The sequence below is a fragment of the Streptomyces sp. PA03-5A genome, assembly GCF_033792725.1.
In the GTDB taxonomy this organism is placed as follows: domain Bacteria; phylum Actinomycetota; class Actinomycetes; order Streptomycetales; family Streptomycetaceae; genus Actinacidiphila.
Genome location: NZ_JARAVL010000032.1, coordinates 55,894 through 113,564 on the forward strand (window position 1 = coordinate 55,894; position 57,671 = coordinate 113,564).

36 protein-coding genes and 1 pseudogene (3 of these 37 cut by a window edge) are annotated in these 57,671 nt (G+C 72.4%); 17 read left to right on the forward strand and 20 right to left on the reverse strand.

Annotated elements, in window-relative coordinates; all coding sequences use genetic code 11:
- Window positions 1–3: the 3' portion of a sigma-70 family RNA polymerase sigma factor gene (locus PV410_RS32660; protein WP_499509416.1), read on the forward strand. Its footprint begins 591 nt before the window's first position; 3 of the gene's 594 nt are visible here — the last part of the coding sequence; its start codon lies beyond the left edge, outside the window; it ends in the stop codon at window positions 1–3.
- A protein-coding gene (locus PV410_RS32665; RefSeq protein WP_500329364.1) for a hypothetical protein crosses the window boundary here: on the forward strand, window positions 1–1,169 show its 3' portion. 1 nt of this gene lie to the left of the window's left edge; the window shows 1,169 of its 1,170 coding nt (coding positions 2–1,170); the start codon is cut by the window's left edge — 2 of its three bases fall inside, at window positions 1–2; its stop codon occupies window positions 1,167–1,169. Before PV410_RS32660 ends, PV410_RS32665 begins: the two co-directional genes overlap by 4 nt.
- Window positions 1,170–1,188: 19 nt before the next feature.
- Window positions 1,189–5,685 carry an FtsK/SpoIIIE domain-containing protein gene (locus tag PV410_RS32670; RefSeq protein WP_500329365.1) on the forward strand — a complete coding sequence of 1,499 codons (4,497 nt, stop codon included), beginning with the start codon at window positions 1,189–1,191 and terminating at the stop codon, window positions 5,683–5,685.
- 106 nt (window positions 5,686–5,791) lie between these two features.
- Here the strand turns inward: PV410_RS32670 and PV410_RS32675 are convergent, their stop codons facing one another.
- The gene (locus PV410_RS32675; protein WP_158689870.1) at window positions 5,792–6,091 is read right to left on the reverse strand and encodes a hypothetical protein; all 300 of its coding nucleotides are present in this window, start codon (window positions 6,089–6,091) and stop codon (window positions 5,792–5,794) included.
- 48 nt (window positions 6,092–6,139) lie between these two features.
- Entirely contained in the window at window positions 6,140–7,009 is an 870-nt protein-coding gene (locus PV410_RS32680; protein ID WP_500329366.1) for a hypothetical protein, read from the reverse strand.
- A 182-nt stretch (window positions 7,010–7,191) separates the two neighbouring features.
- Between PV410_RS32680 and PV410_RS32685 the strand changes: the two genes are divergently transcribed.
- Together PV410_RS32685 and PV410_RS32690 are read left to right on the forward strand one after the other, a co-directional pair.
- Window positions 7,192–27,321: an RHS repeat domain-containing protein gene (locus PV410_RS32685; protein ID WP_500329367.1), complete on the forward strand. Its 20,130-nt coding sequence runs from the start codon at window positions 7,192–7,194 to the stop codon at window positions 27,319–27,321.
- A 12-nt stretch (window positions 27,322–27,333) separates the two neighbouring features.
- A complete protein-coding gene (locus PV410_RS32690; RefSeq protein WP_500329368.1) occupies window positions 27,334–29,865 on the forward strand; it encodes a right-handed parallel beta-helix repeat-containing protein in 2,532 nt (843 codons plus the stop codon).
- 96 nt (window positions 29,866–29,961) lie between these two features.
- On the opposite strand, the gene PV410_RS32695 is transcribed toward PV410_RS32690, so the two are convergent.
- Both PV410_RS32695 and PV410_RS32700 read right to left on the reverse strand, forming a co-directional pair.
- Window positions 29,962–30,813, reverse strand: a complete 852-nt coding sequence (locus tag PV410_RS32695; protein ID WP_500329369.1) for a hypothetical protein — start codon at window positions 30,811–30,813, stop codon at window positions 29,962–29,964.
- A 102-nt stretch (window positions 30,814–30,915) separates the two neighbouring features.
- Window positions 30,916–32,688: an MOSC domain-containing protein gene (locus tag PV410_RS32700; RefSeq protein ID WP_500329370.1), complete on the reverse strand. Its 1,773-nt coding sequence runs from the start codon at window positions 32,686–32,688 to the stop codon at window positions 30,916–30,918.
- A 233-nt stretch (window positions 32,689–32,921) separates the two neighbouring features.
- Here PV410_RS32700 and PV410_RS32705 point away from each other — a divergent pair, with 233 nt between their 5' ends.
- Complete coding sequence (locus PV410_RS32705; protein WP_500329371.1) at window positions 32,922–33,668, forward strand: GNAT family N-acetyltransferase; 747 nt, start codon at window positions 32,922–32,924, stop codon at window positions 33,666–33,668.
- On the opposite strand, the gene PV410_RS32710 is transcribed toward PV410_RS32705, so the two are convergent.
- Window positions 33,665–34,552 (reverse strand): helix-turn-helix domain-containing protein, encoded by an 888-nt coding sequence (locus PV410_RS32710; RefSeq protein ID WP_500329372.1) that lies wholly within the window; start codon window positions 34,550–34,552, stop codon window positions 33,665–33,667. The two genes, PV410_RS32705 and PV410_RS32710, sit on opposite strands and share 4 nt — an antisense overlap.
- A 90-nt stretch (window positions 34,553–34,642) precedes the next feature.
- Between PV410_RS32710 and PV410_RS32715 the strand changes: the two genes are divergently transcribed.
- A complete protein-coding gene (locus PV410_RS32715) occupies window positions 34,643–35,767 on the forward strand; it encodes a hypothetical protein (protein WP_500329373.1) in 1,125 nt (374 codons plus the stop codon).
- An 18-nt stretch (window positions 35,768–35,785) separates the two neighbouring features.
- Here the strand turns inward: PV410_RS32715 and PV410_RS32720 are convergent, their stop codons facing one another.
- Window positions 35,786–36,838 carry a sulfite oxidase gene (locus PV410_RS32720; protein WP_500329412.1) on the reverse strand — a complete coding sequence of 351 codons (1,053 nt, stop codon included), beginning with the start codon at window positions 36,836–36,838 and terminating at the stop codon, window positions 35,786–35,788.
- A 91-nt stretch (window positions 36,839–36,929) separates the two neighbouring features.
- Window positions 36,930–38,228, reverse strand: coding sequence for a GAF domain-containing protein (locus PV410_RS32725; protein WP_500329374.1), 1,299 nt, complete (start codon window positions 38,226–38,228; stop codon window positions 36,930–36,932).
- A gap of 173 nt (window positions 38,229–38,401) precedes the next feature.
- Between PV410_RS32725 and exaC the strand changes: the two genes are divergently transcribed.
- Complete coding sequence (gene exaC, locus PV410_RS32730) at window positions 38,402–39,925, forward strand: acetaldehyde dehydrogenase ExaC (protein ID WP_499509404.1); 1,524 nt, start codon at window positions 38,402–38,404, stop codon at window positions 39,923–39,925.
- 47 nt (window positions 39,926–39,972) lie between these two features.
- Here exaC and PV410_RS32735 read toward each other — a convergent pair whose 3' ends face one another.
- The 6 genes from PV410_RS32735 to PV410_RS32760 form a co-directional block, all read right to left on the reverse strand.
- Window positions 39,973–41,064, reverse strand: a complete 1,092-nt coding sequence (locus PV410_RS32735; RefSeq protein WP_500329375.1) for a glutamate--cysteine ligase — start codon at window positions 41,062–41,064, stop codon at window positions 39,973–39,975.
- A gap of 41 nt (window positions 41,065–41,105) precedes the next feature.
- Entirely contained in the window at window positions 41,106–41,324 is a 219-nt protein-coding gene (locus tag PV410_RS32740; protein WP_500329376.1) for a DUF5133 domain-containing protein, read from the reverse strand.
- A 98-nt stretch (window positions 41,325–41,422) separates the two neighbouring features.
- Window positions 41,423–42,136, reverse strand: coding sequence for an STAS domain-containing protein (locus PV410_RS32745; protein ID WP_500329377.1), 714 nt, complete (start codon window positions 42,134–42,136; stop codon window positions 41,423–41,425).
- A 526-nt stretch (window positions 42,137–42,662) separates the two neighbouring features.
- Window positions 42,663–42,929, reverse strand: coding sequence for a DUF4235 domain-containing protein (locus tag PV410_RS32750; RefSeq protein ID WP_500329378.1), 267 nt, complete (start codon window positions 42,927–42,929; stop codon window positions 42,663–42,665).
- Complete coding sequence (locus PV410_RS32755) at window positions 42,926–43,342, reverse strand: DUF3618 domain-containing protein (RefSeq protein ID WP_500329379.1); 417 nt, start codon at window positions 43,340–43,342, stop codon at window positions 42,926–42,928. The genes PV410_RS32750 and PV410_RS32755 overlap by 4 nt, the downstream gene beginning before the upstream one ends.
- The gene (locus tag PV410_RS32760; protein ID WP_500329380.1) at window positions 43,339–43,749 is read right to left on the reverse strand and encodes a phage holin family protein; all 411 of its coding nucleotides are present in this window, start codon (window positions 43,747–43,749) and stop codon (window positions 43,339–43,341) included. The genes PV410_RS32755 and PV410_RS32760 overlap by 4 nt, the downstream gene beginning before the upstream one ends.
- A gap of 153 nt (window positions 43,750–43,902) precedes the next feature.
- Here PV410_RS32760 and PV410_RS32765 point away from each other — a divergent pair, with 153 nt between their 5' ends.
- The 5 genes and pseudogenes from PV410_RS32765 (at window position 43,903) to PV410_RS32785 (ending at window position 47,043) form a co-directional block, all read left to right on the forward strand.
- The gene (locus tag PV410_RS32765) at window positions 43,903–44,274 is read left to right on the forward strand and encodes a hypothetical protein (protein ID WP_500329381.1); all 372 of its coding nucleotides are present in this window, start codon (window positions 43,903–43,905) and stop codon (window positions 44,272–44,274) included.
- A 105-nt stretch (window positions 44,275–44,379) separates the two neighbouring features.
- Window positions 44,380–44,790: a hypothetical protein gene (locus PV410_RS32770; protein ID WP_500329382.1), complete on the forward strand. Its 411-nt coding sequence runs from the start codon at window positions 44,380–44,382 to the stop codon at window positions 44,788–44,790.
- An 82-nt stretch (window positions 44,791–44,872) separates the two neighbouring features.
- Window positions 44,873–45,061 (forward strand): hypothetical protein, encoded by a 189-nt coding sequence (locus tag PV410_RS32775; protein ID WP_500329383.1) that lies wholly within the window; start codon window positions 44,873–44,875, stop codon window positions 45,059–45,061.
- A 181-nt stretch (window positions 45,062–45,242) separates the two neighbouring features.
- A pseudogene (locus tag PV410_RS32780) lies at window positions 45,243–45,428 on the forward strand (hypothetical protein); the annotation flags it as partial.
- Between the two features lie 253 nt (window positions 45,429–45,681).
- Window positions 45,682–47,043: an MFS transporter gene (locus PV410_RS32785; RefSeq protein WP_500329413.1), complete on the forward strand. Its 1,362-nt coding sequence runs from the start codon at window positions 45,682–45,684 to the stop codon at window positions 47,041–47,043.
- A 70-nt stretch (window positions 47,044–47,113) separates the two neighbouring features.
- Here the strand turns inward: PV410_RS32785 and PV410_RS32790 are convergent, their stop codons facing one another.
- The 4 genes from PV410_RS32790 to PV410_RS32805 form a co-directional block, all read right to left on the reverse strand.
- Window positions 47,114–48,325, reverse strand: a complete 1,212-nt coding sequence (locus tag PV410_RS32790) for a serine hydrolase domain-containing protein (protein WP_500329384.1) — start codon at window positions 48,323–48,325, stop codon at window positions 47,114–47,116.
- 118 nt (window positions 48,326–48,443) lie between these two features.
- Entirely contained in the window at window positions 48,444–49,028 is a 585-nt protein-coding gene (locus PV410_RS32795; RefSeq protein ID WP_500329385.1) for a hypothetical protein, read from the reverse strand.
- A 603-nt stretch (window positions 49,029–49,631) separates the two neighbouring features.
- Complete coding sequence (locus PV410_RS32800; protein ID WP_500329386.1) at window positions 49,632–50,210, reverse strand: TetR/AcrR family transcriptional regulator; 579 nt, start codon at window positions 50,208–50,210, stop codon at window positions 49,632–49,634.
- A gap of 357 nt (window positions 50,211–50,567) precedes the next feature.
- Window positions 50,568–51,221, reverse strand: a complete 654-nt coding sequence (locus tag PV410_RS32805) for a class I SAM-dependent methyltransferase (protein WP_500329387.1) — start codon at window positions 51,219–51,221, stop codon at window positions 50,568–50,570.
- Window positions 51,222–51,513: 292 nt separating this feature from the next.
- Between PV410_RS32805 and PV410_RS32810 the strand changes: the two genes are divergently transcribed.
- Window positions 51,514–52,224 (forward strand): hypothetical protein, encoded by a 711-nt coding sequence (locus PV410_RS32810; RefSeq protein ID WP_500329388.1) that lies wholly within the window; start codon window positions 51,514–51,516, stop codon window positions 52,222–52,224.
- A gap of 300 nt (window positions 52,225–52,524) precedes the next feature.
- On the opposite strand, the gene PV410_RS32815 is transcribed toward PV410_RS32810, so the two are convergent.
- From PV410_RS32815 to PV410_RS32825, 3 genes are all read right to left on the reverse strand, one after another.
- Window positions 52,525–52,743, reverse strand: coding sequence for a hypothetical protein (locus PV410_RS32815; protein ID WP_500329389.1), 219 nt, complete (start codon window positions 52,741–52,743; stop codon window positions 52,525–52,527).
- Window positions 52,744–52,863: 120 nt separating this feature from the next.
- Window positions 52,864–53,769 (reverse strand): TIGR03619 family F420-dependent LLM class oxidoreductase, encoded by a 906-nt coding sequence (locus tag PV410_RS32820; protein WP_500329390.1) that lies wholly within the window; start codon window positions 53,767–53,769, stop codon window positions 52,864–52,866.
- Window positions 53,770–54,024: 255 nt separating this feature from the next.
- Window positions 54,025–56,481 (reverse strand): SpoIIE family protein phosphatase, encoded by a 2,457-nt coding sequence (locus PV410_RS32825; protein ID WP_500329391.1) that lies wholly within the window; start codon window positions 56,479–56,481, stop codon window positions 54,025–54,027.
- 268 nt (window positions 56,482–56,749) lie between these two features.
- Here PV410_RS32825 and PV410_RS32830 point away from each other — a divergent pair, with 268 nt between their 5' ends.
- From PV410_RS32830 to PV410_RS32840, 3 genes are all read left to right on the forward strand, one after another.
- Window positions 56,750–57,118, forward strand: a complete 369-nt coding sequence (locus tag PV410_RS32830; RefSeq protein ID WP_500329392.1) for a helix-turn-helix domain-containing protein — start codon at window positions 56,750–56,752, stop codon at window positions 57,116–57,118.
- 65 nt (window positions 57,119–57,183) lie between these two features.
- Complete coding sequence (locus PV410_RS32835; protein ID WP_500329393.1) at window positions 57,184–57,549, forward strand: MmyB family transcriptional regulator; 366 nt, start codon at window positions 57,184–57,186, stop codon at window positions 57,547–57,549.
- An 86-nt stretch (window positions 57,550–57,635) separates the two neighbouring features.
- On the forward strand, window positions 57,636–57,671 hold the start of the coding sequence (locus tag PV410_RS32840; protein ID WP_500329394.1) for a GNAT family N-acetyltransferase. It continues 768 nt past the right edge of the window; 36 of the gene's 804 nt are visible here — the first part of the coding sequence; its start codon is at window positions 57,636–57,638; its stop codon lies off the right edge, out of view.

The window sequence follows — 57,671 nt, forward strand, 5'->3', positions numbered from 1 at the left end:
TGAACGTCCCCGCCGGCTGGACCCGGCTCATCGCGCTCATCGGTCTGCTGATCCTCGTCGTCGTGGTGGCGCACTGGCTCGTCCGCCGCAAGGGGGGCTGGGGCGCACTGCGCCGCCGTGTCGTGCGCGAACTGACGACGGCCGCACGCGCCTTCGCCACGCCCGTCCGCACGCAGGTGCGGCACCGCAGCGGCCTGCGTGTGCTCGCGCGCCTGCTGCGCGACGACGCCGGGTGGACGGATGCGGCGACCGCGCTGCGCCGCGCCGCCGCCGAACGGCCCGGCGCCCGGCCGTACGCGACGCTGCTGGGCACCGACGTCGTCGGCGTGTACGTCGCCCACGGCCACGGCGAGGGCGCGCTGCCCGAACCCTGGGCCCGCGACGCGGCCGAGCCGCGCCTGTGGTGGATCGGCCGCGCCGACCTCGGCACCGCACCGGAGACCGGGCACGGCGGCGAGGCCCCCGTGCTCGTCTGCCTCGGCAGGGCCGGTACGGACGCGGTGCTCCTCGACCTGACGGCCGTTCCCCCGGCGGTCTCCGTCACCGGCGAGCGGCGCACCGCCCGCGCGGTCCTGCAGGCCCTCGCGGCCCAGCTCGACGCCCGCCTCCCCGCTGGTCGCGTCGTGGTCGGCGCCGGGGTGCACCCCCGGCACGACGGCCCCACCGACGTCTTCGAGCGGCTCGACGCCGGCTACGCCGTGAGCGCCGAGGCACCGGAGCGCAACCGTCCGGCCCGCGTGCGCCTGCTCACCCTGGGCGTGGCCCACCACAGCACCCTGATCCTGGAAGCGGACCGGGACGGCCACCTGCGCCTGCACGGAGGCCCGCCCGCCCTCACCGTCGACGCGCTGCCCCTGGCCCGCGCCGTCGCCCGGCTGGTACGCACCCTGCCGCCCGTCCCCGGGGACGACGGTGGCTCCGGTCCGAACCCGCCGAAGTTGCTCGGCACCCTGTCGGCCGACGACGACCTCGTCGAGACCGGACTCCCGCCCACCGCCATGGCCGTCTCCGCGACCGCCCCCCGCCCCGAGCCCGCCCCGGCCGCCCCCCGCCCCGAGCCCGCCCCCGCCGCCACCGAACACGGCGACGAGGACGGCGACCTCGCCGAGCCGACCGCATTCGGACCGGCGGGCGTCTCCGCCGCCACCGCACGCTCCTCGTCCTCGTGACGCCCGAACTGGGAAGACCGTGAACCTCACCATCACCACCGTCGACGGCGCGGACGGCGCGCGCCGCGACCACCTCGTAGGGCTGCCACCGCGCACCACCGTCGCGGACCTCTCGGAGGCCTTGGACGGGGCGCGAAGCCGCGACCTCTACCTCGACGGCCGCCGGCTCGACCCCGACGCGCCCGTCGATGCGGCGGGACTGCGCGAAGGCGGCGTCCTGGGCCTGGGTGCCCCCGGCAAAGACCCCGACCGGGTACGCGTCGGCGCCGGGACCGACGCCGGACCGGTGCTCGCCGAGGTCCACGTGGTCTCCGGACCGCAGGCCGGGCGCACCTGGCGGCTCGGGTTCGGCAGCCACGAGGCCGGCTCCGGACCGCTCTGCGCGATCCGTCTCGAGGGCGACGGCGTCCCCGAGGGCGGCCTGTGGGTGACGGTCGGCGCCGACGGCTCCGCCCACTGGCACCGCACCAGCACCGCGCCCGGTGACGACGTGCGCGGCCGGGTTGCCGCGCCCCCGCCGGACGACGCGGTCACCGCCCTGCGCCGCACCCGTCCGCACAAGGTCACCACCGAGCGCACCGCCGCCCAGGGGCAGCCGGTGCCGTGGCCGCCCGGCGAGGACCTGACCGTCGGCTCCGTCCTGCTGAGGATGAGCGCGCCGGTCGAGGCGGACGCCGCCGTCACCGAGTCCGCGGACGGCTTCGGCATCGACTACAACCGCCCGCCGCGCATCGCCCCGCACCTGGACGGCGAGCGGGTGCGGCTGCCCTCGCCGCCCTCGCCCCCCGCCAAGCGGCCCTTCCCCGCGGCCATGATGATCGCCCCGGTGATCATGGGCTTCTTCATGGTCGCCATCTTCAAGTCGTACTACTTCCTCGCCTTCATCCTGCTCGGCCCGATGATGATGGTCTCCAACTGGGTCACCGGCCGGCGCACCGCCCGCAAGGAGTACGAGGAGGCGGACCGGCAGTACAACCGGCGCCGGATCGTGGTCGAGGACGGCGTCCGCGAGGCCGTCGCCCGCGAGCGCCGGGTACGCCATGTCACCGGCCCCGACCCCGCCGCCGTCGCCCTGATGGCCACCGGGCCGGGCAGCCGGCTCTGGGAGCGGCGCCGCCACGACCCCGACCACCTCGTGCTGCGGCTGGGCACCGCCGACCAGCCCTCGCTGCGCGAACTCGAGGACCCCGCCCGGGACGAGAACCACCGCACCATCCGCTGGAACATCCCCGACGCCCCTATCGCCATGGACCTCAGTGGCCATGGCGTGGTGGGCGTGGCCGGCCCCGCCGCCGAGGTGCAGCCGCTCGCTCGCTGGATGGCCGTGCAGGCGGCGGTGCTGCACACTCCCCGCGACCTGCGGATCGTGCTGCTCACCGATTCCAGCCGCGCCGGCGACTGGGCCTGGGTGCGCTGGCTCCCGCACGTGCGGCCCGCCGCGCCAGGCGGCCCGCTCGTCCTGATCGGCAACGACCCAGAGTCGACCGCGGCCCGCGTGTCGGAACTGGTCGCGCAGATCCAGGTGCGCAAGCGGGCCACGCGCTCCGACCGCAACGCCGCCCCCGTAGGCCCCGACGTCCTGGTGATCGCCGACGGTGCCCGGCGGCTGCGCGACGTGCCCGGCATGGTCCAGGTCCTCACCGAGGGCCCGGCCGTACGCGTCTTCAGCCTGTGCCTCGACGACCAGGAGCGGCTGCTGCCCGAGGAGAGCACCGGTGTGGTGCTCGCCGAGGCCGGCCGGCTCACCGTCAAGCGCCCCGGCACGCCCGACGTCCCGGGGGTCCGCGCCGACCACGTCACGCCCGAGTGGTGCGAGCAGGTCGCCCGCGCCGTGGCGCCGGTCCGCGACGTCAGCCCCGAGCACGACGCGGGACTCCCGCAGCGGGTGAAGCTGCTGGACCTGCTGAACCAGGAACCGCCCAGCGCCGAGAAGATCCTGGCGGGCTGGCGCTCCCGGCCCTCCGCCACCTCCTTCGTGCTCGGCAGCGGCTTCGAGGGCCCGTTCTCCCTCGACCTCGTGCAGGACGGCCCGCACGGACTGGTCGCCGGCACCACCGGCTCCGGAAAGTCCGAGCTGCTGCAGACCTTCGTCGCCTCCCTCGCCGCCGCCAACCGGCCCGACGAGCTGACCTTCGTCCTCGTCGACTACAAGGGCGGCAGCGCCTTCAAGGAGTGCGCGAACCTGCCGCACACCCTCGGCATGGTCACCGACCTCGACGCCCACCTGGTCGAGCGCGCCCTGGAGTCGCTGGGCGCCGAGCTGATGCGCCGTGAGCACGTCCTGGCCGCGGCCAACGCCAAGGACCTCCCCGAGTACCAGGCCAAGCGTGCCGCCGACCCCACCCTCGCGCCGCTTCCGCGGCTCCTGCTGGTGATCGACGAGTTCGCCACCCTGGTGCGCGAGGTGCCCGACTTCGTGCCCGGACTCATCAGCATCGCCCAGCGCGGACGGTCGCTCGGCATCCACCTGGTCCTGGCCACCCAGCGTCCCGCCGGTGTGGTGACCGCGGACATCCGCGCCAACACCAACCTCCGGATCGCGCTGCGCGTCACCGACCAGTCCGAGAGCCAGGACGTCATCGACGTCAACGACGCCGTCGACATCTCCGCCACCACCCCCGGCCGTGCCCTGGTGCGGCGCGGGCCGAAGTCCGCCGAGCCGTTCCAGACGGCCTGGGTCGGCGCCGAACGGCCGCGGCCAAAGAGCGAGGCGGAGACCGAGGCCGACAGCGGCGCGCGCAAGCCCGTCGTGGCGTCGGAGCTGTCCTGGGACGCACTCGGGCGGGCCGCGGCCCCGCCGGCGTCCGAGGTCGTCCTCACCCGGAGCGCCCAGGCACCCGCCCCCACCGACCTCCAGGTCCTGGTGGAGGAGATCCGCACGGCCGTGGACCAGCTGGAGGACTACACCCCGCAGCCCAGCCCCTGGCTGCCCGCGCTGGAGCGCCGGGTCCTGCTCGACGACCTCGACGCGATGAATCCCGTCCGCGAGGGACGCCTGCTGATCCCCTACGCCCTGGAGGACGTGCCGCAGCTGCAGCGGCGCCACGTGGCCGCCGCCGACCTCAGCAGCTTCGGCCACCTGTACGTCATCGGTGCGCCCCGCTCCGGCCGCACCCAGGTGCTGCGCACCCTGGCCGGTTCCGCCGCCCGCCACCAGAGCACCGCCGACGTGCACTTCTACGGCATCGACGCGGCCGGCGGCGGCCTGGCCGCACTCACCACGCTCCCGCACTGCGGCGCCGTCGTCCCCCGCCACGACACCGAGCGGCTGGAACGGCTGCTGCGCCGGCTCAACCAGGAACTCGTCAGCCGCCAGGAGCTGGCGCAGCGGCACAGCGCCACGGGTATCGACGAGCTCCGCAAGGTGCTTCCGAAGGCCGAACGCCCGGCGCACATCCTGCTGCTGGTCGACGGCTGGGACGCCCTGTCGGCCATGCTCGACGAGCACGAGTACAGCCACATGTACCAGGACATGGTCCGCCTGGTCCGCGAGGGCGCCGGCGCGGGCATCCACTTCATCGGCACCTCCGAACGCTCCCTGCTCAGCGGCCGCATGGCGGCGCACAACGACCACCGGCTGCTCCTGCGGCCCGGCGACCGCTCCGACGTCCAGGCCGTCGGCATGAAGCCCGGCAAGCTGCCGGCGGAGATCCCGCCCGGCCGCGGCTGGCACGTCCTGACCGGCACCGAGACCCAGGTCGCGCTGCTCGCCCCCGGCGGCGGCACCGAGCAGGTCGAGGCGCTGCGCAAGATCGGGGCCGCGGCGCTCAAGCGCGACGCGCGGGTGCCGCAGGAGCGGCGCCCCTTCACGGTGGCCTCGCTGCCGCGGTCGGCGGAGTTCGCCGACGTCTACGACAAGGTGCCCGCGGGGCAGCGGCGGCCTCTGTGGGGCCTGCTTGGCATCGGCGGCGACGGGGGAGAGCCGGTCGGCGTCGACCTCGCGGGCGCGTCCGCGGTGTTCGGCGTCATCGGCCCCACGGGGTCCGGGCGCAGCAACACGCTGGCCTCGTTGGCGGTCTCGCTGCTCGCCGGCGGTACCTCACTGGTCGTCCTCACCCCGCGCGAGTCCCCGCTGCGCGGACTCAGCCGGCACACCACGGTGCGCGTCATCACCGACACCGAACCGACCGAGGAGGCGGTGCGCTCCGCGCTCGCCGCGCTGCCCGGCCCGCGGGTGGTGATGGTCGACGACGCCGACCTGCTGGCGATGTCCGGCGCGGACAAGCTCCTCAAGGAGATCACGGTGTCCGGCCGCGACCAGGGCCTCGGCCTCGTCTACGCCGCGACCGCCGACGGTGTCCAGGGCGGCATGAGCGGCTGGATGTCCAGCGCCCGCAAGGCCCGCCGGGGTCTGCTGCTCGGACCGAAGAGCACCACCGAGGGGGACCTGATCGGCGTACGGCTGCCGCACGCCATCACCCGGGTGGCACCCCATGCGGGCCGCGGCTGGACCGCGGGACCGGGCAACGAGGTGATGGCGCTCCAGGTGCCGCTGACCTCGCTCCGCACGGAGTGACGCCCGAGCCGTGGCCCGCACCGGAGCGCGGGCCACGGCACGGGCCCCGGACACCGCGAAGGGCCGGACGGGAGACGACTCCCGCCCGGCCCTTCGCGCGCGTCCCCTACTTCTTGTTGAAGTTGTTCGCGACCTGGGTGTCGAAGTCCTCGGCGCCCTTGGCGATCGAGGTGAACGCCTCACCGAAGTTCTCCAGGCCGTGGATGGCCTGGGTGAGACTGCCGGTGAACTGCTCGTAGGCGTCACGGATGGCGGGGCTGGCCTGGGGCAGCACCAGCTCGTCGTTGAGCATGCTCTCGACCTGGCCCTTCAGGCTCCCGAGCCGGGTCATCCACTCCTGGCAGGTGGCCGCGTGAGTCGCCGCCCGCTGCCGGACGTCCTCGGGAACGATGTGAATCGCGGGCATTGCATCGCCTTTCTCTTCTGATGACTGGCCTGGGGGTGGTGTCCCCGATCAGGCGATCTTCGGGTTGGTGCCGCCGTGGGTACCCGGGTTCTGCGGATGAGTGTCCGGGTTGTTGGGGTTCTTCGGGTCGTGCGGGTCCTCGCCCGGCTTGTTGCCGCCGGACCACGTCCACTCCGGCGTCTTGCCGTCGGAGCCCTTCGGGCCGCGGGTGTACTCGGTGTGGCTGCCGTCGCTGCCGGTGACGGTCATGGAGCCGCTGCCGTCGCCGTTGATGTTGGCCACCGTGTGCGCGGTGCTGCCGTCGGGATAGGTGGTCTCCGTCGTGTAGCTCGGGCCGTTGTAGGTGGTGGTGGATTTGTACGTGTTGCCGTCGTACTTGACGGTGGTCACTTCCTTGGTGACGTTGCCGTCCTTGTCGACCTCCACGTGCGAGTCGATCGAACCACCGTTGGGTGTGTCGACGTGGAAGTCGGGGGGCGTGTCACCGGGGTTCGTGGCGGAGCAGAAGTCCGGCAGTTCGCCGGGCCCCTCGCACTCCTTGAGGTGGTTCTGCTTGTAGTCCCACAGGTCCTTCTTCTGCCGCCAGTTCTGAACGTGCAGATTGGCGCTCATCACACCGATCTCGGCGCCCAGCTCGGAGTCGAACTCGCGGAACGCCTCGCCCACGCCGCCGAACGCGGAGGCCAGCTCCTTCAGGCCCTTGTCCGCGCGTTTCATCGTGCTGCTGGCGTTGGTGTGGAAGAGCGACATCGCACTGGCGACGCCCTCGTGCCCGAGGATCGCCTCCGCCTCACCGCTGCCCGAGCCGAGGCGGCCGAAGACGCCCTTGTTGATGAGCGGGTCGATCTCGCCCGCCAGGGCTTCCAGGTCGCGCTTCGCCGCGTTGAGGACGTCGTAGTCGATTTTGATCTCGGGCACAGGGGACCTCCGGACGGTCCTTGGAGAATCCGGTCACCACGACCACGCACCACGCCCCCCGCCGGTTCACCGCCGCGCACGGGTTTGACCCACGTCACATGAACCACGCGCGTGCCCCGCGCGTGGTCCACGTGGAGAGCTCCGCCGTGCTCCTCTGCGCCGAACCGGGAGGAATCCCTGACATGCCTCGCCCGAGCGACTGGAACGTTCTCGGCCTCCACGGGGACCCGACCCCCGGAGACCCGGTCCAGATCCGTCTGCTGGTCGACGACCTGGTCAAGATCGGTACGCAGGCGAGGTCCATCGCGCAGGCCATCGACCAGGTGATGAACACGGCGGACAGCAGTGTCTTCGCAGGGAAGACCGCCGACGCGCTGCGGGGCAAGGTCGACGACAGGCTGCGCAACCACATCAACGACGTGGCCGACTCCTTCTGGGAGGTCTCCCAGAACCTCGGCGCCTGGGCGAACCACATCGAGGACGCCCAGCGGAGGGCGGACGGCGCCCTGTCGGCCGCACGCGGCCTGCCGGAGGACGACCCGCAACTGGAGGCCCTTCGGCAGACCGCCCAGAGCGCGGGCACGGAGCTCGACGAGGTGGGCAACACCATCGCGAACGCGGTCAACAACGCCTCCGACATCCGGCTGCCGATCTCGGACTGCCAGGTCTTCTGGGAGATGTTCCAGATCCTGGCGATCATCCTCATCGTCCCGGCGCTGATCTTCGGCGGGCCGGTCGCCCTGCTCGCGCTCGGCGTCAACATGACGTTGTTCGTGAAGGCGGCCATCGACTTCGCCCGCGGCGACATCGGTTTCCTCGACCTGTTCCTCGCCGGGCTCGGCATCATCGCCCCCACCACGAAGGCGCTGCCGATCTTCGCCATCGGCGGTCTCCTCAAGTCCGGCTTCAAGGCCGCCCTCCAGTGGGGACGCAACGGCTTCATGTCCATAAAGGACATGGTCAGCGGGTTCCGGTTCGCCACCGTCTTCACCGGTCTGAGGGACGTCGCGCGGATCAGCCTGACCTGGGTGCGCCAGGGCGGACTGTGGGTCATGCAGAACTTCCACAACGTGCCCGCGCTCGGCGGCTCGGTGTTCGTCAAGGGCGGACTCGTCGTCGTGCAGGGCGTCCGCTCCATCCCCGTGGTGGTGCGCGGCTGGGGGTCGGCCATACGGGCCGGCGCCCCCGGGGCGTGGCAGAACTTCCGGCTCTTCGCACAGGAGACCTGGAGCAGCCAGATGGCCGGCGGCAAGTGGACGCGCCTGATCCTCCCCGTGACGCACACCGACATCGCGGAGTACGGGCTGAAGGGCGCCCTGCGCATGGGCTTCTGGGACCGCGGCGTCATGGGCCGCGGCGTGTGGGACCTGCCAGTGGGCGGCACGGTCGCGCACACCGTGAGTGCCGTGCCGATGGGTCCGCACGGCGCGACCCCGCACCTGGACCTGGGGCACGCCAACATCAACATGGCCCGCATGGACCTGGCGGACGTGCGCTTCGGCAACTTCGGCGACACCCACACCTCCGTCCGCCCGTCCTCCTTCTCCGTGGCGCCCGTCAGCACCGTCGACCTGACGGGGCTGCGGGTCGGCACGGTCAACCCCGTCTCGGTGCACGGGGCGAACGCCGTGTTCGACAACTCGACCGCGGGATTCCGGGCAGTGCGGCACATGGACGACGTGGTCGACATCGCCGGTACGCAGATGAGCCGGATGAGGATCGATGCCCTCGACGGGGCGCCCGGCCAGATGAGCGGGGGACTCGGGGTGAGCTCGATGGCCCCGGGTGGCCATGTGACGCACTCCTCCGGTCTGTATGTGCCCGGCTCCGCCGGCGCCCCGGTCGTGCACGAAGGCGTGGACGTTGCCGCCCTCGTCGCCAAGGGCAACGGAGGGAACCTGCTCGCGCAGGGTCCGGCCGGCGTCCTGACGGCACCGCCCGGCGGGACCGGCGCGGTGCACACCGCTCTCACCGGTGCGCCCGCGCCCGCTCCGGGCGGCACGGCCCTGCACGACCTGCTCGCCGCCCCCGGCGCCCCGGGTGCGGGAACCGGTGCCGCGCACACCGCGCTGACCGGCGTCCAGGCGCCGCCGAGCGGTGCCGGGGTCCACGACCTCCTGGGGGCTCCGGGTGGAACGCCCGGGGCCCACGGCCCGCTCACCGGGGTCCCTGGGCACCAGAGCGGCACCGGTGCCGCCGGAGGCTCGGCGTTCGACCTGCTGTCGGGCGGCGCCAAGGGGACGCCGAACAACCCGGTGCCCACCCACATCGGGTCCGACCTCGGGGACAACGTCGCCGGTGCCGCCCGCGCCAACCAGGCCCATCTGAGCCTGGACGAGATCGTGCGGCCCGCCGGCAGCGGACGCCCCGGCTCCGTGGTCACCGACACCGTGCCCGGTCCCACCACCCCCGGCGTCCCCGCCTCCGGCGTGCCCAAGGGCGGCGTGCACGGCACACCGCCCAAGGACGCGGCCCGCTCCGCGCTCGACCTCCTCGACGACGGCCGGGGCGTCCGTTCCGTCGACGGCCCGGCCCTCGCCGGCGCACCCGGGACCGGGGCCGGGAAGACGGTGAACGTCGACGCGGGCCACGCGTTCGCCGGCGCACCCGCGCGGCACACCGACGACGTCGTCACCCCGGCCCCGCACGACAAGGTGGCCGTCACCGGCGACGGGCACGTGGCGGTGCCGCTGCGTCAGGACCCCGCCCCGGTACCGCCCGCGACGTCGGGCGGCGGGCGCGTGCACTCGCACCAGGCGGAACTGTTCCACGAGGTCAACCTGAAGCTGGGCAAGATGGGCGCGGACGCGGTGACGGTGGAGACCGTGACCGCCGCCCGCCAGGTGCTGGAGGACCTGCGCGGCGCCGCCTTCACCAAGGTCGACGTCCGGGCGCAGGCCGACCAGTTGGCCGTGCACCTCGCGGGCCCGGAACGCGGGAAGCTCCCCGGCGGCGTCAGGGACACGGACTTCGCCGACGACGCGCCCGTCACCCCGGGGCCGGGCGGGCACCACGCACCGCCTGTCCCGCCGAGGCCGGAGAGCGGCCTGCTCGACGGGCTCGACGACCTGGTCCTGGACGACACCGGCGCACCGATGCGCTCGCACTTCGACATGGACGACGACTCGCTGCCCGGTTCCCCGGTCGGCGAGCACGGCACCGAGGACCTGGACGGCTTCTCGGAGTTCGTGGACCTGATCCGCCCGCTGCGGCAGCACGTGGAACGGGCCTTCGACAACCCCGCCGCGGACATCGAGGTGGCCCTCGTGGCGAGCCCCGGAGGCCGGACCTGGCGCGAGTTCTCCGACGACGTGGGCCACGCCATGGTGTCCGTGATGCTGCCGGGCGAGCGCAAGCCGCTCACGATCGGCTTCTACCCCGAGGACGGAAACCTCTTCGGCAACCCGGGTGCCATCGTCAACGACGCCGAATACCTCCTCTCCGGGCACGTCCGCGTACTGGGCACCTACCGGATCACCGCGGCGCAGCTGTTCGACGGGTACCGGTACGCGATGGCCAACTCCGGTGCCGTGTACGACCTGTTCCGCTACAACTGCGTGAGGTTCGCTGAGGGCTTCGTCTCCGCGGCGCTCGGGAAGTCCGTGGCGGACCTGTGGGTGGCGGCCCCGTACCGGCTCGTGGACACGATGCTGCGCCGCGACGGCGCCTGGCACTGGGCGGACGGCACGTCGCCCGTGGCCAAGCTGACCGCCGACGACACGATCCGGTACCAGGACGCCTTCGGCGAGGTGGAGGACTGGCGGCTCCACGACCAGGGCCGGTTCCAGGCCGCCACCGACCAGGCCAAGACCTTCGTGCTCTTCGACCACCAGCGTCCCCTGATCGACGGCAATCTCGCGACGGCTCCGCAGAAGGAACGTCTGCTGATCCTCGACCAGTTCGAGAAGATGATCACCCACACCATCCTCACCTCGGGTGACGACGCCGGACGCCAGCTGTCGCGTCAGCTCGGCGAGACCTACGGCACGCTCCGTCCGGGGCTGTCCGATCTGCCGGGACCGTCGGTGACGGCGCCCGCCGCCGGCGACTCGCTCTCGGGGATCGGGAGGGGCTCCGTGGACAGCGTCCCGGAACCGGCCCCGAGTCCCGGCACGTCGGCCGCGGGGGACTCCACCGGGCACCTGCCGCCATCCTCCGTGCAGTACCCGTCCGACGTGCAGCACATGTTCGACGAGATCGACGACATGCTCGACGACATGGGCGTGTTCCGCCACTCGGTGGACGACCTGCCGGCCGGTTCGCCGCCGGTCGTCCACGGGGCCGGCGGGGACGACGTCGCACGGTTCATGGACGACACGCGGCCGGTGCGGCAGCACCTGGAGCACGCGATCGCCGACCCCGCTGCCGACATCCGGCTGGTCCTGGGGACCGACGGCTCGACGGGCGCCCGTTCGCTGACGGTCTGGCTGCCGGGCCGGGACGCGCCCGTGCCCCTGGGCCCGGGTGCGCCGGGCGAGTTCGGTGCCGTCCGCGGCACCGTCGACGGGGCCCCGGGGGGCGGGACGCACGTCCTGGAGGAACACCGCCTCACCGCGGCGCAGCTGGAGAACGCCTACCTGTACGCGGCGCGGAACCTGCCGCTGTGGCACACCGACGCGGGCCGGTTCACCGACGGTTTCATGGACGCCGTGCTCGACGCGCGGCCCGCGGCGCCCGAGGGTTCGGTGGGCGCGGCGGTCCACGACGTCCCGGACACGCCCCCCGCGGTGGGGGACAAGGGGAAGGGCAAGTCGCCCACCGGCACCGGCACCCTGGACACCACCGGCACCGGATCGCACCACGACGGTCTGCGCGCGGACCTCGGGGACGACCTGTCGGACATCGACGCGTCGGCGGCCATCACCGACGCCCGCCGCGAGCTGATCAACGCCCGGACCATCCGCGACGACCTGCAGACGCGCTACGTGGAAGGCTTCGGCACCTCGGCCGAGGCCGACGGCTTCCGGTACCTCGAGTCGTGGCAGCACGTCAGGCAGGCCGACGCCGCGCTGGCCCAGGCGGAGGCCCACTGGTCCGACGTGACGGGCGGCGCGCCGTTCCCCGAGGTGCAGGCGTACCGCGGGTACGGGCTCGGCGGCGCGGCTCCGCACCTGCCCGAGGGGCTGCGGTCGCTGTTCCGCGGCAGGGGCCGGGCCGATGTCGTTCCGCCCGCCCCCGAAGGTGTCGTGCAGTCCGTGGACCACGTCCCTTCCGCGACGCACGTCGTCACCCCGCTGGAAGGCGGGAAGACCAGCCACGCACTGGTGCCCAGCGGCCAGGACCTGACGGTGGCCCGCTGGATCAGCGAGCCGGAGTCCGCCAAGGGATGGCCTGGGGGCAACGGCAGGGAGGCGTACGAGGGAGACCTCACGGCGCACCAGGACATCCTGGCCAAGGGGCTGGCGGGCGCGGAGCACGACGACGCGTTGAAGTCGGTGCTGGTGCAGCAGCAGAAGTCGTTCGAGGAGAACGTGCAGCTGTTCCACGCCCTCGAAGGCCGCCCGGAGCTGGCGAACCTGCGGATGCCGCAGCTCTCCGCGATCGTCATGGCCGAGCGGCGGGCCCTGCGCACGCTGACGGCGGACACGGACCTGCTGACGCAGAAGTTGAACAGCGGCGACTGGAAGTGGGCGGAGGGCTACCCGCTCGACGGGGCGCAGGCCCACGAGCTCATCGCCAAGGTCCACCGGCACCTCCAGGAGGACCTCTCGCTCACGGTGAACCTCAAGCTCGGCGACATCACGCCGGCCGGAGGGACGCTCCTGGACGCACTGACCTCGGACACCCAGCTGCTCCGCAACGCGTGGGAGGCCAACAACGCCAACGCGGGGTACTACGTCACCCGCGGCAAGACGGAGGAGGCTCTCGGCCTGCCGGCGTCCGTGAAGCGGACGACCGAGGCGTCCGGGATCTACCCGGGCGCGCAAGGACGGCCGTTCGCCCCGACCGCCGACGACCTCGTGGACCTGCCCAACTACGCGGCCCTCACGTCCAAGTACCGGCCGAGCGGCGTGAAGATGTACGGGCGGGCGGTCTTCCACCTGAATCCCGACGTGATGCAGCGCGCCACGTTCACGCCGGCGGACAGCTTCATCGAGGGCCTCGAGGGCGCTCGGAGCGTCACCGGCCGCGGCAACATGCTGCCGCTGCTCAACCACGGCCCCGAACCCCTGGTCCGGCTGGCCTTCGCCGAGGCGACCGACTTCCGGTACGACGGCGCGTTCCGCGGATTCCGTGACGCCGGAACGCTGGAGCGCAACCTCGGCAGGTATTTCGAGGCGCAGATCCACGGCGGCGTGAAGTGGGACGACCTCAACCGCGTCGTACTCGTGGACGACGGGTTCGACCCGGCGCTGCAGGCACAGAAGCTGCAACTCGAGCAGTTCGCCCAGGCCAACGGGCACTCCTTCACCGTCGAGATCCACAACGCGCGACCGGGCGCGGGCCGCGCCCCTGGCGTGCACCCGGCGCCGCCCGGGACCGGCGGAGCCCACTCGGGTGGCCCCGGCCCGTCGTCCTCCGGTGCCGGCGGGGGTCACCTCCCGGGTCCGGGCCCGTCGCCGTCACACGTACCGGCACCGGCTTCCGCACCCGGCGAGGGCGCGGCCGGAGGGGCCGTCGACGGCGTGCACGCGAGCTACGACGACCTCGTCTTCACCGCCTCGCTCCTCGACCGCGACGGTGTGCCCCGGGACGGCCTGTTCACGGGTACGGCCGCGCGCGTCGAGGGCTCCGGCGACGCCTCGTTCGTCTCCCCGGCGGCACCGTCCGCCTCGGGGGGCATCACGAAGCTGACCGAGGACGGGATTCTGGACGTCGTCATCGGCACGGGTGGGCGCAACGGCGGCGAGGAACGCCGCACGCTCGGCGGTTTCGAGTTCGGCGCGGGCACCCGCAACAACAACGGCAAGAATCTCGTTTCACGGCCGATCGTGGTCACGGTCAAGGACGGAGAAACGGAAGCGCAGGTGGCCGTCCACCTGAACGTGATGCTCAGCTCGGGCAACGAGGCCGACGTGACGTTGGCGGGGAAGAAGGTCGCGAACACGACGGAAGTCACGATCACGGGGAGCAAGTTCCACCTCACCGCGCGGCCGCACACCGACCAGGGCGTGATCGACCTGCACGGAGCCTCCAGCGACACCGCGTCGAAGTCCATCCACGTGGGGCCGAGCAACGCCCTCTCGTCCGGCTGGAACAGCAGGCCGGGCAACACCAGGAACCTCGCGCAGGCTCTCGGCGTCTCGGAACAGAAGCTCATCGACGCACTCGACAACCGGTTCCCGCCGAGCGGACTCGTCGAGACGGTCCACCGGTTCCAGGACGACGTGGAGCGCGCCGTCGTCCACGGCTCCGGCGCGGAGGAGGTGCGGGTTCACTTCCAGGGCGACAAGTCGTTCCCCGTCCGGGGTGACTCCGGGGGTGTGTCGGCGCCTGCCGTTACCGGCCTGTCGGGCGGGGCGGGTGACGTCCTGCACGGTGCGGGTTCTGGCGCCGGCCGGGTGGATCTGACGTTGGACGCGGGATGGGATGCGGCGCGGGGTGCGGCGGCGCCGAACACGGTGAAGCACTCGTGGGTCGATCCGGTGTCGACGCCGCGGGGTGGTGGTGCGCATGCTCCTCGGTATGAGGTGCGTGCGGGTTATGACGTGCGCAGGTTCGAGCTCGGCGGGCGTCCGGTCACGGATCTGACGGTGAAGGTGCGTCTGGCCGGTGACGGGCTTTCACCGAACCAGGTGGACGCGCTGTGGGACCGTGCGGTGTCGGGTGTGGAGCGGGTGTTCAACCGTCCCGGTGAGGTGTTGCGCGACCGCAGTGTTCTGCACGTCACGTTGGAGCGCGTGACGGGCAACGCCTCTGACGCCCACCTGAACGTGAACGTGGGTGGCGCGCGGGGTGCGATGAACCAGCATCAGTGGCGGATCGACGCCACGGAGCAGGATCTCGCGCACGAGCTGGGCCACCAGTTGGGTCTGCGGGACGAGTACCGGGACACCACGGCCGGGCATCGCCCGGAGGTCGACGGCAGCCTCATGGGCAACTACCACAACGCCGCCCCGGAGGGTCTGTCCCAGGGCGGGCTGCGCCCCCGCTACCTCGACCTCATCCACGCCCAGGTCGCCGGCCACGACCACGTGCACGTGCCGCACGTGGCTGTCGACGCGGTCGGCGGGATCGCCCCCCACGCACCGAAGAAGGCCAAGCCGAATCCCTCGCAGCCGGCGGCCGTCCCGCCCACCTTCACGCGGCAGACGGACGCCACGCGATTCACCGAGGGCTACCAGAAGATCGCCGGTCACTACCAGCTGAAGCCCCTCGCCCAGTACGACGGCATGGCCAAGGGCTCGCTTCAGGCCGGTGACGGCACCCGCTTCGTCGCCACGGTCATCGCGACCCCGGACACCGATCTGCTGAAGTTGGCGCAGACGTACGGGACGGCGTTCGGCAAGGAGTCCCTCGGCGAGCGGCTGGGCCTGGTCATCGGTGTCAACGGCCGCGCCGGCACGGAAACCGCGATCGCCGACACGGTGCGCAAGTTCGCCCAGGCATGGGAGAAGGAGGGCGACTTCGCGGTTTCCGTCACCGGCTACACCTGGCACCAGCCCAATCCCAGGCTCGTGGACGCCGGTACGCAGAAGGAGATCCCCTACGGTGCGCTGCGTGAGGCGGTGATCCGGGACGACCTGACCCGCGGCATGCTCGACAAGGTCCGGCTCAACGCTGGGGGAGAGGTGTACCTGCACGTCGGTGACGCCGACGTGAAGAGCTTGGTCGTCGGCGGGAAGCCGCTCTTCGAGCGTGCCGCCGCGAAGATCGAATCGCTGAGTACCGAGAACGGGCTCGCTCCCGAGATGGTGAGCGGCGGTTACACCCTCCCCGAGGGCGTCGCGAAGAACGCCGCGGACCTCGATCTGGCCGTGCGCGACGCGATGGCGAAGACCGACGCGCGGACGATCTACTTCCCCGAGCCGAACACGTTCATCCGTGTCGACACGGCCAACTCCCTCGGCCTCGAGAAGGACATCAGGTTCGGCGAGATCTCCGGAGACACCATCAGTTACGAGGCCAGGGAGGGGGAACGTCTCCTCGACAGCCTGGTCAAGAACCGCCGCCACCTGTGGCAGGGGCGGGAGAACCAGGCCGTGGTGTTCGACTCGGGTCTCGCCCTCGTCACGGACGGGGACCGGATCGCCAAGGAAGTGGGGAACGACCCGCGGTCGATCCTCAACGGGCTGACCCAGAGCCACGCGAACGCCAAGACCTGGACCGAGCAGATCGAGCACTACCTCAAGCTGCACCACCCGGACGTGCTGGTGAAGGACGCGAACGCCGGGAAGAGCCTGGCGGCCATCGCCTTCCACAAGATCGAGGCGGACGGCGCCACCACCCTCACGAAGCTGGAGGTGAAGGACCTCGGCACCAACCGGAAGGCGGAATGGAAGGCGCTGATCAAGGCCACCGGGGACGACAAGGCTACGTTCAAGCAGCTGATCGACGTGGCCGTCGACACCCGTAACGCGCTGGTCGACGGCATCAACAAGCACCTGCCGCAGTCCGTCTCGGCGGCGGCGCCGGCTGCTTCTGGCTCCGCGCGGCTGACTGGGGACGGGGTCCTGGACGCCATCGTCGGCAGAGGCGGCGGGAGGCCGGGGGACGAGCGTCGAGTGCTCGGTGGTTTCGAGTTCGGTGTGAAGACCCGTAACAACGGGGGCAACAATCTCATCTCGCGGCCGATCGTCATCACGGTCACGGACGGTGGGACGGAGGCGGAGGTGGCGGTCCACCTCAACGTGGTCCTCACTTCGAGTCATGAGACGCGGGTGGCCGGCGGTTCGTCGGTCACGATCAGTGGGAGCGACTTCCATCTGACCGCGCGTTCGAAGGCTGCCCAGGATCTGATCGACGAGCACGGGCCGTCCATCCTGACGGCGGACAACTCCATTCATGTGGGCCCGAACAATGCCACGCGGGGCTGGAAGAACAATTCCGGTCACACGCAGAACCTGGCGGACGAGCTTGGCGTCTCGAAGGACAGCTTGCTCGATGCGCTCGACAGGCGTTTCCCGCCGGATGGTCTGCTGGACACGCTGGAGCGGCTCCAGCGGGACGTGCGGCACACCGTCGTCCACGGCTCGGCCACGGAGAACGTGACGGTGCGCTGGGAGAGCGGGGACAGGTCCTTCCCGGTGCTGGACGACCCCGCTGGGGTGTCGGCGCGGGCGGTGTCCGCGCCGGCGGGTGCGGTGGATGACTTCTTCCACGGTGCGGGTTCTGGTGCGCGGCGGGTGGATCTGACGCTGGACGCGGGTTGGGATGCGGCGCGTGGTGCGGCGGCGCCGAACACGGTGAAGCATTCGTGGGTGGACCCGGTGTCGACGCCGCGGGGTGGTGGTGCGCATGCGCCGCGGTACGAGGTGCGTGCGGGTTACGACGTGCGCAGGTTCGAGCTGGGAGATCGCTCGGTCACGGATCTGACGGTGAAGGTTCGTCTGGCCGACGAGGGCCTGTCGCCGACAGAGGTGGATGCGCTCTGGGACCGTGCGGTGTCGGGTGTGGAGCGGGTCTTCAACCGGCCTGGTGAGGTGCTGCGTGACGGCAGCGTCCTGCACGTGACGCTTGAGCGGGTCACGGGGAATGCCTCTGACGCCCACCTGAACGTGAACGTGGGGCGTGCGCAGAGTGCGATGAACCAGCACCAGTGGCGGATCGACGCCACCGAGCAGGACCTCGCGCACGAGCTGGGCCACCAGCTGGGTCTGCGGGACGAGTACCGGGACACCACCGCCGGGCACCGCCCCGAGGTCGACGGCAGCCTGATGGGCAACTACCACAACGCCGCACCCGAGGGCCTGTCCCAGGGCGGACTGCGCCCCCGCTACCTCGACTTCATCCACGCGCAGGTCGCGAGCCACGACCACGTCCATGTGCCGCACGTCGACGTCGACGCGGTGGACGGCGTCGCTCCCCACGCACCCAGCAAGGCCAAGGTCAAGGCGAACACATCGCAGGCGGCGGTCGACCCCGCCACATTCACGCGGCGGACGGACGCTGTGCGTTTCACCAAGGGCTTCAGCGACATCGTCGAGAATTACCGGTTGACGCCCGTGGCCCAGTACGACGGCACGGCCAAGGGCTCGCTCCGGGGCGGTGAGGGTACGCGTTTCGTCGCCACGGTGATCGCGACTCCGGACACGGATCTGCTGAAGTTGGCGCAGACGTACGGGACGGCGTTCGGCAAGGAGTCCCTCGGCGAGCGGCTGGGCCTCGTGATCGGTGTGAACGGACAGGTGGGCAAGGACGCCGACATCGTCGACACCGTGCGGAAGTTCGCTCAGCAGTGGGAGAAGGAGGGCGACTTCGCGGTTTCCGTCAGCGGTTTCACCTGGGAGCAGCGGAACCCCCAGCTGTTGAAGGACGGCGGCCAGAAGATGGTGCCGTTCGGCGCGCTCCGCGAGGCGGTCATCCGTGACGATCTCACCCGTGGCATGTTCGACAAGCTGGAGGTGAACGCCAAGGGAGGGGTGTATCTGCACGTCGGTGACGCCGACGTCAAGAGCATGGTCGTTGGCGGGAAGCCGCTCTTCGAGCGTGCCGCCGCGAAGATCGAATCGCTGAGTGCCGAGAACGGGCTCGCTCCCGAGATGGTGAGCGGTGGCTACACCCTCCCCGGGGGTGTCGCGAAGAACGCCGCAGATCTCGACATGGCCGTGCGCGACGCGATGGCGAGGACCGACACGCGGGCGGTCTACTTCCCCGAGCCCAACACGTTCGTCCGTGTCGACCCGGAACTCGGCCTGGAGAAGGACATCCGGTTCGGCGAGGTCTTCGGAAAGGCCGTCAGCTACGAGGCCAGAGAGGGCGAGCGGCTCCTCGACAGCTCCCTCAAGAACCGCGGTTACCTCTGGCAGGGGCGGGAGAACCAGGGCTTCGTCTTCGATTCGGATCTCGCTCTGGTCACGGACGGGGAGCGGATCGCCAAGGAGGTGGGGGACGACCCGCGGTCGATTCTCAGCGGGCTGACCCAGAGCCACGCGAACTCGAAGACCTGGACCGAGCAGATCGAGCGCTACATCAAGCTGCACCACCCGGACGTGCTCGTGAAGGACGCGAACGTCGGGAAGAGTCTGGCGGCCATCGCCTTCCACGACATCCGGGCGGATGGCATCACGGCCCTCAAGTCGATGTCGCGCAAGGAGCTTGGAAAGGCACTCCCGGCAGAGGCGAGCGCGATCATGAAGGTAGCCGATGATTTCCCGGCGCCCGTCAAAAAACTGCTCGACATGGCCGTCGACACCCGTAACGCACTGGTCGACGGCCTCAACAAGCAGCTGCCGCAGTCCGTCTCCCCGTCCGCACCGAGTGCGAGTACGTCCACGGCCGCTCACGCGGGTGCCGGTACGGGCGGGGGCCGGCTGACCCCGGACGCCGTCCGGATCCTGGACAGCATCACGGGATCGAGCACGGTCGACGGTTCCCGCCGTACGCTCGGCGGCTTCGAGTTCGGAAGGGTCCGGGACACGGGGAGCACGAACCTCATCTCGCGGCCCGTGCTGATGACGGTCACCGAGGGGGACAAGTCGGTCCAGGTGGCCGTCCACCTCAATGTGATGGTCACCCCGAGCGGGAGGCTCGACGGAACGACGGTCACGCTCAACACGACGGACTTCCATCTGACCGCGCGGTCGAAGGCCGCTCAGGTCCTCATCGACAAGTCGGGGCCGTCCGCTCTGACGGCGGACAACTCCATTCATGTGGGGCCGAGCAACGCCAAGACCGGCTGGGACAACAGGGGCGGTCAGCTCAAGAACCTGGCGGACGAACTCGGCATCACGAAGGACAGCCTGGTCAAGGCGCTCGACAGCCGTTTCCCGCCGGGCGAACTGCTCGACACCGTCGCCCTGTTCCAGCGGGACGTGGAGCGTGCCATCGTCCATGCCTCCGCCTCCGAGGTCATCACGGTGGAGTTCCGGGGTGACAAGTCGTTCCCCGTCCGGAGCGACTCCAACGGCGTGTCGCCCAGGAGCGTTTCCGTGCCTGCCGGCGTGGTGGACGATGTCTTCCACGGTGCGGTTCCGGGTGCGGGGCGGGTGGATCTGACGCTGGATCCCGGTTGGGATGCGGCCCGTGGTGCTTCGGTGCCGAACACGGTGAAGCATTCGTGGGTGGATCCGGTGTCGACGCCGCGGGGTGGTGGTGCGCATGCGCCGCGGTACGAGGTGCGTGCTGGTTATGACGTGCGCAGGTTCGAGTTGGGGGACCGCTCGGTCACGGATCTGACGGTGAAGGTGCGTCTGGCCGATGACGGGCTTTCAGCGACTCAGGTCGACGCGTTGTGGGACCGTGCCCTGGTCGGTGTGGAGCGGGTCTTCAACCGCCCGGGTGAGACGCTGCGCGACGGCAGCGTCCTGCACGTCACGCTGGAGCGCGTCACGGGCAATGCGTCGGACGCTCACCTGAATGTGAGGGTGGGTGGTCCGGATGGAGCGATGAACCAGCATCAGTGGCGGATCGACGCCACCGAACAGGATCTCGCCCACGAGCTGGGGCATCAGCTGGGTCTGCGGGACGAGTACCGGGACACCACCGCCGGGCACCGCCCCGAGGTCGACGGCAGCCTGATGGGCAACTACCACAATGCCGCGCCCGAGGGCCTGTCCCAGGGCGGACTGCGGCCCCGCTACCTGGACCTCATCCACGCCCAGGTCGTCAGTCACGACCACGTCCATGTGCCGCACGTCGACGTCGACGCGGTCGACGGGATCGCCCCCCACGCACCGGACGGCAAGGCCAAGGGCAAGGCCAAGGCGAGCACCTCGGCGAGTACCTCGCAGTTGGGGCCTGTGCCGCCCACGTTCACGGAGCGGGCGGACGTCCTACGCTTCAGCGAGGGCTACGGCGACATCGCAAGCCACTACCGGTTGACACCAGTGGCACAGTTCGACGGTGCGGCCAAGGGCGCGCTCCAGGGCGGTGAAGGTACCCGTTTCGTCGCCACGGTCATCGCGACCCCGGACACCGATCTGCTGAAGCTGGCGAAGATGTACGGGACGGCGTTCGGCGACAAGTCGGTGCTGGGCGAGCGGCTCGGCCTGGTCATCGGTGTGAACGGGCGCGCCGGCAGTGAAACCGCGATCGCCGACGCGGTGCGGAAGTTCGCCCGGCAGTGGGCGCAGGAGGGCGACTTCGAGGTCTCCGTCACCGGCTTCACCTGGCGCCAGCCCAATCCCAGGCTCGTGGACGCCGGTACGCAGAAGGAGATCCCCTACGGTGCGCTGCGTGAGGCGGTGGTCCGTGACGATCTCACCCGTGGCATGCTCGACAAGGTCAAGCTGAACGCCAGGGGAGAGGTGTACCTGCACGTCGGTGACGCCGACGTCAAGAGCATGGTCGTCGGCGGCAAGCCGCTCTTCGACCGCGCAGCCGTGAGGATCGAGACGCTGACGGCTCGGAACGGTAACGCTCCCGAGATGGTCAGTGGCGGCTACACGCTCCCCGAGGGGGCCACGCCCAAGGCGAAGGCCGACAGAGCGGCCGCGGAAATCGATCTGGCCGTCCGCGACGTCATGGCGAAGTTCGATTCCCGTACGGTCTACTTCCCGGAGCCCAACAGCTTCGTCCGGGTGAATCCGGACGCTCCGCTCGGCCTCGAGGGCAATATCCGTTTCGGAAAGGCCGGAGACATCGTCTATGAGGCGGAGGAAGGAAGGCACCTCCTCGACAGTGTCTTCAAGAACCGTCAGTTCCTGGGTTGGCAGGGCCGAGAGGACAAGCTCGTCTCGTTCGACTCGAGTCTCGCCCTGGTCACTGATGGGGGGCGTATCGCCGACAAGGTCCGGCCTGACGTACCGAGCACGGTCCTCGACGGTCTGACGCAGAGCCATGCGGACCGGGGCACGTGGACCAAGCAGGTCGAGAGGTACTTGGCGCAGTACCACGGGGGTGTCCTGACGAAGGACCCCAATGTGGGGCGGGACCTCGCTGCTTTCGCCTTCCACGGAATTCAGACGGACGACACCACCCTCCTCAAGGCGATGACCCGGCAGGAACTGGGCAAGGCACTGCCTGCTGAGGCCGATGCGCTCATGGAGGTGGCCAAGGATTTCCCGAAGACCCTCAAGCGACTGCTCGACATGGCCGTCGACACCCGTAACGCTCTGATCGGCGGCATCAAAACGCACGTACCGCAGTCCGTCTCGGCGGCGGCGCCGGCTGCTTCTGGCTCCGCGCGGCTGACCGGGGACGGGGTCCTGGACGCCATCGTCGGCAGGGGCGGCGGGAGGCCCGAGGACGCGCGCCGTACGCTCGGTGGTTTCGAGTTCGGTGTGAAGACCCGTAACAACGGGGGCAACAACCTCATCTCGCGGCCGATCGTCATCACGGTCACGGACGGCGGGACGCAGGCGGAGGTGGCGGTCCACCTCAACGTGGTCCTCACTTCGAGTCATGAGACGCGGGTGGCCGGCGGTTCGTCGGTCACGATCAGTGGGAGCGACTTCCATCTGACCGCGCGTTCGAAGGCTGCCCAGGATCTGATCGACGAGCACGGGCCGTCCATCCTGACGGCGGACAACTCCATTCATGTGGGCCCGAACAATGCCACGCGGGGCTGGAAGAACAATTCCGGTCACACGCAGAACCTGGCGGACGAGCTTGGCGTCTCGAAGGACAGCTTGCTCGATGCGCTCGACAGGCGTTTCCCGCCGGATGGTCTGCTGGACACGCTGGAGCGGCTCCAGCGGGACGTGCGGCACACCGTCGTCCACGGCTCGGCCACGGAGAACGTGACGGTGCGCTGGGAGAGCGGGGACAGGTCCTTCCCGGTGCTGGACGACCCCGCTGGGGTGTCCGCGCGGGCGGTGTCCGCGCCGGCGGGTGCGGCGGACGACTTCCTCCACGGTGCTGGTGACGGCCATGTTGACCTGACGCTGGACCCGGGCTGGGGCGCGGCGCGTGGTGCGGCGGCGCCGAACACGGTGAAGCATTCGTGGGTGGACCCGGTGTCGACGCCGCGGGGTGGTGGCGCCCACGCGCCGCGGTACGAGGTGCGTGCCGGCTTCGACGTGCGTACGTTCCCGTTGGGCGAGCGTTCCGTCACGGATCTGACCGTGCGGGTCCAGCTGGCCGCCGACGGTCTGTCGCCGGCTCAGGTGAACGCACTGTGGGAGCGAGCGCTGGGCGGTGTGGAGAGGGTCTTCAACCGTCCCGGTGAGGTGCTCGGCGACGGCAGTGTCCTGCACGTCACGCTGGAGCGCGTCACGGGCAACGCCGCCGACGCCCACCTGAACGTGAGGGTGGGCGGCCCGGACGGTGCGATGAACCAGCACCAGTGGCGCATCGACGCCACCGAGCAGGACCTCGCGCACGAACTCGGTCACCAGCTGGGTCTGCGGGACGAGTACCGGGACTTGACGGCGGGCCACCGGCCCGAGGTCGACGGCAGCCTCATGGGCAACTACCACAACGCCGCCCCGGAGGGCCTGACCCAGGGCGGACTGCGTTCCCGCTACCTCGAACTCATCCACGCCCAGGTCCGCAACCACGGCCACGACCACGTTCACGTGCCGCACACCCGTGCCGTCACGGACGACGCGGTCGCACCCCCCGCGCCCGGCAAGGGCAAGGGGCGTGCCGACGAGGACGCCGGGTCACTGGACGAGGGGCCGGACCTGACCCCGCGCGCCGACGACCCGCTGACGACGGCGGACGCGGAGGCGGCCGTGCAGGACGCCCGTCGCGATCTCAACCGGGCGCACGCGGAGTTCCGGCGGCTCGAGGCGCTCGACCTGGTCGGGAGGGGGTCCTCGAACAGGACCGGGCTGGACGTGGCGCGCGAGCAGGTCGTGACCGCGGAGGTCCGGCTCGCCGAGGCGGAGGCCGCCGAGCTGAGGGTGGCGGCGGCCGAACACGCGTCGCCCGCGCCCGTGCCGTCCGTCCCGCCGGTGCCACCCGTGCCGCCCGTACCGCACGCGCATGACGGGACCCCCGGTTCGGGCCCGGCCTCGTCGCTGCGGGACACAGACTCGCTGTCCGGCACGGAGACGTTCCCCACCGCACACGGATACTTCTCGGAGCTCACCGAGCCCCATCCGCGCCAGATCGACGAGGTCGACGGGACCTTCACCCGGTACGACGAGCACGGCGCTCCCGTCGCCACCGGCCGGCCGCTCCCGGCGCTGCCGGGCGTGCCGGACGGCCTGAACCTGGTCACCCCGGCGCAGGGTGCCGCCTGGCTGGAGGACGCGACCGGCACGCGCATCGCCCACTTCCGCGGGCAGGAGGTCACCGCCACGGCCGACGGCCTGCGGGTGACCCACGTGCACACCGGCGGGCCGCGGGACGGGGAGTTCATCCAGATAGGCACCGACGGCACCCTGGTCAAGCAGGGCTTCAACGTCCTCGACAAGGGCAGGCCCACCGCCTACCAGTACGTCCTCGACCACCCGAACGGCGTGTGGGAGCGGACCGGGCCCGACGGCGCCGGCGCGGGGGTGTTCCACCACGGCAAGGCGGACCTGACGGGCGCCGCGAACGGCCGCGTGGTGCTGCTCAGCGACACCGGCGCACCGGTACCGGTCTTCGAGCGCCGGCCGCTGCCCGGCGGCGGCCTCCTCGACTCGTTCCGCCGCACCGACACCATCGACTTCGGCCGTATGAACCCCCGTACGAGCTGGGCACGCTGGGGCGACGATGCCACCCTGTCCGGCGCGGGCATCCGCGAGTACGACACCGCGGGCACCGGCTGGCGCGACCTCGACGCGCGCGGCAACGTCGTCCACGAGTACCAGGCCGGTCTGCAGAAGCACGGCAACGGCACCGGCCACACGCTGGCACTCGGGAACGAGGACGGCCGGCTGCGCTGGCACCGCTACGACGGGGCATCGAGGGAGCTGGCCGCGGGCCCGCGGACCCCGGACCGGTACGACTCCGGCTGGACCGACCTCGCCGACGACGGGCGGACCCTCGTCCAGCGCAAGTGGGGCATGGGCCACCTGCCCGAACACGCCGGGCAGTACGAGGAGCACACGCTCGTGCAGGACGCCGCCGCACCCGGCGGGTGGAAGACCGACGGGACCTGGCAGCGCCAGTCGCCGCACGGCAAGGCGGTCGGCAAGGCCGAGGTCGTCGACGGCCACCTGCTGGTCACCGAGCGGTGGCGTGAACAGCGCCCGCCCGTCTGGGTCCGCAAGGGCTTGCTGCCGGGTGCAGGGCACGCGGAGGGCGCCTACGCCCATGTGCTCGGCGACAACGCGTACCAGCTGTTCACCTGGGAGAAGCGGCGCGTCGGGGACGGCGCCGGTTCCGGAACCTCGGGCGTGCGGTACGTCGGTCTCGACGGCGGCACCCTGGATCTGGCGGCGAACGGCGACTTCGCGCGCCTGACGACCAAGCTGCACGACGGCACGACGCTGAAGGTCGGCGACCACGCCGGCGGCCCCGGCTACCCCCCGGCCGACGCCTCGTACGTGCCCTGGGAGGACTCCGGCGGCAGGCACGGCTACCGCGTCCCGCAACAAGGCGCTCCCGACGGCCCGCTGTGGCAGGACCGCTTCCAGGGGCCGGACGGGCGCCTGAGGGTCGCGCGCGAGGGCCTGCCGGACGGAGTCGTGCGCGAGTACGTCGATGCGCCGGTCGTCGGGCATCCCTCCGGCCGCGGCAGCTGGGTCACCCGTGACGCCCACGGCAACCTGACCGGGATGCGGCACCCGAACCCCAACGGCGCCGCGAACAGCTTCATCGAGGGCACGGGGCGGGCGGACTCCGCGAAGTGGACGTGGCGGGAGACGGACGCCCAGGGCAACCACCTCGGCCGCTCCGGCTCCAGGGAGTTCTTCCGCGGCTCCAACGACCCGAGGCGGTCCTGGGACGACTCCTTCCGCGACCTCGACGCGAACCGCAACCTGGTCCGCGAGCGCCGCATGCTCGACAAGGGCCGCTTCGTGGACGCCTGGCGCGACCCCGCCCGCAACGAGCGCTGGCTGACCGCCGAGTTCCAGCGCGACGGCTCACCGGCGACCGCACCCGGCCAGGGCGGCCAGGTCCGCACCTGGTGGAACCGGGCCACGGGCACCTGGGACGACCAGTGGAGGCCCGGCGCCCGCCACTTCCGCGACGAACTGCGGTCCGCCGACGGCACCAGGGTCGTCCTGCGCGACACGCCGCTGCATCTGGACGGCCCGGCACGCGTCCGCGAGTACGGCCGCACGGCCGGCGAGCCCGGCGCGGTCTGGAAGGAGTTCGACCACGGCTCCGTCGTCCGCGAGCGCACGGCCGAGACGGGCCCCGGCGGCACCGTCACCGGATACCTGGAGACCGACGCCTGGCGCGGCCAGTGGAACCGTTACGACGCGCGGGGCGAGCTCGTCGCCCAGCGCACGGACAGCGGCCTGGTCTGGGAGCGCCGCGGTCCGCTCGGCCAGATGAAGCTGGTCGGCAACGAGTACGACTACCGCGGGCCGCTGACCGAGATCCGCGGCTGGGGGCGCCGGATCCGCGAGTCCCAGCGCATGCCCTGGTCCGGGACGATGCTCCCCGACGGTGCGGGTACGGCGCTGCGCGAGGCGCGGTACGAACCGTACTGGCGGACGGTGGCGTACAAGGCCGCCGTGGAGTTCGGCCAGGAGTTCGTCCTGGAGTTCGGTGCCAACCTGGCCGTGAACGGCATTGTGGCCGCGGCCCAGGACAAGCCGTTCACCGGCAAGGACGTGCTGAAGGCGTTCGCCAACGCCGCCGTGTCCTCGGGCGTCAAGACCGGGTTCGGCATCGCCGTGCACGAGAACCGGGCCGCCGGGTTCCGCGAGCTCGGCAACCTCAAGGCGACCCTGGCCAACATCGACGGCGGCAAGCACCCGCAGCGCAGGCCGTTCAACCACGACAAGACCTGGTCCAACGAGTGGGCCGGGAACGAGACCCCCACCCGCTGGCGCGGAGGCATCTACGACTTCACCTTCAGCGCGGGCACCAGCGTGATCTCGGGATGGGTCAACGGCGCCATGAACGCCGCGGTGTGGGGCGTCAGCGACGCCAACGGGAACACGGTCAAGCTCAGCGGCGCGGACGCCTTCCTGGACGGCGGCATCAACGCCGCGGCGGCCCTCACCACGTCGGCCTCCACCGCCCTGGTCAAGAACGTGCTCGTGCTGGGCGGCGGCAGCCGGCTCTTCCACCGGCAGGGCTTCGCGGACTTCTGGATCCAGCTACCCTTCAAGATCTTCGAGAAGTCGATCCAGTCGGTTTACCTGACCGGTGCGTACCGTGCGAGCATCAACCCGTCCTGGTACCAGGTACCGCCGCCCGGCACGCAGCAGCAGTAGAGGATCCGGAACATGACCCGTCACACCGTGGCCCCCAAAGGACAAGGCGGCCGCGGCGCCTTCCACCGGATCGCCGACGCGGTGCGCGCCGCCGCCCCCGGCGACGTGGTGGTGATCGCCCCGGGCACCTGGACCGAGGCCGTGGTGCTGGACCGCGCCGTCGTGCTCACGGCCGAGCACGGCCGCGGCAGCGTCGTGCTGGCCGCGCCTCCCGGGGACCGGCCCGCGCTGACCGTCGACGGCCCGGACTGCGCCGTGCACGGCGTCACCGTGTGGGGCGCCGACGACGGCGCCCCCGCGATCGCCGTCTCGCCGGGCGCCGGGCTGGTCCTGGAGGACTGCGCCGTCGAGGGCGGCCGTATCCAGGCCCGCGGCCCGGAGGACGAGGAGAGCGGGACGACCGCCCTGATCCTGCGGCGCTGCCGCCTCGAACGCGCCCGGCTGGCCGGCCTGCACCTGGCCGGGGCGGTCCGCGCCCGGGTGGAGGACACCAGCGTCACGGGCGTGGACGGCACGGGCGTCGTGCTGTCGGGCACGGCCCGGCTGGACGCGGCCCGGCTGCGCCTGGACCGTACGACGGGATCGGGCGTCCGGCTGCGCGGCAGCGCACGCCTGCGGCTCGCCGACTCCACGCTGACCGGCACCGGCCGGGCCGGGCTGCTGCTGGAGGAGGCCGCCGAGGCCACGGCCGGCGAACTGCGGATCGAGTCGCCCGGCGCGGCCGGTGTGCACGTGACCGGAACGGCGCGCGCCGAGCTCACCGACTGCCGGATCCGCGGCGCCTCCGCCAGCGGGGTGGTCGTCCAGGACAACGGCGTGTTCAACGCGCAGGGCTGCGCCGTCGCCGACGCCGGCGCCAACGGGCTGCTGGTCACGGGCGCCGCGCAGGCCCGCCTCGCGGACTGCCGGATCGACCGCAGCGCCTTCAGCGCCGTCCACCTGTCCGGCACGGCCACCGGGCAGCTGACCGACTGCCTCGTCCGCGACTGCGCCGAGCACGGCGTCCACGCGGCGGGCGAGGCCCGCCTCGACCTCGCGGACTGCGGGATCAGGAACGTGGGCATGACCGGCGTCGCCGTGGACGAGCAGGCCGTGGCGACGGTCACCGGCTGCCGCATCGACGACGTCGCGACGGGCATCGGCGTCGGCTCGGCCTCCGAGAGCAGGGTCGAGCACACCACGGTCACCGGCACCAAGGACATCGGGGTGCGGGTCGCGACCGGTGGTACCGCGGTCCTCACCGGCATACGGGTCACCGGGGCGGGCGCGGCGGGCGTCGTCGTCGACAAGGGAGCCGAAGCCACCGTCAACGGCGGCTCGGTGGAGGACTGCGCGGGCTCCGGCGTCGTCGTGTGGACCGGGGCACGGCCCACGGTCGCGGACCTGCGCATCGACCGGCCCGCCAAGAACGGCGTCTTCCTCGCCGAGGGTGCGGGCGGCACCTTCACCTCCCTCGACGTGTCCGGCTCCGGGTTCCCGGCGCTCCACGTGGGCGCGGGGGCGGACCCCGTACTCCGGCACTGCCGGATCCGCGACTGCGCGGACGCGCTCGGCACGGACGAGGGCGCGGCCCCGCAGCTCGACGACTGCACCGCGGACGGCGTCCCGCTGACGTTCGGGGAACCCGCGGCCGCCCCGGCGGTGCGCGCCGCCCCGGGCGTACCCGGCGCCCCGCCGGCAGGGACGCGCCCGCTGGCCACCGCCGACGAGGAGGAAGCGCCCGAGGAGACCCTGGAGGACCTGCTGGGCGAGCTGAACGCCCTCGTCGGCCTCGACCGCGTCAAGCGCGACGTCGGCTCGCTGGTGAAGCTGATGCAGACGGTCCGGCGCCGTGAGGAGGCCGGGCTGCCCGCCCCGCCGCTCAGCCGGCACCTGATCTTCGCGGGCAACCCCGGCACCGGCAAGACCACCGTGGCGCGCCTGTACGGCCGGCTCCTGAAGGCGCTCGGACTGCTGCGCGAGGGCCACCTCGTGGAGGTCGACCGTACGGCCCTGGTCGGCGAGTACGTCGGCCACACCGGCCCCAAGACCACTGCCGCCTTCAACCGCGCGCTGGGCGGCGTGCTCTTCATCGACGAGGCCTACACCCTCGCCCCGGTCGGGGCCGGGAACGACTTCGGCACGGAGGCCGTCGGCACCCTGGTCAAGCTCATGGAGGACCACCGCGACGACGTCGTCGTCATCGCGGCCGGCTACCCCGGCGACATGGACCGCTTCATCAGCTCCAACCCGGGCCTGTCCTCCCGGTTCGGCCGCACGCTCCTCTTCGAGGACTACGCCGCGGACGAACTGGTCTCGATCGTCGAGTACCAGGCCGCGGAGCACCAGTACGAACTCACCCCCGCCGCCCGCGAGGAGCTCACCCGCCTCTTCGAGCTCCTCCCGCGCGGCGAGGGCTTCGGCAACGGCCGTTCCGCGCGCCAGATGTTCCAGGAGATGACCGAACGGCAGGCGCAGCGCGTCGCCGAGCTTGACGACCCGACCCCGGACCAGCTCATGGCCCTGCAGGACCAGGACCTCCCCCAGCCCGCGAACCGCGGCTGACCGCCCGGGGCCGCGTGGCGGTCCGGCGCGCGTGTCCGGGCCGCGGGCCGCTCGTGGTCCTGGCGGCCCAACGACCTCGCGCGGCCCGTGGCGGCGTCAGTCGCCGGGGGCGGGCGCGGCGGGGGCCAGGCGCGTCTCCATCCGGGCCACCACCTGCTCCTGGGCGCGGCGGCGCGCGGCGGAGAGCCTGCGGTCGAGGACGAAGACCGGCAGGAGCCACGCCCAGCCCCACACGACCAGCCCGTGGGCGAGGTCGACAGAGCGCAGCAGCGCGTTCGTGCCGTAGGCGAGGACGGCGGCGGCCGCCCAGGCAGGTGCCCGGTGCCGGGCGAGCAGTCGCAGGGGCGCCTTCGCCGGGCCGGACAGTTCGGCGAGCGTGGCCGCCAGCACGGCGGCCCGGTGGTCCTCCGGCCGGCCCCGCGACCATGCCTCGGCGCGGTGCCGGGCCTCCTCCGCCGTGCTGTCGCGCAGGGCGTGCGCGAGGTCGTCGCTCTGCGCCTGGGCGCTGCCCTGCTCCAGCCGGGCGGCCGCCGCCTGCATGCGGACGTCCTCCCACCACGAGCGCTGCGACCACCGCAGAGCCGCCTGGGCGCGCTCGGTCTCCGGGGCGTCGGGTGCGAGGCGCTCGAGCCGTTCCAGCAGGGTCCGCGCGCGGGCGGCCCGCCCGGGGTGCTCGAACGCGTCGGCGGCGAGGCAGAACCCGGCGTACCCGGCGAGCAGTCCGAGGTGGTCCGGGGCGAGTTCCAGTCCCGCCCGGAAGGCCTTCTCCGCCTCGTCGTCGTGGTCGTCCTCGTCCTCGCCGACGTGCCCGAGGGCCAGCCAGCAGTGGAGGTCGGCGGACGTGGGGTCCTGCCGCAGCCCTTCCCGGGCGGTCCTGCGCACCGCCGCGTGGCCGCCCGCGGCGTGGAGGTCGGCGCAAAGGCCCAGGTACTCGTCCGTCGTCGTCATGTGTCCCGCCCCTGAATTCGTGCGCCCCGTTCGGGGCCGCACCACTGTGTGGCATGCGAACGCGCACGTCAACGCGGATTCGGGGCTTCGGGGCGGGGCGTCCTACAGGTCGAGCACCACGTCCGTGCGCGGCTGCGAGCAGCAGATGAGGGCGTTGCCCTCGGCGGGTTCGTCGACGGGCTCCGGCGCGTATGCGACACCGCCCGTCAGGACCTGGGTCTCGCAGGTGTGGCAGACCCCGGTGCGGCACGACCAGCGGGTCGGCACGTCGCACGCCTCCGCGAGTTCGAGGAGCGTGCCGTACGCCGGGTGCCACGGCACGCTCAGGCCGCTGCGGGCGAAGGACACCGATGGACCCGTCGGCTCGCCGGGAGGGGCAGCGGGCGGGTGCGGGGTGCGGGCCGTCGCGTCGACCACGCCGGGGTTGATCGAGGACAGCGCGCCGAAGGTCTCCCGGTGGATGCGGTCCGCGGCCAGTCCCCCCGCTGCCAGCGCCTCCGCCATGTCGTCCATGAAGCCCTGCGGTCCGCAGATGTAGGCGTCCGCGTCCGGCGGCAGGTCCAGCGCGGCGATCCGCGCCGTGTCGAGCCGGCCCGCCCCGGTGTAGTCGGCGCCCGCACGGTCGCTCTCGCGCGGCCTGCTGTAGGCGATGTAGGCGTGCGCGCCCGCCATCTTTCCCACCAGGGCCCGGGACTCCGCGGCGAACGGATGGCTCTCGCCGTCGCGTGCCACGTGCAGCCACCACACCTCGCGCCGGCCGCACGCGTCGGCCAGCGCGTACAGCATCGCCATCACCGGTGTGGCGCCCACCCCCGCGGACAGCAGCACCACCGGCGTGTCGCCCTCCCCGAGGACGAATGTGCCGCGCGGCGCGGCGACGTCCAGCAGGTCGCCCTCCCGCACGTGCCGCCGCAGGAAGCCGCTGCCCGCGCCGTGCGGCTCCTGCTTGACGCTGATCCGGTACTCCGCCGCGCCGGGCCGCCCCGACAGGGAGTACGTGCGGATCAGCGGCGGCCCGTCGGGGTCCGGCCGCATACGGACGGTGAGGAACTGGCCCGGCATTCCGGCCGGCAGCGGACTGCCGTCCTGAGCGGCCAGCGTCAGCGAGAAGATGCTGCTGCTCTCGTCCCGGACCCGGGCCACCCGTAGCGGGCGGAAGCCCGGCCACGCCGGGGGAGGGGCCGCCGTGCCGGTCAGCCCGGGGTTGCCCGCCGCGCCGCCACCGTCCCCCGCCGGGGCGTCGAGCAGCGCCCGCATCGAGGCCTGCCACCCCGGGCTCAGCGCCGGGATGCGCAGGGCGCGCTCGACCTGGTCCCGGGGATGCCCGGGCAGGTACAGCAGCGCGTCGATGTCGGCAACGGTCATCGCCTCCGGCCCGGTCCCGAGCTTGACGATGTCGTCGCCCGCGGCGACCTCGCCCTCCTCCAGCACCCGCAAGTAGAAGCCCGGGCGCCGGTGGGCCACCAGCAGCGCGGCCATCCTGGGCTCCGCCATGCGCATCCCGACCCGGTAGCAGGTCACGCGCGGCTGCGTGACCTCGAAGACCGCGCCGCCGATGCGGTACCGGTCCCCGATGCACACCTCGTCGTCGGGCAGCCCGTCCACGGTGAAGTTCTCGCCGAAGTTGCCGAAGGTGAGGTCGTCCCGCCCGAGCTCCTTCTGCCAGTGGCGGTACGAGTCCAGCTGGTACACCAGCACCGCCCGCTGCTCGCCGCCGTGCCCGCCGAGGTCGCCCTGCCCGTCGCCGTCGATGTTGAGCCGCCGGACCATGCGCGGCCCGGAGACCGGCTCCTTCCAGACGCCCGTGTACGTCGTCCGGCCCTGCCACGGCACGTTCTTGGGCATACCGACGCTCACGGCGACCAGTGTGGCCATGCGCCATCTCCCTCGTAGCGCGAGCCCCCGCCTCCCGGCCACCGTATTACGCCCGTCGTGCCGCGCAACCCGGCCGAGGGGACGGTCCCCGGCGCCCCGGGGCGGGCGGTGCCCCGCGATCACCACCGCCTAGGGTGGGGATCCCGGCCCCGGCCGGGATTGCGGGCGGGCACGACGGTGTTCACCCACCCGACAGCCGCCGGCCCCTCGATGGACGGAGACCAGCACCACCCATGTCCACCACCGTTGATCACGCCCACCCCGCGGAGTCCGACGGCGAGCCCGCCCGGGCCGACGCGGCACCCGCCCTGGACAACCCGGTGTGGGCCGCCCTCACCGGGCCGCACGCCGGTTTCGCCGAGGTCCGCGGCCGAGCCGCCCGCTACCGGTCCGACGTGTCCGTCTTCGCGGGCCTCGCCGACCCGGCCGACCCCGCCGCCTGGGACGACCTGGCCCAGCTGCTCGGCCCAGGCGGTACCGCCCTGGTGACCGGCTCACCGGTGATCCCCGAGGGCTGGGAGGTCGTGGAGGGCGGCGAGGGCATGCAGATGGTCGACACCGCGCTCCACGCCGAGCACGCCCCGGAGGCCGTACGCCTCGGCCCCGCCGACGTCGACGACGTCATGGACCTGATCGCCCGCACGCGGCCCGGCCCCTTCCTGCCGAAGACCCTCGAACTCGGCACGTACCTCGGCATCCGGGAGGACGGCCGGCTGATCGCCATGGCCGGGGAGCGCATCCAGCCGCCCGGCTGGACGGAGATCAGCGCCGTCTGCACCCACCCGGACCACCGCGGCCGCGGCCTGGCGACCCGGCTGATGAGCGCCGTCGCGGCGGGCATCAAGGAGCGCGGGGACACCCCGCTGCTGCACGCCGCTGCGAGCAACACCAACGCGGTACGGCTCTACGAGTCGATCGGCTTCAGCCACCGCCGCCGCACCCTGTTCCTGCTGGTCCGCGCACCGGGAGCCCGGGCCTAACCCCGGTCGGTCCGCTTCTGGTGCTCGCCCGCCCGGGCGGGGGCCTCGGGGCGGACGGTCGCGTCGGCGGTGCCGGCGGCCAGTGAGCCGAGCAGGGCCAGCGAGCGTGCCGCCTCCGATCCGGGCTCGGCGTGGTAGATCACCAGGACCTGGCCCTCGGCGCCGTTGACGCTCAGCTTCTCCCGGTACAGGTCCATGTCGCCGACCTGCGGGTGCCGCATCCGGGCGATCGCGCCCTCGCGCCGGTGCACGTCGTGGCGCGCCCACAGCATCCGGAAACGGTCGCTCTTCAGCGAGAGCTCGCCCACGAGCGCGGCCAGCCGGGGGTCGTCGGGGTCGGGCCCGGCCACCGCGCGCAGACTCGCCACCGCGTTCACCGTCGCGGTCTGCCAGTCCCGGTGCAGCTCCCGCTCCTCCGGGTCCAGGAACGCCGCGCGGAGCCGGTTCACCCCCGGCACGTTGTTCGGCGACAGTGCCCGCGCCAGGGCGTTCGCGGCCAGGACGTCGAGGTACTTCCCCTGTACGAGCGCCGGCATCGGCAACTGCCCGAGCAACTGGAGGACGTGGCCCGGCACCTTCTCCTGCGCGGGGCGCCTGGCCCTGCGCGGCTTGGGTCCCACCAGCCCGATCAGGTACGCCGTCGCGTCGGCGTCCAGCCGCAGCACACCCGCGAGCGCCTCAAGGACCTGCACGGACGGATTGCGGTCCCGCCCCTGCTCCAGCCGGAGGTAGTAGTCCGAGCTGATGCCCGCGAGCATGGCGACCTCCTCGCGCCGCAGCCCCGGCACGCGCCGCAGCCCACCGCCGTTGAGGCCGACGTCCTCGGGCCGTACGAGTTCCCGCCGGGCCCGCAGGAAGTCACCGATCACATTCGAGGCGTCCATGCGCCCCACGCTAGTTCGCCCCCCGCCCCCGTGCCTGGCCCTGCCGCCCCCAGGAACGGCCCGCCGGTGACCGTCCGGGAGGATGGCCGCATGGCTGACGGGAACTCGGGCCTCGCCCGTGGGGACGTGCTCGACGAAGGACGTGCGCTGGCGCTGATCGGCGCCGCGTCCACTGTGGAGCGCCTCCCCGTGGGTGGTGCGACGATGATCATCGGCACCGCCGGGACGCTGATCATCGTGGCGGCGGGGGACGTACCGGGGCGCAGCGGTGTGTGGAACGCCCAGGAGCTTCGTCTGCTCGGCCCCGCACCGGCATCGGTGCTGGAGCGGCTCTGGGAGTGGGCCGGCTTCCATCTGCTCGTCCGCGTGGACGAGGGACTGCTCTACCTCGGCACGGGCCACGCGGAACAGATCGGTTCACACCTTCCTCCCGGCGGCACCGCGTACGAACTCGACGACTGCAAAATACGACCGGAGACGCCCCTCGGCCGGGCGCTGCTCCAGCGGGTCCGCCCGCCGCACCCCGTCGCGACCCGCCCCGGCCTGGAGTGGCTGGACCATGTGAACGGCGACCGTGCCCTCGCCCTGGAGCGGTTCGTCACGGGCTGGTACCCAGCCACCGCCGACGACGGGGAACCACCGGTCGTACCTGGCGGCTGCGCGGACCTGCCCGGAGGGCTCGGGCAGCTCTACCGACTGGCCGCGCGGCGTCCCGGCGTCCTGGGCGTCCAGAACCGCATGGTCGAAGACCCCGGCCGGGAGACCGACGTCTGCGGCGACATGCGTGTCCTCGGCGTCGAGAACCAGGGAGGGTTCCGCTGGTCCACGCTGTGGACGCCCGGCGAGCCCGAGGACGACCCCACCGTCTGGCACCGAGTGGACGACGAACCGCCGGTCGCCGAGAACGAACCCCTCAGCGGCTTCCTCCTCCAGTTCTCGCTCTACGAGGCCGCGATGGGCGCCGACTATGTGGCGCTGGCACACGGAATCAGCGGAGCCGAGGTCGAGCCGCTCACCCGGGAACTGCGCCCGGTTCCCCTCCGGCCCCTGGAGCCCAGGTCGGCCAGGCGTTTCCACGTGGCACCCGGGCTCGTCCTGAGCGTTTCGAAAGGGTGGAGGGAGAACGCGTACGACGTTCGGGCCAGAGCCACCGACCGCGGCGCTCTGGGGCCCCTGGCCCACGACGCCGTCGACTGGCTGCACTTCGACGCGTGACCCCGCGCCGTGCGGAGATCAGGCGCCGGCCTCCAGGCACAGCACCGGTACGCGCTGGACGAGGTTGTTGGCGAAGCCGCCGCGGTTCCAGGGCTGTTCCAGCGGCTGGGTGTGGCCCTCCGCGTCGGTGGCGCGGACGCTGAGCACGTGGTGGCCGGGCGTCACCTCCCAGGTGGTGTGCCAGTGCCGCCAGGCCCAGGGGTGGCCCTCGTCGGCGAGTGCGGCCGCCTGCCAGGTGTGGCCGCCGTCCGTGCTCGTCTCGACGCCGACGACCGGCGCGCGGCCGGACCAGGCCCGGCCCTCCAGGCGCTGCGGGCCCGGCCGGACGACACGGGTGCGCGTCATGAAGTCGGGGAAGCCGGGCGGCACCATGAGGGCGCGCGGCGCGATGCGGGTCACCGGCTCGCCCGGCTCGTCGGGCTCCTGCCGGAAGCGGTACGCGACGGACTGCTGGAAACCGGTGAACGGCGTGTCCGTGAGCGTGATGTCGCGCAGCCACTTCACGTGCGCCATGCCGTACCAGCCGGGGACGACCAGGCGGACGGGGTGCCCGTGCTGCGGCGGCAGGGGCGCGCCGTTCATGGCGTACGCCACCAGGACCTCGGGGTCCTCGGCGGTGGCGGCCGCGACCGTGAGCGAGCGCTGGTAGTCCTGTTCGACCCCGCGCTCCACGCCGTGGTCGGCGCCGGTGAAGACCGCCTCGACGGCGTCGGGCTCCACGCCCGCCTCCCGCAGCAGCGTGCGCAGCGGCACGCCCGTCCAGTCGGCCGTACCGACCGCCTCGGTCAGCCAGGGCTGGCTGACCGGGCGCGGGGTCAGTCCGGCGCGGCCGTTGCCCGCGCACTCCATGGTGACCCGGTGCGTGACGGCCGGATACCGGCGCAGGTCGTCCACGGACAGGTCCAGCGGGGTACGGACCCTGCCGCCGACGGTGAGCCGCCAGGTCCTGGCGTCGGCCGGCGGGATGTCGAAGTGGACCAGTACGTAGTGCAGGCCGGGCGGCGTGACGTCGTAGCGCAGGGCCTCCAGGGGGAGCGCGTGGTTGCGGGCCGCCAGGCCCAGTTCGTCCATGCCGATGCCCTCGGCCGGGTCGGCCAGCCGGGACGCGGCGCTCACGTGCGCGATGTTCGGATCATCCACCCCACCAGTGTGCCCCGGCAGGTCAGTGCCGGGCACGGTCGAGCAGCGCCCGCAGCACTGGACGCCGCGGCGACTCGCGGGGCAGGGCGCGCAGCGTCGCCTGCAGCAGGTCGACGTCGCCGTGGTTGCCGGGCCGGTCCAGCCAGTCGAGCAGCAGCCTGGCGTCGCCCCGGTCACGCAGGGCGCGACGCAGCCCACAGTGGAGTTCCTCGCGCGCGTCGACGATGGCCGGGGCGTCCGAAGCGGGCAGCAGCGCCCCGGGGTAGCGGGCCAGGGCCCGGCGGTGGGCGCCGCGCGCGAGGAGGGCCCGGACCTCGTCCGCGTCCGTGGTGGCCGGCAGCAGCAGCCGGTACGGGCGCGAGCCCAGCACCTGCGGGCCGAGCAGCCGGCGCAGCCGCGACATCTCGGCCCGCATGGTGACCCGGGCCGATTCGTGCTCGTGCAGCCGGACCGCCAGCGCGTCGGCGCCCAGCCCGCGTGGATGCCGGGCCAGCAGGAAGACGATCTCCGAATGGCGAGGGCTCAGTTCGACCGTGCCGTACGGGGAGGTCAGCTGTGCCCGGTCACGGGCCAGCACCTCCAGCCGGGCCGTCGCGGTCCCCGCGGCCGGTGCCGATCCCGGGGCGGCCGGCAGCACGCCGCGCAGCCGCAGCAACCGCAGTTCGGCCTCCGCCGCCGCCACGGTGGCGCGCACCAGGGCCAGGGCGTGCGGCGCCGCGATGTGGTCGCCGCCGGTCAGGTCGATGACGCCGATGACCGCGCCGGTGTCCGGGTCGCGGACCGGGGCCGCCGAGCAGCTCCACGGGTGCACCGGACGGATGAAGTGCTCGCCCGCGTAGATCTGCAGGGGCCGCCCGAGCGCGACCGCGGTGCCGGGTGCGTTGGTGCCGGCCGCGTCCTCGGCCCACTCCGCGCCCTCGACGAAGCCGATCCGTTCGGCCCGCGCGGCCAGCCCCGGGGTCCCCTCGACCCACAGCAACCGGGCGTGCTCGTCGCCGACCGCCACCAACTGGGCGCTGTCCTGCGCCGGTTCGACGAGCAGGCTGCGTACGACGGGCAGCACCGCCGCCATCGGGTGCTGCCGCCGGTAGTCCCGCAGCTCCGCGGCGCCGAGCCCGGGGGAGCGGGGGCCGTCGGCCTCCGGGTCCACGCCGCGGCTGAGCGAGCGCTGCCAGGAGTCGCGGACGACGTCGCGCACCGGGCGCGGGGGGCGACCCGTCGTCAGGAACTCCTCGTGGGCGCGCGCCACGTCCCGCCGCAGGAGGTCCGGATCGGTTCCCGGCGGCCAGGCCGCGTAGGACGCCGCGTACGAGACAGTCATGGCCGTCCCCGGAAGTAGGCACGGACCGGTGCCCGGCGGCACCGGGTGGGGTGCTGCCGAGTGTAGTTCCGCGGTGGCGCTCCGCCGCAACCCTGTTGCAACCTTGCGTGTCCTACGGTCGCGCCGAACGCCGTCCGCAACGGAGCGGGTGGCACGCAATGGGAGGCCGCCCCATGACCCGGTACGCCAACCCCGGCTCCGACGACGCGATCATGAAGTACCAGCCCCGCTACGACCACTGGATCGGCGGCGAGTACGTGCCGCCCGCCCGCGGCGAGTACTTCGAGAACCCGACCCCGGTCACCGGGGAGACCTTCACCGAGGTCGCCCGCGGCACCGCCGAGGACGTCGACCGGGCCCTCGACGCCGCCCACGCGGCCGCGCCGGCGTGGGGCCGTACGTCGGTGACCGAGCGGGCCAACATCCTGAACAAGATCGCGGACCGCATGGAGGCGCACCTGGAGGAACTGGCCGTCGCCGAGAGCTGGGAGAACGGCAAGCCGGTCAGGGAGACCCTCGCCGCGGACATCCCGCTGGCCATCGACCACTTCCGCTACTTCGCGGGTGCCATCCGCGCCCAGGAGGGCAGCCTCGCCGAGATCGACGACGACACCGTCGCCTACCACTTCCACGAGCCCCTGGGCGTCGTCGCGCAGATCATCCCCTGGAACTTCCCGATCCTGATGGCGACGTGGAAGCTCGCCCCGGCCCTCGCCGCGGGCAACGCCGTCGTCATCAAGCCGGCCGAACAGACCCCGGCCTCCATCCACTTCTGGATGAGCCTGATCGCCGACCTGCTGCCGCCCGGCGTGGTCAACATCGTCAACGGCTTCGGCGTCGAGGCCGGCAAGCCGCTCGCCTCCAGCCCGCGCGTGGCCAAGGTCGCCTTCACCGGTGAGACGACCACGGGCCGGCTCATCATGCAGTACGCCTCGCAGAACCTGAGGCCCGTCACCCTGGAGCTGGGCGGCAAGAGTCCCAACATCTTCTTCGACGACGTCTCCAGCGCGGACGACGACTTCTACGACAAGGCGCTCGAGGGCTTCACGATGTTCGCCCTCAACCAGGGAGAGGTCTGCACCTGCCCGTCCCGCGCGCTGATCCAGGGCGGCCACTACAACGCCTTCCTCGAGGCGGCCGTCACCCGCACCGAGAAGATCGTCCAGGGCCACCCGCTGGACATCTCCACCATGATCGGTGCCCAGGCCTCCAACGACCAGCTGGAGAAGATCCTCTCCTACTTCGACATCGGCCAGCAGGAAGGAGCCAAGGTCCTCACCGGCGGCGAACGCGCCGACCTGGGCGGCGAACTGGCCGGCGGCTACTACGTCCGGCCGACCATCCTCGAGGGCGACAACCGCATGCGCGTCTTCCAGGAGGAGATCTTCGGCCCCGTCGTCGCCGTCACCTCCTTCGGCGACTTCGACGACGCCATCGCCACCGCCAACGACACCCTCTACGGCCTCGGCGCCGGCGTGTGGACCCGCGACGGCAGCACCGCCTACCGCGCCGGCCGCGCGATCCAGGCGGGCCGCGTCTGGACCAACTGCTACCACGCCTACCCGGCGCACGCCGCCTTCGGCGGCTACAAGCAGTCGGGCATCGGCCGCGAGACGCACAAGATGATGCTCGACCACTACCAGCAGACCAAGAACCTGCTGGTCAGCTACTCCCCGAAGAAGCTCGGCTTCTTCTAGGACGCCGCGTGAGGGGTGCCTGGCCCGGCCGGGGCCGGGCACCCCTGTCAGGTGTGGGTGAGGCGGACGCAGGCCGCGGCGACTTCGCGGAGGTCGCCGGTGCGGCGCAGCAGGTCGCGTTGGACGCGGGCGCCGTTGCCGGTCTTGAGGAGCCCGGCGAGGGCGTCCTGCGCGGGGACCAGGTCGCCGTTGTCCTCCAGGGCGTCGCGTACGAGGTCGAACAGCGCGCGGACCACGGCCTCGGCCGGGGCGGGCTCCATGGTCACCGGGTGGACCAGGCGGCCGTCGATGCCCTCGCGGGCCGCCCTCCAGGTCGCCAGCCGCAGCAGGGCCACGCCGTGCGCTGACGGCGGCTCACCGGCCCGCCACGCGCGGGCCGCGGTCTCCACCAGCGCCCGCACCAACGTCGCCAGCAACGCGGTCGCGGACGCGTCCAGGCACACGTCCGCGACGCGGACCTCGACGGTCGGGTAAGCGTGCGACAGCCGGGCGTCGAAGTACACCATGCCCTCATCGCGGAGGGCGCCGGTGGCGATCATGGCCCGCACCTGCTCGTGGTAGGCGGCGGCGGAACCGAACGGTTCCACCGGCCCTGCCGACGGCCACCTGCCCCACACCCGGCTGCGGTAGCTCGCGTAGCCGCTGTCCCGGCCCTGCCAGAACGGCGAGTTCCCGCTGAGCGCCAGCAGCACCGGCAGCCAGCAGCGGATCCGGTCCAGGACCGCGACGCCCTCCTCGTCGGACTCCACCGACACATGGACGTGGCAGCCACAGGTCAGCGTCTCCTGCGCGGTCAGCCCGTACCGCTCCCGCAGCCACCCGTACCGCTCCCCGGTGCTCAGCTGCGGGCTCACCGGCAACGGCGACGTCGCCAGCGCCGCGACCGCGCCACCGGACTCCTCGGCGTGCCGTGCGGCCTCCGCCCGCCACCGCACGATCTCCGCCGCCAGGTCCTGCATCCGCGACTGCGGCCGGGTGGCGAACTCCACCTGCTGACGCTGCAGTTCCGCCTCGAACACCTGGCCGCCCGCCGTGCCGTCACGACCGGCCGACGCCAGCACCGCCGTCGACAACGCCCGCGGCTCCCCGGACTCCGCGTCCAGCAGCAGGAGTTCCTCCTCCACACCGACCGTGCGCAACGCTTCTCCTTCCCGGCAGCCGCGGGGGACGCGGACGCGCCTCAGGCAAGCACCGAATCGTCCTCCGGCCGGGCCCCCGGCAGCCGCAGCCGCGCCGCGATCAGCGCCGTGGCGACGTCCCGCGTGCCGGTCGCCACGCACAGCGTGTACGAGACGTCCGCCATCCGGCGGCGCACCTCGGGGTCCCCAGCGTCGAGCATCCTCAGCGTCTCGTAACGGTCGACCAGGTCGTTCAGCACGGCGGGGTGGGCCAGCAGCACATCGTCCTCCTGCGGGGTGGTTCATGGGATCAAGCCGCGTACCTGGCTGCCGCCTACCCCGGCTTCGGCCGGGCACGCAGGAGGAGCGCGGTGCGGGATCAGCGGCGGGTCCGCTCCGGCAGGGCGGTGACGATGATCTCGCGGGTCGCCGTGCTGTCCTCGACCGTGCGGAACCCGGCGAGGGCCAGCGCGTCCAGCACCGCCCTGTGGAGCGGGCGGCGGTGCGCCCCGGCCGGATGCCGCGCCGTCACATCGGTGCCGAGGAGGGTGCCCCAGCGCACGACCACGCCCCGCGGCCCCGCCTCCACGACGGGACGGTCCTCGCCGCCCGCGTGCCGTGCGAGCGGCAGGCCCGCGTCCAGCAGGGCCAGGCACACCGCCGTGTACAGGCGCCGGACGTCCGCGCCGAGCCGGTGGGCCGACGGGCGGGACGGGGTGAGCGCGCCGCGGTTGCCGGTGAGGTCGAGCAGCCGCAGGACGGTGTCGCTCGCGGCGGTCACGGTCAGCGTCCGGTGCGCGGCCATGGCGCGGTTGCGCAGCTCCAGCAGGGCGTTCAGTCCCGCCCCGTCGCAGTCGGTGACGTCGCGCAGGTCCAGGTCGAGGCCGTCCCCCGCCTCCAGGGCGGCGAACAGGGCGCGGCGCACTTCCGGCGCGGTCGCGGCGTCGAGCTCGCCGATCAGGACGGCCTCGGTGCGCGCGGCGCCGTGGGGACCGAGCAGCATGGTCAGGCGCGTATGGGACTCATGCTGCCCGGCGAGTTCGGGTCCCGCGGGGACGGAGTGCACCCGCAGATCGGGAAACCGGTCCGACATGCCGTACCTCCTGCACTTTCGCTGCTCGCCGGTGCGTGCACCATCTCGGCGTGGAGTGATCGGAAAACGTGAACGACACCCGGAGGCCCGCATGAACATTTCCGGGCAAAAGGGTGACATCGGCATGATATGTGCTGGAGGGCGGGTTGGCGCCCGGTGTGCCGGGCGCGTCCGTCCGCGCGTCGCGGCGGGGCCGCCCGCACGCCCGGTCGGCGGTCGTACGCGGGCCGTACGGGGGCGGGGCTCAGGGATCAGAGCGGGCGGCAGCGCGGCGCTGCCCGTCACGGCGGGCGTCGTGCCACCTGTCGGTGGGAGGCCGGCCCCGCCACAGAGCCGGCCCTCCGGGAGTCCGGTTCCGAGAAGCCACACGGATCGGGACGCCCACCACGCTATGTGCCACCACTGACAACCGGCGCGTGCGGCGACGTCCTCCTCATGGGCGGTGGCAGCCAACGACGGGAGGGGCCGAGGGGAGTTCCCGGTAGGGCGCCCGGCTCAGCGGGAGACCGCCGGCGCGACGTGAACCTCAGCCGGGCCAGACACCGGTGAGACGCCGGGTGGCGGTCGCGCCCGCGCGGTCGACCGCCGCCTTGACGAAGGCGAAGATCGCGCCCTGGAGCGCCGCCGCGGTGAGCACCTCGGCCCAGGAGCGGTCCTCGTCGGTGGCGTCGGGCGCGTCCTGTTCGTGGCCGAGGGTCTTCCAGGCCTGCTTGAACAGCGCGCCGGCGATCAGCCCGGAGACCGCGCCCAGGGTCAGTCCCACGGGCTTGTAGACGATTTTCGACGCCTTCACCCGCGCCTCCTCCTGGCGCGGCGCACCAACAGCAACACCCCCATCGCCGCGCCGGCGCCCAGCAGGGGCGCGCGATGGGACCGCGCGGCGCGTGTGGTCCGGCCGGCACGTGCTCGTACCGCCGGGGCCTTCGTGCGGGCCAGCCGCCCGGCGCGCACAGCCTGGAGCCGCATCCGCCGGGCCGCCTCGACGGCCTTGTCCCGGGCCGGCTCCGGGGTCTTCTCCCGGACCAGCTCGCCTATCCGGGACGCCGCCTCGTGCGCCTTGGCGCCCGCCTGGCCGGCCCGGCCCGCCAGCCGGCCCTTGACATCGGTCTTCGCCGACAGCGCCGCGACGGTGCGGCCCAGTTCCTCGCGCGTCGCCTCGACGCGCTCACGCAGTTCGTCGGTCGTCGGTGACTTGTCGCTCGTCATCGGTGTGCCCTTTCCTTGAGTTCCGCGATGTCGGCCTTGACGCTGTCGATGGTGGCCTCAGGCGCGGGCGGGGCCGCCCGGCCGAACTGCCTACGGCCCGCCGCGGCAAGTACCGCCGCGACCAGGGCCAGGACCCCCGCGACGACCAGCGCCGCCGCCCACACCGGCAGCGCGAGCGCCAGGGCCGCGACGGCGGCGGAGCCGAGCCCCTGCAGCGCCAGGACCGCGAAGAGGCCCGCCCCGCCGAAGAGTCCGCCGCCCAGGCCGAAGCGCCGGCCCTTCCGGGTCATCTCCGCCTGGGCCAGCCGCATCTCCTCGCGTACCAATCGCGACAGTTGCCCCGACGCGCGGGACACCAGTTCGCCCACCCGTTCGTCACCGCCGCCGCGGTGCTCGGTCGCGCTCACGGGCCGTCACCTGCCTCCGTCTGTTCCGCGGTCCGTCTTCCGTTCGCCCCCTCACCACGCGCCTTCCCGCTCCGCACCGGCTCACGCGCGATCACCCTCCTGACGTGACATCAGACCCTGCCGGACGATGATGCGTTCGGCAGGATGGGGACCATGAAGACAACCTCCACGCCGCAGCCGGGTTCGTCCTGCCGGGGCTCCGCCCTGTCCCTGTGGTCCAAGGACTCGGTACTCTCAATCGGTTCGGTGGGCTCCGTGCTCTCCATCGGTTCCGTCGGCTCGGTGCTGTCCGTCGGCTCGGTCGGCAGCGCCCTGTCCGCGGGGTCCATCGGTTCGGCCCTGTCGCTGCTGTCGACCGGTTCGTGGCTGAGCGTGGGCTCACTGCTGTCCGCCGGGTCGCGCTGGTCGGTCCTGTCCTGGCGCTCCTCGCACGGTTTCCGCTCCGCTGGCACGGCAGCCGCCGTGGCCGGAGCGGCCGCGCTCGTGCTGCTGGCCCGTTCGGCGGGGGACCCGCCAGCGGAGTGATCACAGGCCCGCCTGGCGTGCCGCGCCAGGGCCCGGGCGGGGTCCGGGGGTTTGGATGGGGGCGGCCGCCGACCGGTGGCCGTCGCATCCGACCTGGAGGCCGTCGTGCGTGTCCGCCCTGTCGCTGTGTCCGTCCTGTCCACGGCGATGCTCGTGGCCGCGGCGCCCTCCGTACGGGCCGCGGACGGCTGGACGCCGCACCGCGACGGCGGCCGCAGCGTACGGCTCGCCGTGTACGACTCCGGGCGCGTCGGCCACGCCCTGATCACCGTCCACCGGGTCGGGCGCGGCTGGGAGGTCGACGCCCTCGTCACCAAGGAGGTCGACGACCCGGGCTGCATCTACCTCGCCACCGACGACGGTGAGGACGGCGGCCAGGGCCGGGAGATCGGCGCCCAGTGCGGCTCCGCCGACACCACCACCCGCATGATCAGCCACACGGAGTTCCGCCGGCTGGTCCTCGGCTGGGTCGACGGTGACGGCGTCCCCGTCAGCCGGCGCAGCGTCAGGCTCTGACGGCGTGCGCGGTGTCCCCCGGTGTCCGCGACCTCGCCGGAACCGCTGGCCCGCGACCGTAGCGATGGGGTACGACTGCACGATGGACTGCGAGCGTTGCCTGGAACCCGTGATCGAGGGCCCCGAGGGCGGCTACGTGTGCGGCCTGTGCCTGTTCACGGTGGAACCCCCCGGGTACAACAAGCGCCGCGAGGAGGGGCTGCGGGCCGTCGCGGCCGAACGCCGCCGCCGTACTTCGGAACGTCGCGCCCGCAAGGGGCTGCCGGTCTGAAAGGTGCCCATCCGGCACTCCGCGGACCTGCTGCCCGACCCGGAGGCCATGGCCTGGCCGGCGCGCCACGCCCTCCCGCCGAACGGCCTCGACGCGGGCGCGCCCTCGGGATCGGGCGCCGCGCCCCGCGCTGCCGGCGCCGGGCCGTACGGCGCCGGCTCGCCGACCGCCGACTGCATGTCTCCGCACGCAGCAGATCTTCGGCAACGTCTCGCGCTACCTGCTGCCCGCTTTCCCGCTGTTCGTGCCGCCCGCGCCGGCCCTCGCCCGCACCCGGCCCGCCGCGCGGGCCACGCTGCTGGGGTTCGCCGCGCTGGCCTCCGGCTCGTACGCCGGATACGTGCTCTTCGAGCCGGGCGTTCCGTAGCCCGCGGCCATGGTGGTGATCCAGCCCTCGCCCGAGCCCGGCGGCGACCACCACGTACGCGAGCACGACCGCGTCGACGGGCCCCCGGGCAGCCGGGCGGCCCGGCATCCGTGACCCGGATTCTCGGCGGGACGTTAGATCTGGGCGCCGGACCTTGTCCGGGCGAGGCGCGGAACCCCGTGCTCTGGGCACCTCGCCCCGTCCCCCATCAGGGCCTTTCCCTCTGGAGCCGCCGATGTCGCCGACTTCCGCCATGCCCGCGTCCCCGTCCGCCGAGCAGCGCGGCAAGCGCCGCCTCGCCCTCGTGGGAGGGTCGCTGGGCAATCTCGTCGAGTGGTACGACTGGTTCGTCTACGCCAGCTTCGCCCTCTACTTCGCCGACTCCTTCTTCCCCGGTGACAACCCGACCACCCAGCTGATGAACACCGCCGGCATCTTCGCGGTCGGCTTCCTCATGCGTCCCGTCGGGGGCTGGGTACTGGGGCGCGCCGCCGACCGGCACGGCCGCAAGAGCGCGCTGACCCTCACCGTCACCATGATGTCCGTCGCCGCCCTGCTGATCGCGATCGCCCCGACGTACGGTCAGGCCGGCTACGCCGGCGCACTCGTGCTGCTGCTCGCCCGGCTGCTGCAGGGCATGAGCATCGGCGGCGAGTACGCGGCCAGCGCGACCTACCTCACCGAGGCGTCGGCCCGCAATCGGCGCGGGCTCGGCTCGTCCTTCCAGTACGTGTCGATGACGGCGGGACAGCTCCTGGGCCTGGCGATCCTGATCACGCTCCAGCACGTGCTGACCACGGACCAGTTGTACGACTGGGGCTGGCGCGTGCCCTTCCTGCTGGGCGCGGTCTTCGCCCTCGTCGTCTTCTGGATCCGGCGCAGGCTCCAGGAGACCGACGCCTTCGCCGAGGAGGCCGGCACCCAGGACGACGCCCGCGGCTCGCTCCGGCTGCTGTGGCAGCACCGGCGTCAGGCGCTGCTGGTCATGGCGCTCACCCTGGGCGGCACCGTCGCGTACTACACCTACACCACCTACCTCACCAAGTACCTCATCGGCAGCGCCGGCATGGCCAAGAACACCGCGACGCTGGTCAGTTTCACCGCGCTCTTCGTCTTCGCGCTGCTCCAGCCCCTGGCCGGTGCGCTGTCGGACCGGATCGGCCGCCGGCCGCTGCTGATCACCTTCGCCGTGGGATGCACCTTCGGCACCTACCCGATCATGACGGCGCTCGGCTCGGCCTCCTCGTACTGGCCCGCGCTCGGCCTCTCGCTGCTCGCGCTGGTGATCGTCACGGGCTACACCTCGATCAACGCCGCCGTGAAGGCCGAACTGTTCCCCACCCGGGTACGGGCGCTGGGCGTGGCGCTGCCGTACGCGATCGCCAACGCCCTGTTCGGCGGCACCGCGGAGTACGTGGCGCTGTGGTTCAAGGACGCCGGTCACGAGTCGGCCTTCTTCTGGTACGTCTCGGCGTGTGCGCTGGTCTCCCTCGTCACCTACGTCCTCATGCCCGACACCAGGAACGCCGCGCTCAGCCGTGCCGAGGAGGCGGCCGGCGACCCGGCGCCGCGGGCCGCGCGGTCGCCGGCCGAGGGTGTGGTGCCGCAGGCGTAGTACCGCCCCCACCGAGGTGTGCGGCTCCCGATCCCGGACACGGCGCCGGGATCGGGAGCGCGGCGGTCGGTCAGCGGCGGACGACCTGCGGGGCTATGTCCTCGGTGAACGTCCCGCCCTCGGAGGACTTGGCGGTGAGGGCCTTGGCGGGGGTGGTGCCGCAGAAGGCGGCTTCCAGCGTGCCGCCGAGGATGGTGTTGACGGTTCCGTTGTTGGAGGTGTTGGCCATGGACGTCATGCTGCGCTTGCCGTCGGCGGTGGTGAACGCGTAGGTGTAGAAGCCCTGGACGGTGCCGGTGTGGCCGTACACGGTGACGCCGCAGGACAGCTTCCTGGCGCGCAGGCCCAGCCCGTAGGACTGGGTGCCGTCGGCGTTGACCGGGACCATGGTCATCATCTGCTGCAGTTGGGCGGCGGGCACGAGCGTGCCGGAGACCAGCGCGGAGAAGAACCGGTTGAGGTCGTTGGCGTTGGAGATGACCGCGCCGGCGGACTGCGCCCAGGAGACGGTCTGTTCGGTGGAGTCCACCAGCGGCAGCGTGGTGTCGTCGGGGCGCAGGTAACCGTGGGCGTAGGAGCCGGAGATGGTGGTCTGCGGGTGGACGTAGGTGGTGTTCTTCAGGTTCAGGGGCTCGAAGATGCGCTGCTGGTACTGGGTGGCCATGGGCACGCCGGTGACGTGCTCGATGAGTTGCCCCAGGACGACGAAGTTGGTGTTGGAGTAGCTGTAGGCCGCGCCGGGCTCGTTGGTCGGCTGGTGGGCCGTCGACAGGTCGATCAGTTCCTGGTAGGTGAACACCTTGTTCCGTACCGATTCGAAGCCCGGGACGGTGAAGTAGAACATGTCGTTGGTGTAGTCCCACAGGCCGCTGCGGTGGCTGAGCAGATGCCGCACGGTGATCCGGTCGTCCGGCAGCGGCTGGGCCAGGTAGGTGTTCGCCGGTGCGTCCAGGTCGATACGCCCCTCGGCGACCAGTTGCATCAGCACCACCGTGGTGAAGGACTTGCTGACGCTGCCCACCCGGAACCGGCGGTCGGCGTCCATCGCGGTGTGGGCGACGGTGTCCGCCTGGCCGGAGGAGATGCGGTAGCTCGTGCTGCCGGAGTCGATACGGGTCAGCGCCCCCGGGGCGCCGTTGGCCATCGCCTGCTTCTGCACGGCCAGGACGGCGCTGACGGAAGGGGCGGGCAGGGATGAGGTGGCGGCGCCGGCGGGGGAGGCGGCCAGGACGGCCGTCGCGGTGCAGCCTGCGAGCACGATGCCCGCGTTCTTGATGCGCATGGTGGACTTTCTGGTCGGGGAACAGGTGACCGGTGGGGGGCGTCGCCTTATGCGGCGACTGCGGGCCCGGGAACGCGGGGACCCGGATCGTGCCGGGTCCCCCGCCGGTGGCCAGGCGTCAGCCGACGGCCAGGGTGGCGAGGGGGCGGTGGCCCGCGTCGAAGACGGTGACACTGCGTATGAAGGGGCTCCCCTGCTGCGGGAAGGACGAAGGGAGCGGGCTGGTGGCGTACCAGGCGCCCCAGCGGGGGTGTCCGGGCAGCCGGACGACGCTGCCGGTGACCGTGCCGAGGCCGGTGACGACCCTGACGGTGGCCGCGTCGGCGGCGTCGTCCGGGGTGACGTACACCCCGGACAGGAAGTACCGGTCGCCCACCGTCTCGGCTTGCAGGCTCACGCTGGGCCGAGTGGGATCGATGTTGCCGTCGACCACGCTGCGGAACTGGTCCGGCTGGTCGGGCGTGGACCAGTGCTTGCCCTCCTCGGTGAGCCACAGGACCACCCCGGGAGCCGCGTTGACGCGCTCACCGGGCGACACGACCCGCGCCCACCCGCCCCTCGTGGCGGGGGCGCCGGCGGCCGCGGTGGCCTGTGACGTTCCCGTGGGCGCCGTGGACGCCGTGGACGGCGCCACCGCGTAGGCCACTGCCGGCACCCCTGCCAGAAGGGCCGCCGTCATCGTGGCCGCCGCTAACTTCTTCATCCGGGTCATGGATGAGACTCCTTGCAGACTGTCAAACGAACGCACCGGGGGCTCACATGCCCCCTCCACCTCTCAGACCACGGTTCGGCGAAGATCGGTTGACAGAACGCGCAGACTTTCCGGGTCGGTGGTGGTGCGCCACCTGCCGCGTCGGAACCGCCACTGCATGGATAGGGGGAGATCCACGGATGCACGCGCTACCGGTCGAGGACGCCGACCGCATGGCCCACGCATCCGGCACGGCCCTCGCCGCCAGCGCGGCCACACGTGAGCAGGGTCGGCCGGGCCCTGGATGCCCTGCGGTTCGTGCACGAGGCGGAGTTCGACCTGCTCGACCTCGAACCGCCGGACCCGGACCGGCTGAAGCTGCGGCGAATGGCCCCCGGTCATCGGCCTGGTCGTCGCGGGTGTGGGGATCGCGTTGGCACCCGAGGGCCGGCACTTCCCGTCGAGTTCATGCTCCGCGGCCGCGCTCCCGTTGCGGCGCCGCGTCGACTCGTCTCTCCCGGGGCACACGCGGCCGGCCAGGCCGCCCGTCGCTTCCTCGAACACGTCCGCGGCAGCCTCCGTACCCCGGACGGTCGTTGGGGCGTCCCGCGGCGGTCAGCAGCAGAGTGCCCGCAGCACCATGTCCGCGTAGCGGTGCCAGACCGACGGTTCGCGTTCCTCGAGCCGCACCAGCTGCAGGGCCGCGCCGCACAGGAGCACCCGCAGATCCAGCGGCGTGGTGTCCTCGCGCAGCGTCCCCGCCGCACGCGCGGTCTCCATGGCCTCGGTCAGCGACTCCAGGACCGACACGGCGGCCGGGGACGCTCCGTCCGCCAGGCGCTCGGCGAGCAGACGGTCGTGGGCCAGGACGTCGAAGAGTGCGCACACATGGCGGCGGAAGACCTCGCCGGGGCCGGGCTCGTCCCGGGCCGCTGCGGTGCGCCGTTCGAGCTCCTCCAGGCTCAGCCGGGTGATCGTCTCCAGCAGGTCCTCCTTGGTGGGGAAGCTCCGGTAGACGGTCGCCTTGCCGACCTGGGCCCGCGCCGCGATCTGGGGGACGGTGGCCAGGGTGCCCCGTTCGCGGAAGACGTCGACCGCGGCGGCGACCACGCGTTCGTGGTTGCGGCGGGCGTCCGCCCGCCGCGGTGACGTGGACGTCTGCCGTTCCGGGTCGGGCGGGTGCGCAGGGCTCATGGGACGGCTGGCCTGTCTGGGTTCGATGAGGGGCTCGGCCCCCTGGGTCCGGTGGCCATGGTATCGGACCCGGGAGTCCGTTTCCTTGCGGTGAGTGTGTGCGTACGCAAGTACTGGGTGCCTCCATGGCGCGCGCCGACCTCCGCCGGCGGATGCGGGTGGTGCCGGTTCGCAGGCCCCGGTGGGGAACGACCGTGCAGGCAAGCCGCGCCGCTCGGCCTCGTGGGGCCGGTTCGCTGATGACGTCGATCCGGAAGCCGGCCGCGGTGAACGCGTCGGTGATCGCGTGCAGCGGTCGTCCCGGAAGGCCATCAGGTGCTTGGCGCCGCCGAGTTCCCTCATCCCGGACGAGCCCCGTCAGGGCGTTTCGGGCTTGCGGGCCAGGAGGCAGGCGTGCGGTCGGTTCACACGTCCGCCGGGCTGCTGTTCCAGTTTCGCGGTGACGACGAGTCCGGCCTGCTCCAGCAGGTCGACCATGCGGTCCAGGGGCAGGAGGTACGACTTGTAGGACACCGGACGGCCATAGCGGTGGGTCGGCTGCAGTCGCTCATCGCCGACGTAGTCTCCCCAGAGCAGGCAGCCGCCGGGCGCGAGCGTGCGGTGGAACTCGGCGAACACATCCGGCAGCCACTGCGGGGGCGTGTGATGGGTGGAGTACCAGGCCAGGATGCCGCCGAGCTCGTCGTCCCCCATCTCCAGCGCGGTCATCGAGCCCTCGGTGAACCGCAGGTCCGGGTAGGCGTGCCGGGCCAGCCCGACCATCTTCGGCGACAGATCGACGCCGAAGGCGGACACCCCCAGCCCGGCCAGGTGCGCCGTCACGCGCCCGGGGCCGCACCCCAGGTCCGCGACCGGCCCCAGACCGGCCGTCCGCACCAGTTCGGCAAATCCCGCCAGCATCGCGCGTGACAGCGGGTCCATGGCGTCTGGAGGCGGGACGCGTTCGACGTAATCGGCGGCGACCGTGTCGTACGACTCGCGGACGGAGGTCAGGAAGGAGGGCTCGGCCATGCGGGCGACCCTAGGCCAGGCAACTGACAGACCATGGCACGACCTTCAGCTCGTCTGGGCGACATCCGCCGCGGTCGCCACCCAGCCGTCGCACCACGCCGCTGATCGTTCGCGGTCACGGCACCGTCGCCGGTGCGCCCACGTCGGCACCGCCATCCCGGACGGCTCCCGGTGCCGGACCGGGTCGCCCTGGCGGGCGTCGATACGCCCCAGGCGATCGCCGAAGGCGAGTCCCCACCGTGAACTCCCGCGGCCCCGACTGTCCTGGCAGCCCACCCGCTACCTTCCTCACATGGAACGGGCCATCATCCTGGGCAGCCTCGCCGCGGGCGGAACCGACACCGCCCCGCAGCGACTCGCCGAACTTGCCGCCGAACTCGACATACCGGCCGCCGACCTTCTCGTTGTCGCAGGCCGGCCGGTGCCGACGGAACTCCTGCCCCCGGAGCGCGACGCCAGGGTCATGAGGCAGTTCGCATACCGCGTCAGTCACTGCGACCACTCCCAGCTCGCCGCGCTGGAGGCATGCGTCCGCTCACTGCCCCGCGTCACCGCTCCAGGACCCTTCGTTCAGCCGGCGTGGCCGGGCCGCCGTCCCGCCGAGACCGGGTTCGCCGCCGTGTTCGGCGCGCTGATCCGCAATCGCGGCTTCGGCATCCGTGAACTGCCGTTCATGGGACTGTCCCTCAGCACGCTGTACCGGATGGTGTCGCGCTGGGACCCGAGTCCGCACCGCCGGCAGCAGCTATCGGCCGTAGCGGGTCCGCTGGGCTGGACCCTGCCCGATCTCTTCGCGGTCGCCGATGAGCCGTACTCGGAGGAACTCCGCCCGCTGCTGCACTGCCACCACCTCGGGCGGGTCTTCGCGGCGGCCGTCCCCTTGACCACCGCCCAGCTGATCAAGACCGCGGAGGAGGCGGATCGACTGAGCGTGCGTGAGGACCGCGGCGCATGGCAGCCCGTCTCGCAAGGCTTCGCCGAGGAGTGCCCGGACTTCCCCTGACGGCAAGGGCCGCCTCGGTGCCTTCTGGCATGAGCGCTCGCTCGGACGCCTCCGTCGAGAGGCCCACCGCGGCCGCGACGCGGTCCCGCGAGACCGGTCCGGCCGTGACCGGCATCCTGTACACGCTGTCTTCGACGCAGAGGGCGTCATCTGTCCCGGGCAGGTGAATCCCTTCCGGGGAGCGCCGTGCATCGGGGTCTGACAACGTTGTCTAACCGAAGTGCCATGCGTGCGTTCGCAATCAAAGGGAAGGTGGGCGGCCGACAGGTCCAACCCTGTCGGCCGGGGGGTGTGGGGGATTCAGACCATGGGGCGGACCCTGCCGCTGCGGGACGCCGCTGTGGCGACCGCCGTCATGCAGGGGGTGCAGTACTCGTCGCGGTAGTCGTCGTCGGGTGCCGGAACGGGCCTGCCGGCGAGCGCACGGCCGCACAGGGTGCTTCCGTCAAGCCGGAGTACGTGCCACAACTGGGCGGATCCGGTTTCCGTCGCTATGGGTTCGGCGCGCATGTCGTACATCGGCGACCTCCCACTCGAACGCGTATGCGGTCACGCTCATGAGACGCCGCCCGCCCCGAAGCCGCGACCGAGAGGCCGCCGAACGGGTGAATCGCGCAGGGTGACGGGACGAGCGTGGGATCAGCCGCGCCGGACCAGCGCCAGCAGATCCGTGACGAGTTCGAGCGAGGCGTCGACGTGGGGGAGGGACATGGACTCCACCATGAAGTGCTGGATGCCCGTCCGGTCGGCGAGCGACTTGATGGCGTCGGCGACCTGGGTCAGCGGGGTCCCCTCCACGACGTTGACCCGCATGACCGTGTCCAGCAGCGAAGGGTCGCGTCCCGCCGCACCGGCGAACTCGTTGATCAGGGCGCGCTGCGCCAGCACCGTGTCGGCGTCCACGAAGACGGGCACGACGCACGCCGGCAGCCAGCCGTCCGCACGTTCACCGATGCGCTTGAGCGCGGCGGGGGCCCCGCTCGGCGCACCGAGGTAGAAGGGAGGGCGGGGCTTCTGCGCGGGCTTCAACGGCGCGTACTGCAGCGGAAGCTCCAGGTGGCGGCCGTGGTACTCCACCGGGTCCCGGGTCCAGAGCAGCTCGAGTGCGTCCAGCATCTCGTCGGTACGGGCGCCGCGCTTGGTGAAGTCCACGTTCGCCGCCGTGAATTCCTCGGGCGACCAGCCGACGCCGAAGCCGGGGATGAGCCGCCCGCCGCTGATCCGGTCGATCGTGGTCAGACTGCGGGCGAGCTGTGCGGGTGCGTAGACCGGCGCGATGAGGACGTTGGTGCCCAACTGCACCTGCTCGGTCGCGGCCGCCGCGACACCGAGCAGAACGAAGGGGTCGGCCGCGGTCCGGTACTCCACCGGGATCGTGGTGCCGGGGCCGGTGGCCCCGATCGTGGGGTTCACGGCGGCGAAGTGCCGGTCGCCCGCCCACAGGCTTGCCGCACCGGCCTTCTCCGCCTCCCGGGCGAACTCGGCCGCCCGGTCGACCTGGTGGGCCACGTTGTGCAGGTACGGAAGCGCAAACCCGATCTTCATGGAAACCCTTCGTTCGCCTCGGGGGCATGCCGGACACGGCCGTTGCCCACGTCAGGAGCCCGCGACGAAGCCGTAGGCCGTGCCCAGCCTGCTGTCCCGCCGTCCGGGGGTGAAGGCACTGGTGTTCCTGGGAGTGCCGGGACCACCCGGCACCTTCATGACGAGGCGACTGGTCCCCCCGCTCCCAGGACCGCCGGGGCACTGCCACCGGGGGCCGGGGGCGTGCACAGTGGGGTTCCCCCAGGGAAGCGGTGTTCAGGCGGCCGGAACGGGCTCCAGGGTCTGCTCGGCCCAGATGGTCTTGCCGACCAGCGCGTACCGGGTGCCCCAGCGATGGGAGCACTGCGCCACCAGGAAGAGCCCGCGTCCGCCCTCGTCGGTGGTGGCCGCCCGGCGGATGTGGGGCGACGTGCTCGCCGCGTCGCTGACCTCGCAGATGAGCGTCCGGTCGAGGATCAGGCGCAGCCGGATCGGGTCGTGCCCGTGCCGGATGGCGTTGGTGATGAGTTCGCTGACGATGAGTTCGGTGGCGAAGGCCAGGTGTTCCAGCCCCCACAGGTCGAGCTGCCGCAGCACCAGCGAGCGCATGTCGCCGACGGCCGCGGGGACGGGGGGCACGGTCCACGTGGCCAGCTTCCCCGGGTCGAGGGGGCGGGTCCGGGCCAGCAGCAGGGCCAGGCCGTCCTCCATCGTGAGCTGGGCGGCGACCAGGTCGGAGATGGCACGGCACGTCTCCTCGATCGGGCGGGCCCGGTCGGCGACGACGGTGCTGAGGCGGGCGGCGAGCGTCTCGGACGTGTCCGTGGCGCGCTGGAGGCTGTGGCTGGAGAACACCAGGGTGCTGCCTTCGGCGAGTTCCAGATCCAGCGGCTCGAACACCGGGTCCCCCTGGCCGAGGGGGTTGTTGACCGGCACATCGGGGATCACCACGTCCCCGCTCCGGCCGACGACGGCCGGCGGGGGATGTCCGGCACTGGCCATCACGCACCGCCGCGAGACGGGGTCGTAGACGGCGTACAGGCAGGTCGAGCCCTTGAGCGCCTCCACCACGGGCGCGGACCCGGTGGCGTGTTCGCGCTCCAGGAGCCGCGGCACCATGTCGTCGATCTGGCCGAGCAACTCGTCCGGTGTGAGGTCCACTTGGGCCAGCGTGCGGATCGCGGAGCAGATGTGCCCCATGCACGCGGCCGCCTGGAACCCCGTGCCCGGCACCGCGCCCACGACCAGGGCGACCCTGGCACCGGACAGCGGGATCACGTCGAACCAGTCGCCGCTCACGCCTGCGTGCACCCGCGACGGCCGGTAGTGCTGCGCCACCTCGACCGCGCTCTGGTCCGGGACGCTGCGCGGCAGCATGCTCGCGTGGAGGGTGAGGGCGGCGGTGTGCTCGTTGGTGTAGCGGCGGGCGTTGTCCAGGCAGACGGCGGCGCGCGCGACGATGTCCTGGGCGAGGACGAGGTCGTCGGGTTCGAAGGGTTCCGTGCCGCGCCCCCGGTACAGGTGCACCAGGCCCAGGGTCGCGTCCCGCGCGCGCAGCGGTGCGAGGATCAAGGAGTCGATCCCGTACCTGAGCATCGCCTTGACCCGCTGGTCGGCGGTGTCCCGCAGCCAGGGGGCGCCGGGGTCGACGACGGGGATCAGCCGCGGCCGGCCGTCGGCGAGGCTCTGCACGTGCGGCGAGTCGGGGGGATAGTCCTGCAGCTCCCCGGGTTTCCGGAGCCCGCTGATGACGTCCGGGTCGACGGCCGTGCGGGCGAGGGAACGCAGCGCGACGGGCCCGGAGCCCATCGGCTCCGGTTCCGCACCCTCCATGACGTCGTCGAGGAGGTCGATCGTCGCCACGTCGGCGAGCCTCGGAACGAGCACGTCCACGAGTTCCTCCGCCGTGCGCCGCACGTCCAGCGTCGTGCCGATGCGCATCGCGGCCTCGTCGAGGAGCGCCAGACGCTCCCGGGTCCTGTGGCGGTCCGTGATGTCGATGATCAGATCGGTGACCCCGAGGACGTCGCCGTCCGGTGCCGTCAGGACGACGGAGGAGACGTGCCAGACGTGGTCCCGGTGCGGGTCGGCGGAGGTGCGCCCTTGGTGGACGGCGTTGACGACCGGCCGGCCGCTCTCCAGGACCCCCTTGAGCCTGCGCTCGATCGCCGCGGCGTCGAGTCCGGGGAGGACCTCGCTGACGGGCCGGCCCAGGGCCTTCTCCGCGGGGAACCCGTGGATGCGTTCCAGGGCGGCGTTGACCCGAACGAAGCGCAGGTTCCGGTCGTACACGGCGATGCCGATGGGCGCCTGGGTGAAGAGGGCCTCCAGGATCGCCTCGCCCTCCGCGAGGGCCGAAGAGATTGCCGGGACCGCGACGACCGCGGTGCCCCCGCCGTCGCGCCCTCCCGGCTCGAGCAAGGGCGACATGTGGAGGACGACGTCGGGGGGGCCGCCGTCACGGCGGCGCGTGAGCACGGCGCGACGGCCCGATGAGGACGGCCGCCCGGGTGCTCCGGCGGCAGGCCCCGGGGGCCCGGCGAACGCCTCCGGCCACAACTCGGCTGCCGGGCGTCCGACGACGTCCGCGGCGCGGCAGCCGAAGAGCCGTTCTGCGGCGGCGCTCCACGCGGAGACGAGGCCGTCGTCATCGAGGACGAATCCGGCGACGTCCTCGTCGCCGGACGATCCTGAGGGGCGGCGTCCGTATGGAGCCTCGGAGGGATTGCCCATTCTCATGTCCTGTCACGCAAGGTGACGATCCCGGCTGTCCCGGGACGCCCCGGGCGCCCGCGAGACGCCTGCCGCTCACGGCCGCACCACAACTCAGGCTACCGAGACCCACCGACACACGCCCGACCTGCTGCGGACGTCAACCTGCTACGGACGGTGACGGCACCGCTGCCCCGGGGTGAACGCCTCGTGCGGGCCGTTCGGCCCGTCATGCCTGGTACCGAGGGGGCCAGGCACGTGCGCGCCGAACGGGGTTACGGTCCTCGGTATGGACGCTTCGAATGCGATGGGTGAGTTCCTGCGGGGGCGCAGGCGCCTGGTCCGGCCGGAGGACGTCGGCATCGGCACCCAAGGGACGCGTCGGGTCGAGGGTCTGCGACGGGAAGAGGTCGCGATGCTCGCCGGGATCAGCACGGACTACTACCTCCGGCTGGAACAGGGACGCGACCGCAATCCGTCACCACAGGTGCTCGACGCGGTAGCCCGGGCGCTGACCCTGGACCAGGACGCGGCCGACCACCTGATCGGCCTGACGCAGGCTCAGGGAGACCGCACGTCCGCCCGGAGACGGTCCCGCGGCCGGGCACCGCGACCGGAACAGGTGCCACAGAGCATCCGCGAACTGATCGACGGATGAAGCGGCAACCCCGCCTGGGTGCAGAACAGGTTCTTCGACGTGAACGGCGCAGGGACTGGGAGTCGATGACACGCGTGGGTGCGGCCATCCTGCGGGCCCTGGCGAGGCCGGACGTCGACGACCCCCGGCTGACCGAGCTGGTCGGTGACCTGTCGCTGCGGAGCGACCGTTTCCGTGACCTGTGGGCCCGCCACGACGTGACGCCGCACACGGGCCGGGTCTCCCGCCTGAGGCACCCGCAGGCCGGCGACCTGGAACTGCGGTCGAACAAGCTGACCATCGGCGGGAGCGGCGGGCTCATCCTCGGGGTGTTCCATCCCGAGCCGGGCAGCCGCAGCGCGGAACTCCTGCAGATGCTCGGCAGTCTCAGCGCCTCCGCCCGCCCCTCGGCGGGGGAGAACCGGGACCGGCTGACCGCGCCGGAGCGGTGAGCGAAGGACTCCGGTCCCCGGTCCCACGACGTCCGACAAAACGGGGTGCTCCGGCACACGGCACCCTGACGGTGAAAGCAACGAGGATGACAGACAGACGAATTCCGGCGGAGACGCCCGTG

What these genes read in the sequence shown, in the direction of transcription:
- PV410_RS32830 (WP_500329392.1), top strand. Translation starts at nt 56,750, where the DNA reads ATGGACGCTTCGAATGCGATGGGTGAGTTCCTGCGGGGGCGCAGGCGC.
- PV410_RS32720 (WP_500329412.1), bottom strand. Translation starts at nt 36,838, where the DNA reads ATGGACGAACTGGGCCTGGCGGCCCGCAACCACGCGCTCCCCCTGGAG.
- PV410_RS32775 (WP_500329383.1), top strand. Translation starts at nt 44,873, where the DNA reads ATGGACTGCGAGCGTTGCCTGGAACCCGTGATCGAGGGCCCCGAGGGC.
- PV410_RS32695 (WP_500329369.1), bottom strand. Translation starts at nt 30,813, where the DNA reads ATGACGACGACGGACGAGTACCTGGGCCTTTGCGCCGACCTCCACGCC.
- PV410_RS32810 (WP_500329388.1), top strand. Translation starts at nt 51,514, where the DNA reads ATGGAACGGGCCATCATCCTGGGCAGCCTCGCCGCGGGCGGAACCGAC.
- PV410_RS32745 (WP_500329377.1), bottom strand. Translation starts at nt 42,136, where the DNA reads ATGTCGGACCGGTTTCCCGATCTGCGGGTGCACTCCGTCCCCGCGGGA.
- PV410_RS32705 (WP_500329371.1), top strand. Translation starts at nt 32,922, where the DNA reads ATGTCCACCACCGTTGATCACGCCCACCCCGCGGAGTCCGACGGCGAG.
- PV410_RS32675 (WP_158689870.1), bottom strand. Translation starts at nt 6,091, where the DNA reads ATGCCCGCGATTCACATCGTTCCCGAGGACGTCCGGCAGCGGGCGGCG.
- PV410_RS32800 (WP_500329386.1), bottom strand. Translation starts at nt 50,210, where the DNA reads ATGAGCCCTGCGCACCCGCCCGACCCGGAACGGCAGACGTCCACGTCA.
- exaC (WP_499509404.1), top strand. Translation starts at nt 38,402, where the DNA reads ATGACCCGGTACGCCAACCCCGGCTCCGACGACGCGATCATGAAGTAC.
- PV410_RS32710 (WP_500329372.1), bottom strand. Translation starts at nt 34,552, where the DNA reads ATGGACGCCTCGAATGTGATCGGTGACTTCCTGCGGGCCCGGCGGGAA.
- PV410_RS32700 (WP_500329370.1), bottom strand. Translation starts at nt 32,688, where the DNA reads ATGGCCACACTGGTCGCCGTGAGCGTCGGTATGCCCAAGAACGTGCCG.
- PV410_RS32765 (WP_500329381.1), top strand. Translation starts at nt 43,903, where the DNA reads ATGAAGACAACCTCCACGCCGCAGCCGGGTTCGTCCTGCCGGGGCTCC.
- PV410_RS32835 (WP_500329393.1), top strand. Translation starts at nt 57,184, where the DNA reads ATGACACGCGTGGGTGCGGCCATCCTGCGGGCCCTGGCGAGGCCGGAC.
- PV410_RS32815 (WP_500329389.1), bottom strand. Translation starts at nt 52,743, where the DNA reads ATGTACGACATGCGCGCCGAACCCATAGCGACGGAAACCGGATCCGCC.
- PV410_RS32790 (WP_500329384.1), bottom strand. Translation starts at nt 48,325, where the DNA reads ATGCGCATCAAGAACGCGGGCATCGTGCTCGCAGGCTGCACCGCGACG.
- PV410_RS32690 (WP_500329368.1), top strand. Translation starts at nt 27,334, where the DNA reads ATGACCCGTCACACCGTGGCCCCCAAAGGACAAGGCGGCCGCGGCGCC.
- PV410_RS32795 (WP_500329385.1), bottom strand. Translation starts at nt 49,028, where the DNA reads ATGAAGAAGTTAGCGGCGGCCACGATGACGGCGGCCCTTCTGGCAGGG.
- PV410_RS32715 (WP_500329373.1), top strand. Translation starts at nt 34,643, where the DNA reads ATGGCTGACGGGAACTCGGGCCTCGCCCGTGGGGACGTGCTCGACGAA.
- PV410_RS32805 (WP_500329387.1), bottom strand. Translation starts at nt 51,221, where the DNA reads ATGGCCGAGCCCTCCTTCCTGACCTCCGTCCGCGAGTCGTACGACACG.
- PV410_RS32820 (WP_500329390.1), bottom strand. Translation starts at nt 53,769, where the DNA reads ATGAAGATCGGGTTTGCGCTTCCGTACCTGCACAACGTGGCCCACCAG.
- PV410_RS32785 (WP_500329413.1), top strand. Translation starts at nt 45,682, where the DNA reads ATGCCCGCGTCCCCGTCCGCCGAGCAGCGCGGCAAGCGCCGCCTCGCC.
- PV410_RS32685 (WP_500329367.1), top strand. Translation starts at nt 7,192, where the DNA reads ATGCCTCGCCCGAGCGACTGGAACGTTCTCGGCCTCCACGGGGACCCG.
- PV410_RS32825 (WP_500329391.1), bottom strand. Translation starts at nt 56,481, where the DNA reads ATGGGCAATCCCTCCGAGGCTCCATACGGACGCCGCCCCTCAGGATCG.
- PV410_RS32725 (WP_500329374.1), bottom strand. Translation starts at nt 38,228, where the DNA reads ATGACTGTCTCGTACGCGGCGTCCTACGCGGCCTGGCCGCCGGGAACC.
- PV410_RS32755 (WP_500329379.1), bottom strand. Translation starts at nt 43,342, where the DNA reads ATGACGAGCGACAAGTCACCGACGACCGACGAACTGCGTGAGCGCGTC.